Below are 55045 nucleotides of genomic sequence, written 5' to 3'. Positions count from 1 at the left end.
GGGCGACGCGGCTGAGGAAGGCGGAGCAGGGCTCCGCCTTCCTCAGCCGCTCACGCCTCGTCGTCGTAGGTGACGACGACCTTCTCGGCGGCGCCGGGAGTCAGCGCCAGCTCGAAGGCCCGGTTCACCTCGGCGAACGGCACCCGGTGGCTGATCAGTCTGGCGAACCGCTCCTGGTGCTCCGCGAGTTCCGCCGTCACCTCGAAGATCTCGGTCGGATATCCCTGCGAGGCGATGAGGGTGAGCTCGCTGCGCAGCATCCCGCCGAGGTCGATCTCGGAAGGCTTCTGCACGGCGACCATCACCAGTTTGGCGCCCCATTGGGCGGCGTCGACCGTGGTGTTGAAGACGGCGGCGACACCGGCGGCGTCGATGTAGATGTCGGTGCCCGCGCGCGGCTGGCCGAGGGCGTTGGCCGCCTCGCCGTGCAGTTCGGTCAGCCGCGCGGTGACGTCCTCGGTCGCGGAGTCGATCACGGCGTCGGCACCGACGGCCAGTGCGGTCTGCAGCCGCTCGGGGATGACGTCGGCGACGACGACGTGCCCGACCCCGCGCAGCTTCAGCCAGATGGTGACGCCCAGCCCGATGGGCCCGGCACCGAAGACCACGACCTTGTCGGTGGGCGCCGCTCCGGACCGGTTGACGCAGTGCCGGGCGACCGCCATCGGTTCGTTGAGCGCGGCGACGTCGAAGGGCATGGTGTCGGGGAAGACCGCGAGGGTCCTGCCGATCTCCGCGTCCTCCAGCAGCAGGTACTCGCTCATCCCGCCGTGCGTGCCACCGCATCCGATGATCCCCGAGGGCACGCCCTGCGGGTTCACCACCACCCGGTCGCCGATTTCGAGGTCCGTGACCTCGGAGCCCACCTCCGCGATCTCGCCGGCCGGCTCGTGTCCGAGCAGCAGCGGCACCACCGAGCCGTCGGCGTTGTACGGCGTGCCGCCCGCCTGGACGAAGAAGGTGTCGGTGCCGCAGATGCCGCAGGCGCGGATCCTGACCACCACGTCCTTCGGGCCAGGCACCGGACGGTCGGCCGATACGACCTCGACCTTGTTCTTCGCGCCGGTCCGGACGGATTTCATGGTGGCCATGGGGCTGTCTCCTTCCGGGGGACGCCGGTCACCAGGTGACGGGCAGGTCGTAGATGCCGTACGCCTGGGAGTCCTCCTTGAACCTCAGCTCCGAGACGTCGACCGCGAGCCGCAGGGTCGGGATGCGGCGGAACAGCGTGCTGAACACGACGTGCAGCTCGATGCGGGCCAGCTGCTGGCCGACGCACTGGTGCGGACCCCAGCCGAACGCGTGGTGGTGCGCCGCGGCACGGGTCAGGTCGAGCTTGCCGGGCTCCGGGAACGCCTCGGGGTCCCAGTTGGCCGCCGGCAGCGAGGCGATGACACCCTCGCCGGCGCGGATGGTCTCCCCGGCGATCTCGATGTCGTCCAGCACCGCCCGCCGCGCCAGCAGGTGCGGGATGGTCAGATAGCGCAGGAGTTCCTCGACGGCCTTGGTCACGTACTTCGGGTCGTCCTGGTTCTCCCGCAGCGCCGCGAGCTGGTCGGGGTGCTGCAGCAGCAGCGCCGTGCCCAGGGTGATCATGTTGGCACTGGTGTCATGGCCGGCGACGAGCAGGATGTGCCCGAGCGGGGCGGCCTCCGCCATGGAGAGCACGCCCTCCTTGACCCGCGCGCCGAGGTCGGAGAGGACATCCTCACCGGGGTTGTCCATCTTCGCCTCGATGAGCCCGGCGATGTAGCGGCGCACCTCCACGATGGACTGGGCCGCCTCCTCGGGGGTCTTGAAGCGGGCGTTGGTGACCCCGGCGTGCTCCTGGAAGAAGTCGTGGTCCTCGTACGGAACGCCGAGGAGGGCGCAGATCATGAGCGACGGCAGGGGCAGGGACAGGGCCTCGTTGAGATCGACCGGGTTGGGCCCGGCCAGCATCCTGTCGACGAGGTCATCGGTGATCTGCTGGATCTCCGGGCGGAGTTTCTCCATCCGGTGCCGGGTGAACGAATTGGTCAGCATCCGGCGCCAGCGGGTGTGCTCGGCACCGTCGGTGTTGTTGATCGACGGCTGGATCTCGGCCGCGTGCGCCTTCATGGCCTCGGTCGTGTGCGGGTAGCCGGGGGCACCGATGTTCGCGCTGAGCCGCGGGTCGGTCATCAGCTCGCGCTGCGCGGCGTGCGAGGTGACGAGCCACGGGGTGGTGCCGTCCCAGGTCCGGACGCGTACGACGGCCTTGTCGGTCTCGTGCAGCGCGAGCAGGCCCGGAGGGGGCGCGAACGGGCACTGGCTCGATCGAGGCGTCGGAAACTCCGGCAGCTCCGTGGCGGCATCGGTCCCGGCGATGCTCTCGCTCATGGTTCCCTCGTTCTCTCGGCGTCGCGATTGAGGGCACCTTACGTGGACCGAGCGGTACAATCAATATTGCGGCATGCATTGAGGCGCAATATCGACCGGGCGGTCCAATTGATTGGTTCTCGGTCGGGGCGCCGTGTGTAGGGCCAGGTCAGCGGGGTTCCCGGGGCATCCCGAGACCCCGCTCGGCGATCTGCGTCCGCAGTACCTCGTTCGCGCCGCCCGCGATCGTGTACGCGCGTGAGTACAGGTGGGCGTCCTGCCACCAGCCCGCCGCGACCGCCGCCGGATCGTCCCCGGTGAGCAGGCCGTCGGTGCCCTGGAGGCGCAGGCCGAAGTCGGCCAGGTCGTGGTGGAGCTCGCTGAAGAAGATCTTGCCGAGCAGGGCGTCCGTGGGCCGCTCCGTGCCGTGCAGCATCCGCGACTGCGCGAGGGCGATCAGTGCGGCGTTCACCTGTACCCGTGCCGCCAGTTCGCCGATCTCCTGGCGGGTGGCGGCGTCGTCGAGCGCGGGCCGGCCGCCGGCCGGCACCTCCTCCGCGAGCCGCACCAGGTCGTCCAGCACGGCGAACAGCTCGACCCCGCGCGCGGCCACCCCCGAGCGCTCCCGCCCGAGGCTGCTCATCGCCACCCGCCAGCCGTCGTTCACCCCGCCGATCACGTTCGCCGCCGGGATCCGTACCCCGTCCAGGAAGACCTCGTTGAAGTCGGCGGTTCCGGTGATCTCGCGCAGCGGCCGCACCTCGACCCCCGGGCTGCGCATGTCCAGCGCGAAGGCCGTGATGCCCCGGTGCTTCGGAGCGTCGGCATCGGTGCGCGCCAGCAGGTAACCCATGTCCGCGTACTGTCCGTTGGTCGTCCACACCTTCTGGCCGTCGACGACGAAGACCGCGTCGGCGCCCTCGCCCTCGTGGCGGGCCCGGGTGCGCAGGGACGCCAGGTCGCTGCCCGCCTCGGGCTCGCTGAACAGCTGGCACCAGACGTCGTCGCAGGAGCGGATGCGGGGCAGGAACCGCGCCCGCTGTACGTCGGTGCCGAACTCGATGAGGGCCGCCGAGGCCAGCGAGGCCGCGCCGACCGGCGCCCAGGTGCGGGCGCGGGCGATCTCCTCCGCGACGACGGACGGTTCCAGGGGGTGCGCGTCGGGCCGGCCGCCGTACTCGGCGGGCCAGTCGATGCCGAGCAGGCCCGCCTCGTACAGCTTGGCGGTCCAGGCCCGGATCGCCGGCATCAGTTCCGGCTCGGGTGCGCGTACCCCGGTGTGTGCCTTGACGCCCGGCGCGTGCTCGGCCACGAAGGCGCGCACCTTGCCGCGGAGGGCCTCCAGCTCGGGTGTGGGTTCCAGTCGCATCGCCGCCGACTCCTCGGTCCTCATGCAAGCGATCCCGAAATGAGGGTACTCTAACCATGGCTCTGGCCTGGTTGCCAAGGGTCGATGCCGAAATCAGTGCCCCGATCTCGGCGTCGGATGTCCGGTCCGGGGGTTCCTGCCCCGGTGCTGAATAGACTGGGGATCCGCAATGTTTCCGCAGAGGAGTTGGCCCATGGCGACTGCCGTCGACCGCGAGCCCGCCGACGGCGAGACCGACGCCCCGGTCGGCAAGCTGGCCGCGCAGACCGCGCAGCGCATCGAGGCGACCGTGATCCGCCGGGGCTGGCCCGTCGGCGAGTCGCTGGGCTCCGAGGTGGACCTGCGGGAGCAGCTCGGGGTGAGCCGGGCGGTGCTGCGCGAGGCGGTGCGCCTGGTCGAGCACCACCAGGTCGCCCGGATGCGGCGCGGCCCTGGCGGCGGCCTGATCGTCTGCGCTCCTGACGCGGGCCCGGCGACCCGGGCCATGGTGATCTACCTGGAGTACGTCGGCACCAGCGTCACCGACCTCCTCCAGGCCCGCCAGTTGCTCGAACCGATCGCCGCCGGCCTCGCCGCCGACCGCATCACCGAAGAGGGCATCACCACCCTCCGCGCCACCCTCGACTCCGAACGCGACCACTGGGACGACCCGTCGGTCCACTCGCAGGACCCCCTGCACCCGGTACTGGGCCAGTTGTCCGGCAACCCGGTGCTGCACCTGTTCATCGACGTCCTCACCCGCCTCACCGCCCGCTACGCCCACACCTCGCGCCGGATCTCCAAGGCGGAGATGCACGCGGCGAAGGAGACCTCGCACCGCGAGCACCGTGCCGTGGTCGACGCCGTCGTCGCCGACGACGGGGCCCGCGCGCAGACCGAGCTGACGGCGCATCTGGAGTCGGTGGCCGCCTGGATCGAGAAGCACCGGGTGCGCCGCGGCGCGCGGATCTCGGGGAGCGTGGTCGAGCCCGAGCTGGTCGAGGGCCCGCGCGCCAAGCTCGCCGAGGTGGTGGCCTCCCGGATCCACGACGACATCGCCGCGCGCGGCTGGCAGATCGGCATGGTCCTCGGTTCGGAGTCGGATCTGCTGGCCCGCTACGAGATCAGCCGGGCCGTCCTGCGCGAGGCCGTAAGGCTCCTGGAGTACCACTCGGTCGCCCAGATGCGGCGCGGCCCCGGCGGCGGCCTGGTCGTCACCGAGCCCGAGCCGCAGGCCAGCGTCGACACGATGGCGCTCTTCCTCGAATACCAGGGCGTCACCGCCGACGACCTGCGGATCGTCCGCAACGCCGTCGAACTCGGCATCGTCGCCAGGGTCACCGCCCGGCACGCCGGGGGCGACCCGGAGGTCGCCGAGCGCCTGGGCAGGGCCGTTCGGTGGACCGTCGAGGGCCCGGCCGGCGACTCCCGCAAGGCCGACCTGTTCCACGCCGAACTGGCGGCCCTGGCCGACAATCCGGTGCTGTCGCTGTTCCTCGCCATCATCACCGAGCTGTTCCGCAGGCACGCCTCGGGGCACGACCGGCCGCTGCCCGGCGACACGGCGGCCGACGAGGTCCAGCACGTCCACCAGCGCATCCTCGACGCGATCGTGCAGGGCGACGCCGGGGTGGCCCGCCACCGGATGCGCCGCCACCTCGACGCCCTCATCCCCTGGTGGCACTGATTTACTGACACTTATTACCCATGCCCCGTGCGGCTTTCTGCCGTACGGGGCTTTCTTCTGTCCCCGTGATTGCTAATTGCGTATACTGAATAGGGTCGAGAGTCGAAGGAGACCCGATGCGCCGGACCCTGTTCGCACAGGACCACCAGGACTTCCGCCTGCTGGTCCGGGACTTCATCGCCCGCGAGGTTCTGCCGGTGTACGAGGACTGGCGGCGCGCCGGTCTCGTCCCCCGTGACCTCTTCACCTCGATGGGCAAGCTGGGCATCCTCGGCACCGCGATCCCCGAGGAGTACGGCGGCGGGGGCCAGGACGACTACCGCTTCAACGTCGTCATCCAGGAGGAGTGCGCCCGCGCGGGCGTCACCCTGGGCGGCCTGCGGACCCATCTCGACGTCGTCGTCCCGTACTTCACCGGACTCGCCGACGCCGGACAGCGGGCCCGCTGGCTGCCGGGCCTCGCCTCGGGCGACCTGTACACGGCGATCGCGATGAGCGAACCGGGAACGGGGTCCGACCTGGCCGGCATCGCGACGAGGGCGGTCCGCGACGGTGACCACTGGGTGCTCGACGGCGCCAAGACCTTCATCACCGGCGGCCACCACGCCGACCTGGTGATCGTCGTGGTCCGCACCGCCGCCGATCCGGACGACCGGCGCGCCGGACTCTCCCTGCTCGTCGTGGAGAAGGGCATGCCCGGGTTCACCGTGGGACGCAGGCTGGAGAAGATCGGCCTCACCGTCCAGGACACCGTGGAGCTGGCCTTCGACGCCGTCCGGGTCCCCACGGCCAACCTGCTGGGCGAGGAAGGCGCCGCCTTCACCCACCTCGGCCGCAACCTGGCCCAGGAACGGCTGGCCATCGCCGTCGGCGCCGTCGCCCAGATGCGCGCCGCGATCGACCTGACCGTCGCCTACGTCCGTGACCGCCGGATGTTCGGCAAGACACTGTCCTCGTTCCAGAACACCAAGTTCGAGCTCGCCGCCCTGGACACCGAGGCGGAGGCCGCCCGGACCCTTCTGGACGCGGCGATCAGCGCGCTCGTCGCCGGCGAGCTGAGCCCGGCAGACGCGGCCAGGACCAAGCTGTTCTGCACCGAGACACAGGGCCGGGTGGTCGACCGCTGCCTGCAACTGCACGGCGGCTACGGCTACATCCTCGAATCCCCGATCGCCCGGCTGTACGCCGACGCCCGCGTGACGCGCATCTACGGCGGCACCAGCGAGGTCCTGAAGACCATCATCAGCAAGTCCCTGGGCCTGTAGAGGAGACCCAAGTGAACATCGACGGATCCACGGCACTGGTCACCGGCGGCGCCTCCGGCCTCGGACTCGCCACCGCGCGCCGGATCATCGACCGCGGCGGCAAGGCCGTCCTCGCCGACATCTCCGCGGAACAGGGCGCCAAGGCGGTCGCCGACCTCGGCGACGCCGCCCGCTTCGTCCTGGCCGACGTCACCGACGAGGCCTCCGTGAACACCGCCCTCGACACCGCGGAGGAACTCGGCCCGCTGCGCTTCGTCGTACACTGCGCCGGGCGCGGCGGCGACCGTACCCGGATCATCGACCGTGAGCGCACCCCCGGCGAACTCGCCACCTTCGCCGAGGTCGTACGGGTCAACCTGATCGGCACCTACAACGTGCTGCGCCTGGCCGCCGCCCGCCTCTCCGGCAACGAGGCCGTGGACGGCGACCGCGGGGCCGTCGTCCTGACCGCCTCGGTCGCCGCGTTCGACGGCCAGATCGGCCAGACCTCCTACACCGCCGCCAAGGCCGGCGTGCACGGCATGACCCTCGTCGCCGCCCGTGACCTGGCCGGCTGGCAGATCCGGGTGAACACCATCGCCCCCGGCATCATGGACACCCCCATGCTCGGCCGCCTCCGCGAGGACATCCGCGACGGCCTCGCCGCCTCCGTGCCCCACCCCAAACGCCTCGGCGCCCCCGACGACTTCGCCCGCCTGGCCGTCGAGATGCTGGAGAACCCCTACCTCAACGGCCAGACCGTCCGCCTCGACGGCGCGATCCGCATGGCCCCGCGATGACCGCGGCCGAGACCGGGACCGGGACCGACGAGCAGTTCCGCACCCGCCTGCGCGCCTTCCTGACGGAGCATCACCCCGGGCGCCGCCCCAAGAACCCGGCCGAACGCCTGGCGTGGCAGAAGCAGTGGCTGGCCACCCTGTACGACGCCGGATACGCGGGCCCGGGCTGGCCGCGCGCGTACGGCGGCATGGACCTGCCCTTCGCCCGGCAGGTCGTCTACCAGGAGGAGTACGCGCGCGCCCGGGTCCCCGGCCCCCTGGGCACCGGACTCGGCATCGCCGCGCCCACCCTCATCAGGTACGGCACGCCCGTGCAGAAGGACCGGTTCCTGCGCCCCATGCTGCGCGGCGACACGGTCTGGGCGCAGGGGTACTCCGAACCGGAGGCGGGCTCGGACCTCCCCGCGCTGCGCACCACGGCCCGCCGCGCGGGCGGCGGCCCCGACGACCCCGCGGCCGAGTACGTCGTCAACGGCCAGAAGGTGTGGAACAGTTCTGCCGACATCGCCGACATCCTCTTCACCCTCGTCCGCACCGGCCCCCCCGACTCCCGCCAGGACGGCATCAGTTACCTCCTCATCGACGCCCACGCCCCCGGCGTGACCGTGCGCCCGCTGCGCGATCTCACCGGCGACGCGCACTTCTGCGAGATCTTCTTCGACGACGTCCGGGTCCCGGCCGCCGACCGGATCGGCGCGGAGAACGGCGGCTGGCCCCTGGTGCGCACCAGCCTCGGCCACGAACGCGCCGCCGGGGCGATGAACCAGGCGGCCCTGTACCGGCGCGTCCTCGACGAGCTGATCGAGCTGGCCCACGAACGCGGGGCCACCGCCGACCCCCTGGTGCGCGACCGGCTCGCCGACTTCGAGATCCGGGTGACGGTCATGCGGCTCACCGGGATGCGGACCATCGCCGACATCATGGCGAAGGGCGAGCCAGGCCCCGCCTCCTCGACCGCACGGCTGTACATCGTGACCTTCGAGCAGGAACTGCACGAGTTCGCCCTGGAGCTGCTGGGGCCGTACGGGATCCTCGGGCGCCACGACCCGCACGCCGTCCAGCGCGGCCGCTGGGTGTGGGGTTTCCTGCGCACCCGGGCCTCGACGATCGGCGCGGGCACCGCCGAGATCCAGCGCAACACCATCGCCGAACAGGTCCTGGGACTGCCCCGGGACCCGGCGATGCCGGCCGCCGGGAGCACTCGATGAGAGCCGCGCGCTGCACGGACTACGGGCCCCCGGACGGCCTCGCCGTCGTCGAACTGGACGACCCCGCACCCGGCCCCGGGGAGGTCCTGGTCCGGGTGCACGCGGCGGCGGTCAACTACCCGGACGTGCTGCTGGTGGCGAACCGCTATCAGGTGCCCGCGCCGCTGCCGTTCACCCCGGGCAGCGAGTTCGCCGGAGTGGTCGCCGCGCTGGGTCCAGGCGTGTCCGGTCCCGCGGTGGGCTCGCCGGTGGCCGGAGCGGTGCTCACCGGCGCCTTCGCCGAGCAGGTCGTGGTGCCGGTGGCAGGCCTGCGCCCCGTCCCCGAGGGCCTCGACATGGTCCACGCCGCCGCGTTCCACGTCACCTACGCGACCGCCTACCACGCCCTGACCACCGTCGGGCAGGGCACGGCGGGGGAGTGGGCGACCGTGCTCGGGGCCGCGGGCGGCGTCGGCTCCGCGACCGTCGACGTCGCCACCCGGCTCGGCATGCGCGTCGTGGCGGCGGCGTCCGGCCCGGAGCGGCTCGCGGTCGCCCGGAAGCTGGGCGCCGAGGGCGGCGTCGACTACGCCCGGGAGGACCTGAAGACCCGCGTCCGTGAACTGACCGGAGGCGAGGGCGCCCACCTGGTCGTCGACCCCGTGGGCGGCGATCACGCGGAGGCCGCCCTGCGGGCGCTGCGCCGGGGCGGCCGGTTCGTCACGGTGGGCTACGCCGACGGGAGAATCCCGCGGATCCCGCTCAACCTGGTGCTGCTCAAGGACGCGGTCGTACGGGGCTTCGAGATCCGCATGCTGCGCCGGTACGCCCCGGAGGCGGTGGCCGCGGGCGACCGGGCTCTGGCCCGGCTGGTCCGGGACGGGATGCGCCCGCTCGTCACCCGCGTCCACCCCCTCGCCGAGGTGGCGTCCGCACTGACCGACGTGGCCGGGCGGCGCACCACCGGCAAGGTGGTCATCGACATGACGGCATGACCGTCAGAACGCCGGCAGCTGCGGGCGCCGCTTGACGTAGCCGCCGGCGTCGACGCGCATCTGCATGCCGGTGACGTACTGCGACTCGTCCGACACCAGGAACAGCACCATGTCGGCGATGTTCTCCGGCTCGACGAAGGGGATGCCGAACCCGGTCGTCGCGGGGAAACTGGGCAGCGCGTCCTCGCGGGTCGGGTGCTCCAGGTCGGGCCGGAACGACCGGTACATGACGTCGCTGTTGAGCATGTCGGTGTTCACGTTCGTGGGGTGCACCGCGTTGACTCGGATCCGGCGGGAGAGCAGGACCGTCGCCAGGTCGTGCACGAACGCGGCCACCTGGCGCTTGGCGAAGGAGTAGCCCAGCCCGCCGGGCCCGTTGGCAGGGTTGTCGACGGTCGCCGGTATCAGCCCGGCGATGGACCCGGTCGCGATGATCGAGGCGCCGTCGGGCAGGTGGGGCAGGGCCGCGTCGACCGCGTGCACCACCCCGTTGAAGTCGACGGTGACGGCGTCCAGGAAGGCCTGCGCGGTCTGCTCGGGCCCCAGCGGGCAGATCCCGGCCTGGGCCACCACCGCGTCGAGCCGCCCCAGCTCGGCCACCCCCTCGGCGACCGCCGCCTTCAGCGCGGCCGGGTCCCGTACGTCGGCCCGGCGGGCGACGATGCGGCGGCCCAGCTTCTCCACCTGCCGGACCGTCTCCTCCAGGTCCGCCTCGGTGGCCAGCGGGTAGCCGTTGGTGGCGATGTCCTCGCACAGGTCCACGGCGATGATGTCGGCGCCCTCCGCGGCGAGCCGGACCGCCTGAGCCCGGCCCTGGCCGCGTGCGGCCCCGGTGATGAAGACGGCCTTGTCCTGCACTCTCCCCATGGGGTCTCCTTCCGTAGAATAAAAGAGTAGCCTGAATGCTGGCGACGGAAGCTGATCGATAACCGGATGATCTGCGATCTCCACGAGGGTTTGGTTGGTCTTTCCCGCCCAGTGGGACAGGTTCAGTACACACAATGTGCCCGGTGCTAGAGAGTCCCCGAGACCGAGGGAGCACACGATGCCGTTGCAACCATGGATGAAGTTGCTGTCGACCGACGACCACCTGATCGAGCCCCCACGCCTGTGGTCCGACCGGCTGCCGGCGAGGTACCGGGAGGCCGGGCCGCGCATCGTGGAGCAGCCGCGCGGCGAAGGGCGGGCCCCTGCCGAGGTCTGGGTCTACGAGGACCGGATCTACCCCTACATCGGCCTCAACGCCGTCGCCGGGAAGCGGCCCGAGGAGTTCGGCCTCGAACCCACCCGCTACGACGAGATGATCCCGGGCTGCTACGACCCGACGGCCAGGATCCGCGACATGGACCTGGACGGCGTGTGGGGCGCCCTGTGCTTCCCGTCCTTCCCGGGCTTCTCCGGCCATGTCTTCCTGGACGGCCGGGACCGCGAGCTGGCCCTGCTGTGCGTGCGGGCGTGGAACGACTTCGTCCTCGACGAGTGGTGCGCCACCGCACCCGGCCGGCTCATCCCGCTGGTCATCATGCCGATGTGGGACGTCGACGCCTGCGTCGCCGAGATCCACCGCACCGCGGTCAAGGGCGCCAAGGCGATCTCCTTCCCCGAGAACCCCGCCCCCCGCGGCCTGCCCTCCTTCCACACCGACCACTGGGACCCCATGTTCTCGGCGGCCGAGGAGACCGACCTGCCCGTGTGCCTGCACTTCGGCACCTCGGGCAAGCCCCCGAAGACCGCCGAGGAGGCCCCCTTCGCGGTCACCATCGCCCTGTTCGGCTGCAACGCCATGTTCGCCACCGCCGACCTGCTCTTCTCCCCGGTGCTGCACAAGCACCCCAGGCTCAAGATCGGCCTCTCCGAGGGCGGCATCGGCTGGATCCCCTACCTCCTGGAGCGCGCCGACGGCACCTGGGAGCGGCACCGCTTCTACCAGAACGTCGACCAGAGCGTGCGGCCCTCGGAGCTGTTCCACCGGCACTTCCACGGCTGCTTCATCGACGACCGGTTCGGCGTGGAGGTACGGCACCACGTCGGCATCGACAGGATCACCTGGGAGTGCGACTACCCGCACTCCGACTCCTACTGGCCCAAGTCCCGCGCCTACGCGGCCGAGGTCCTGGCCGACGTACCCGACGACGAGGTGCACAAGATCGTGGAGCTGAACACCCGCCGCCTCTACAACCTCCCCGCATGAGCCGGCGACCCGAGTCCGAGCGGTCCGACTGGACCGACCTGGACCTGCTCACCCGCGAGGAGGCGCACGGCCGGCTCCTCGCCGAGATCGCGGAGACGGACGTACGCCTCGCCGAACTGGGTGCCTCCGACGGGGCCGAACGCGAACTCCTCCAGACCCGGCTGCGCGCCCTGCGCGAGGCGGCGGAGGATCTGAGCGACCACGCGAAGGAGAAGTGAGGTGGCCGCGGGGCGAATGGAGGGCAAGGTCGCGCTCATCACAGGAGGTGCGCGCGGGCAGGGCCGTTCGCATGCCGTGCGGCTGGCCGAGGAGGGCGCGGACATCGTCGTCACCGATGTCTGCCACGACATCAGCGCGGAACTGCCCTACTCGCTGGCCTCGAAGGACGAGCTGGAGGAGACCGTCAAGCTGGTCAGGGAGACCGGCCGGCGGTGCATCTCGGTACAGGCCGACGTCCGCTCGATCGCCGAGATGCGGGCCGCGGTCGACGCGACGCGCGAGGAGTTCGGGCGGCTCGACACCGTCGTCGCGAACGCCGGAGTGATGAGCATAGGGGCCGCGTGGGAGCTGTCCGACGAGGCATGGGACGTCACCGTCGACGTCAACCTCAAGGGCCCCTGGAACACGGTGCGCGCCGCGGCCCCCTGGATGATCGAGCAGGGGGAGGGCGGCTCGATCGTCATCACCAGCTCCGCCGCCGGCATCCGCGGCCATGTGCCGTACGCCCACTACGTGGCGAGCAAGCACGGCGTGGTGGGCCTGATGAAGGCCCTGTCCAACGAACTCGCCCCGCACCGCATCCGGGTGAACACCGTCCACCCCACCGGGGTCAGCGACACGGGCATCACCGTCGGCGTGCCGATCGAGGAACTCGCGGCGCGGGAGCCGCTGTTCGCACTCGTCGCGATGAACCCGCTGGCCCCGTACGTCGAACCGCGGGACATATCGAACGCTGTGCTGTTCCTCGCCTCGGACGAGGCGCGTTACGTCACGGGCCTGCAGTTCACCGTCGACGCGGGATCGACCAACAAGCCGTAGAACGGAGTGGGTTGAATGAAGGTCACCATCGACTCGTCGTCGTGCTCGGGCCATGCGCGGTGCGCGGCCGCGGCACCGGGACTCTTCCGGCTGGACGACGACGGCTATGCGCTGCCCCTGGACGGAGACGTCCCTCAGAGCCTGGAACAGGCCGCCCGGGACGGGGAGACGGCCTGCCCGGAACGGGCGATCTCCGTCCACTGAACGCCACCGAGCCCCACGGTCCGAGGACCGTGGGGCTCCCCCCGTACCCGCAGGTTCAGCCGGCCGGCTGCGGCGGCGGTGTGAAGTGGTGGCCCCAGAACGCGCCGTCCGTGATCTCGTACACGGGGACCGGCTCGGGCACCTTCAGGCCGTTCCAGCCGAACTCGACGGCGTAGTTCTCCGGCGACCAGACGTAGAACGACACCATGTGGTCGTTGGTGTGCTTGCCGAGCGAGTGCATCATCGGCACCTCGTACGTGCCGGCCCGGTCCAGGGCCCGCCCCACGTCGTCCAGGGTCGCCGCCTCGACCATGAAGTGCAGCAGCCGCCCCGGGCCCGGCATCGGCGTGACGCCCAGCGTGTGGTGGCGCGGGTTGCAGCCCATGAACCAGGTCGTGCCGCCCGGCGAGCGCATCGTGTTCCGCTCGATGAACCCGAGCACGCCGACGTAGAAGTCGAACGTGCCGCGCGCGTCCTCGGCGGAGACGATGGCGTGCCCGAAGCCCATGTCCCCGGTGACGAACTCCGACACCAGCGGGGTCTGCACGGGCAGGTGGTCGAGGGTCCGGCCGTAGAACAGCTCGACCGGGTTGCCGCCCGGGTCGCTGAACCTGACGAAGCCGGTCACCTTCCGCTCCGCCGCCTCGGCCTCGGTGCCGGCGGTGACCTTGATCCCGGCCTTCTCGACGTCCGCGGCCAGCCGCGCCAGCTCCCGTTCGTCGAGGACCTCGAAGCCCAGCGCCGTCATCGCGGGCTGGGCACCCGGCGAGACAACGATCCGGGACGGATGGTCGTCCATCCGGAAGGCGAGCGACCCGGAATCGGTCTCGACCGGCATCAGGCCGAGGAAGTCGGCGCCGAACGCCTTCCACCGGTCGAGGTCGTTGGACTCCAGACGCAGGTACCCGAGTGAGCGCACACCCATCAGGCCCTCCCCTCACGTTGGTCAGGTCCCAGGCGGCCCGTCGGACCCCCGGTATCGGTACGTCCGCGACGGTAGAAGGCCAGGCCGCACCGCCGCCTGGACCGTCCCACTGATCGGGAGACGTACGGCGACGGCCGCCGCGCGGGTGCCACGGTGACCGTCATGACACCGAGCACACCCAGCACCCTCGACTACGAGGACACCCTGCGCGAACTGCCCACCGACGACGGCGTCCTGCGCTACCACGAGGCCGGCGAAGGGCCGCCCCTGCTGATGTTGCACGGGTCGGGCCCCGGGGTCACCGGCTGGCGCAACTACCGGGGCAACCTGCCCGTGTTCGCCCGGCACTTCCGCTGCCTGGCGCTGGAGTTCCCCGGCTTCGGAGTGAGCGACCCGACCGCCGAGAACCCGATGGCGGCCGCCCCCAAGGCCGTCCTGCGCTTCCTCGAAGGCCTCGGCCTCGACCGCGTCGACGTCGTCGGCAACTCGATGGGCGGGTTCGTCGCCGTGGGGCTCGCGGTCGCGCACAAGGACCTGTTCCGCAGGATCGTGACCATCGGCGGGGTGGGGCGCAACCTCCTCTCCCCGGGCCCCAGCGAAGGGCTCAACCTGCTGGTGGAGTTCGCCGAGAACCCCACCCGCGACAACCTCGTCCAGTGGCTGCGCTCGATGGTCCACGACCCCGCCCTGCTCACCGACGAACTGATCGAGGAGCGCTGGGCGACCGCCACCGAACCGGCGACCCTGGAGGCGTCCCGCCGGATCTACGGCCGGCAGGCGATGGCCGCGATGCAGGCCGCCCAGTCCCGGTCGGACCAGCCGATCTGGGCCATGCTCCACAAGGTCGCCGCGCCCACGCTGCTGACCTGGGGCCGCGACGACCGGGTCACCCCCCTGGAGAGCGCGCTGCTGCCGATGCGGACCATCCCCAAGGCCGAACTGCACGTGCTGCCCGACTGCGGACACTGGGCGATGATCGAGCAGAAGGCGGCCTGGGAGAGCGCCGTGCTGGCCTTCCTGACCCGCCCGGAGGCAGGCTGAGTGCCCGGCATGGGGGCAGCCGGCGACCTGGGGGAGGACGACGTGGTGAGACCGGCCGGGCCCCGCCGGCCCGCCGCACCGATGTCGAGCCGGCAGACCGACCGCCGTATCCGCATCCTGCGCGCCGCCGCCGACCTCGGTACGCGCGAGGGCCTGACCACCGTGCAGATGCACGACGTGGCCAAGGAGGCCGGGGTCGCGATCGCCACGCTGTACCGGTACTTCCCGTCCAAGCCGTATCTGTTCCTGTCGGTCCTCGAGTGGCACATCGAGCAGTTCCTGGGCGGCCGCGACGGCGGTCCGGCCCGCGACCGGGCGACGGATCCCGTGACCGAGGTCGCCGAGACGCTCGTCGCGCTGAGCGGGAAGCTGCTGGACAGCCGGCTGCTCGCCTCGGCGGTGGCGCTGTCGTCGTTCACGGAGTACGCGAGCGCCGCCCGCAGCCGGATCGACATCGTGGAGAGCGCGCTGGGACAACGGCTGCTGCGGCTGCTCGGGGAGCGGGCGGACCCGCGGACCGGGCACAGCCGGGTGCGGCTGCTCATCTACGACTGGTGGGGGGTGTTCGTGGCCATGCTGACCCAGGAGATCTCCACCGCGCAGGGCGAGGCGGACCTGAGGCTGGCCGCGCGGCTGATCGCCGGGCCCTGACCACGCGAAGGTGCCCGGGACGCCCCGTGTCCCGGGCACCTGTCCGCCGCTCGGCGTCAGTCCGTCGCCCCGGCCATGTCCAGGACCGCCAGGTACCCGAACGCGAGACTCGATCCGATCGGGGTGCCGGCACCGGGGTAGACCCGGCCCGACATCGCGGCCGCGGTGTTGCCCGTCGCGTACAGGCCGTCGATCGGGGAACCGTCCGGCCGCAGCACGCGCGCGTGCGTGTCGATCCGCAGCCCGCCCTTGGTGCCGATGTCGGACGGCACGATGGTCGCCACGTAGAACGGCGCCTGGTCGACGGGCAGCAGCAGGGGGTTCGGCCACTCCGGGGACGGCTCGGCGGGGAAGTTCTGCCGGGGATCGGCCGGGAACCCGACGACGTGCCGGAACATCTGGTCCCAGGGCGTCTCGCCCCGGTGGAACCGCTCGTCGACGCCGGTGGCCGCGTAGCCGTTGAACTCCTTGACCGTGCGGTCCAGGGCGTCGAAGGGCACGTCCATCAGCCGCGCCAGTTCCTCCAGGGTGTCGGCCTTCTGCAGCGCGCCCGAGGCCAGCCACTCCTCGACGGGCGGCGTGGCCGGCGGCCAGCCGATGCCGTCCCGGTCCAGCTGCCGCTGGTCGAACACCCAGTGGCAGGGGATGTGCCGCACGCCGGTGGCCACGTGACGGCGGAAGATCTCGTGCCCGGCCTGGTCGTAGGGGGACGTCTCGTTGACGAAGCGCTCGCCCGCCCCGTTGACCCAGATGCCGCCCCGGGTCCCGGTGTGGAAGACCGGCAGGCCGTCCGGGTGGACCAGCCCCGGCACGAACCAGGCTTCGTCGAGCAGCTCGGTGTCCGCGCCGACGGCGATGCCCGCCCGCAGGGCGTCACCGGTGTTCGCCGGGGCGCCGTCGGACCACTCCCCGGTGAGCGGCCACTGGTGCGCCTCGCGCAGCTCGCGGTCGCGCTCGAAGCCGCCGGCGGCCAGCAGCACACCCCGGGCGGCCCGGATCCGGACCCGCTCGCCCTCGCTCACGGCCTCGACGCCGACGACCCTGCCGTCCTCGACGAGCAGGCTCTCCAACGCGGTGTTCAGTCGCAGTTCGCCGCGGCCCGTCTCCAGGAACGCCGACAGGGCGCGGCCGATCAGCGCCCGCCCGCCGCTGAGCAACGGGCCCTCGTCGAAGCCGAACCGCTCCGTGGGCAGCGAGTCACGCACCAGCGCCCGGCGCTCCCCGAGCTCCGCGACGTCCACCGGCGGCGGGAAGACGGTGTGCCCCGTGGGCGACGACCCCGGGCTCGCCGCGTAGTAGTCCGGCACCGGCCCGTGCACGAAGGACTGGAACCAGGTGTTCTGCTCCAGCTCGTCGATCAGCCGGCGCCCGGCCGTCAGGTACGCGTCCTGGAGCCCCTCCCGGGACGGGTCGTCGACGACCGCGCGCAGATACGACCGCGCCGCCTCGACGTCGTCCCCGAGACCGGCCCGGCTCAGCGGCGCCGAGCCCGGGAACCACAGACCCGCGCCGGAGTACGCGACCGTGCCGCCGACCCGGTCGGTCTTCTCGACGACGAGCGTCCGCAGACCGCGCGCCGCCGCCACGTACGCCCCGACCAGACCGCCGCCCGACCCCACGACGATCACGTCGTAGGCATCTTCGCTGATGCTCATCCGAACCTCCTGATGGGTGCCGAACTCGTGGGTGGGGAGCCGCACGTGCGGGTGAGGACCGTGCTCGTGCGGCTGGGGATCGCGGGGCGAGGCCGGGAACGGGAGCGCCCTCGTAGGGCCGTGGAGGCGCGGCTGCCCCGCGACGGTCCCGCGGCGGCTACCGGCCGACCGGACGCCCCGCGGTCCCGCGGCGGTCTTGCGACGGCCACCGGCCGACCGGACGCCCCGCGGTCTTGCCGACCGGGGCATGCCGTCACCGCCGCCCGGCAGCCCCGCGGACGACGGTAATGAGACAGCGCGAGGTCACTCTCGCGCCATCTCGCTCACCGAGACCCCGCCCGCCCTGCACCCGCCGACTCCCGCGCGGCGATCGCGGGCGCTCGCCTTCCGCCGCCGACCTGTTCCCGGCCCCGACCCTGATCCCGGTCCCCGCCCCGCAGTCCCGGTGAGCGGAAAGTCCCCGACGCCCCGTGGCACGGCGGCACAGGCTGGAGGTCCGAACGAGTCGAGGACGGCGATGACAGACGTGTGGGAACCGACGGCGGTCGCGGACCGTGAGACAGCCGTGGCCGAGGCGGCCGCGCGCCTCGCCCGGGCGGCGAGCGACCACAGACCCTGTGCGCCGGTACGGGATCTGCTCGGCCCGGACGACATCGGCCTCGCGTACGCCGTCCAGCGCCGCGTAGTGGGCGACCGGATCGCGGCCGGAGCACGTGTCGTCGGCCGCAAGATCGGGCTGACCTCCCCGTCGGTGCAGCGTCAGGTGGGCGTCGACCGGCCCGACTTCGGCGTCCTGCTGGACGACATGGACGTCACCGCCCTGCCGGCCGTCCCCAGCGGCCGGCTGCTCCAGCCCAGGGCCGAGGCGGAGATCGCGTTCGTGCTCGCCGCCGACCTGGACACCGACGACCTCGACCTGGCGCGGGTCCGCTCGGCGGTCGGGTACGCCGTGGCCGCGCTGGAGATCGTGGACAGCCGGGTCGCCGGCTGGGACATCACGATCACGGACACGGTCGCCGACAACGCCTCCAGCGGACTCTTCGTGCTCGGGCAACACGCGGTCCGCCTCGACGAGTTCGAGCCGAAGGACGTGACCATGCGGCTCTACGCCGACGGGAAGCCCGCCTCCGCGGGCGACGGCACCGCCTGCCTGGGCGATCCGCTCGCCGCGCTGCTGTGGCTGGCGCGCACCGCCCGGGAGTTCGGCGACCCGCTGCGCGCCGGACAGGTCGTGCTCTCCGGTGCGCTCGGCCCGCTCGTCCCCACACCGCCCGGCACGACCGTACGGGCCGAGATGTCGGTCCTGGGCTCGGTGACCGCGGCCTTCACGCCCCAGGAAGCCCTCGACGTCCCCGATGCCCCCGAAGCTCCCGAAGTCCCCGAAGCCAAGGAACACGGATGACGAAGACCAAGGTGGCCGTAATCGGCTCCGGCAACATCGGCACCGATCTGATGATCAAGGTGCTGCGCCTCTCCGACACCCTGGAGATGGCCGCGCTGGTGGGCATCGACCCGGAGTCGGACGGCCTGGCGCGCGCCGCCCGGCTGAAGGTGCCCGTCACGCACGAGGGAGTGGACGGCCTGATCCGCATGGACGGCTTCGACGACATCGACATCGTCTTCGACGCGACCTCGGCCAAGGCCCACGTCGAGAACGCCAAGAAGCTGGCCCCGTACGGCAAACGCCTCGTCGACCTCACCCCGGCGGCCCTCGGCCCCTACGTCGTACCGCCGGTCAACCTGGACGAGCACCTCGCCAACGACGTCGAGAACCTCAATCTCGTCACCTGCGGTGGCCAGGCGACCATCCCGATCGTCCACGCGGTCAGCCGCGTCACCCCCGTCCCCTACGCCGAGATCGTCGCCTCGATCGCCTCCAGGTCGGCCGGACCCGGCACCCGGGCCAACATCGACGAGTTCACCGAGACCACGGCCGCCGCCATCGAGAAGGTGGGCGGTGCCCGCCGGGGCAAGGCGATCATCGTCCTCAACCCGGCCGAACCGCCGCTGATCATGCGGGACACGGTGTACTGCCTGACCGGCGACGCCGACCAGGACGCGATCCGTGCCTCGGTCGAGGAGATGGTGGCCGCGGTCGCCGGGTACGTGCCCGGCTACCGCCTCAAGCAGCAGGTCCAGTTCACACCGGTCGCGGCCGGCGACCCGGTGCACACCCTCCTGCCCGAGGGCACCGCCGAGCGGCCGACCACCAGGGTCACCGTCTTCCTGGAGGTCGAGGGCGCCGCGCACTACCTGCCCGCCTACGCCGGCAACCTCGACATCATGACCTCGGCCGCCCTGCGCGTCGCCGAACGCATCGCCCGCCGCACGACCTCCGAGGTGACCGAGTGACCCGCAGGCTCTACGTCCAGGACGTCACCCTCCGGGACGGCATGCACGCCGTCCGGCACCGCATCACCCCCGAGTTCGTGTCGAAGATCTCCGCCGCCCTCGACCGGGCCGGCGTGGACGCCATCGAGGTCGCCCACGGCGACGGACTGGCCGGCGGCAGCCTCAACTACGGTCCCGGCAGCAACACCGACTGGGAGTGGATCGAGGCCGCCGCGGACGCCGTCGAGAACGCCGTCCTCACCTCGCTCCTGCTGCCCGGCATCGGCACCGTCGCCGAACTCGAGCGCGCCCACGCCCTCGGCGTCCGCTCGGTGCGCATCGCCACCCACTGCACGGAGGCGGACGTGGCGGCCCAGCACATCGCCACCGCACGGGAGCTGGGCATGGACGTCGCGGGCTTCCTGATGATGGCCCACATGGCGCCCCCGCACGCCCTCGCCGAGCAGGCCAGGCTGATGGAGTCCTACGGCGCGCACTGCGTCTATGTCACCGACTCCGGAGGCCGGCTCACCATGGACGGTGTCCGCGACCGGATCCGCGCCTACCGGGACGTGCTCGACCCGGGGACCCAGATCGGGATCCACGCCCACGAGAACCTCTCCCTCTCGGTCGCCAACTCCGTGGTGGCGGTGGAGGAGGGGGTCACCCGGGTCGACGCGTCCCTGGCCGGGCAGGGCGCGGGCGCCGGCAACTGCCCGATCGAGCCGTTCGTCGCCGTCGCCGGCCTGTACGGCTGGAAGCACGGCTGCGACCTGCACGCCCTCCAGGACGCCGCCGAGGACCTCGTACGACCGCTCCAGGACCGCCCGGTGCGCGTCGACCGGGAGACCCTCACCCTCGGCTACGCCGGCGCCTACTCCAGCTTCCTGCGGCACGCCGAGGCCGCCGCCGAACGGTACGGCCTCGACGCCCGCACCATCCTGGAGGAGGTCGGCCGGCGCGGACTGGTCGGCGGGCAGGAGGACATGATCGTGGACATCGCGCTGGACCTCACCCACCGCGGCTGACGTCCCACAGCACACGACCGCTCTCCGGGAACGCCTTCCCGGAGAGCGGTACGTTTTTCCGCGCAAAGTAAAATAGACCAAACGCTCCAATGAATCGGTGCACGACTCTTTCTCCGTGGCCGACGGCATTGATAACTTGACGTCGGCGCCGAACTAGAATTGATTTCAGTTTGAGCAGAGAGGCACCGACGATGACGTCTGCCCTTCGCCTGAGCTCGCGTCCCGCCGAGGCCGACGGCCCTGCGCTGCCTCCGTCGATGATGGAGCGGGTCACGCTGATCATGGACCTTTTCGAACGTCCCCAGACCCATCTGACGCTCGAAGCGGTGTCCCGTCGGACCCAGCTGCCCCGGTCGACCACGCACCGGATTCTCGACCAGCTGGTCCGGCTGGACTGGCTGCGTCACACGGTGGCCGGCTACACCCTGGGATCGCGCGCGCTCGGCCTGGGAGGCCGGGAGACCGGCCACGGCGCGCTGCGCGCCGCCGCCGCGCCGCACCTGCTGGACCTGGCGGTCAGGACCAGGATGGTCGTCCACCTGGCCGTGCTCGACGGACCGGAGATCTACTACCTGGACAAGGTGGGGGGCCGGGCCGCGGTGGACATCCCGTCGAAGGTCGGCGGCCGGGCGGTCGCGCACTGCACCGGACTCGGCAAGGCCATGCTCGCCTGGCTGACCCCGGAGGAGATCGACGCGCGCTGCGCGCCGGTGATGGAGCGCCGCACGCCGCACAGCATCGGCCGCCTCGACCAGCTGCACCGCGAACTCGGCCTGGTGCGGCGCCGCAACGGGCTGGCGATCGACCGGGGCGAGTGCTTCCCCGACCTCGGGTGTGTCGGCCTCGCGCTGCGCGGGCCCGAGGGTCCGGTCGGGGCGATATCGGTGGTGGGGGACGGCCGCTCCCCGCTGGAGCTCGTGGCCCCGCTGGTGGTCGACGCGGTCCGGGCGGTCTCCGGGGAACTCTTCGAAACCTCGCGCGGGGCGGGCGCCGGGGTTGACCTCAAGTCCGGTTGAGTTTCTAGGTTGGGCGGTGCCGATACCGACCCGCCGGAGAGGAAACGACCATGAGGACACTGGTGCTCGGAAGGACGCCCGCCAGGGTGACCGCGGTACTCGCCACGCTGCACGCGGACGGCTTCGACGCGGAGGGGGTGAGCACCGACGAGGAGGCCCTGAAGCTCCTGGCGACCGAGGAGTTCGGAGTGCTGATCATCGGCGGGGGCGTGGGACCCGACTCCCGCGCGGCGATCAAGGAGTTCGCGGCGGAACACCGGGTACGGAACGTGATCGACGGCGCGCTGTCCGAGCCGTTCGACGTCTACGTGCGGCGGGAGTTCGAGCCGCTGATCCGCAGGGCCGCCGCCGAGGGGTGACGGTCGTCGGGCGGACGGCCGTCGGATGGGCGGCCGTCGGGCGGGATCCGGGGACCCACCCGACGGATCTGGGCGGTCACCGCACTAGAGCGCCCTGACCTGCTGCGCCTGCGGGCCCTTCGTGCCCTGCCCGATGTCGAACTCGACGCGCTGGCCCTCGTCCAGGCTGCGGTAGCCGCTGCCCTGGACCTCCGAGTAGTGCACGAACACGTCAGGGCCGCCGCCGTCCTGCTCGATGAACCCGAACCCCTTCTCCGCGTTGAACCACTTGACGCTGCCCTGAGCCATGCCTGTTTCCCTTGTCTCATTGCCACGACCCGAATCGTCGCGGACCGCGACGATTCCTCCCCTCACGCCGGGACGGGAAACCCCTGTGGGCCACAATCACCCGGATGGTGGGAACCTTGTGACGGCCGGAGCGTGTGCACCGGCCGCCGGCGAGGCCGGTCACCAGGCCGTCCAGCCCCCGTCCACGGTGAGGGTGGTGCCGGTGACGAAGCGGGAGGCGTCCGAGGCGAGGAACACCGCGGCGCCGCCCAGTTCCGTGGCGTCGCCCACCCGGCCCAGCGGAGTCCCGCGGACGATCCGCTCGCCCCAGCGGCTGTCCAGCAGCCCTGAGCTGAGGTCGGTGTGGAAGTAACCGGGGGCCAGGGCGTTGACCCGCACCCCGCGATCGGCCCACTCCACGGCCAGCGCCCGGGTCAGGGCCTCCACCCCGCCCTTGCTCGCGGCGTAGGCGGCGATGCGCTCGAATCCGGTCGAGGCGTGCACGGACGAGACGTTGACGATCGAACCCGAGCGCTGCTCCAGCATCACCTTGCCGGCCTCGCGGCAGCAGTAGAAGGTGCCGGCCAGGTTCACGTCGACGACCTGCCGCCAGTCCTGGTCGGTGACCTTCTCGCTGCGCGTGAAGTGCGGGCTGATCCCCGCGCAGTTGACCAGTACGTCCAGCCGGCCGGTCCGTTCGGCGATGCGCCCGACCGTCTCGCGCACGGCGGCGGAGTCGGCGACCGATCCGGGCAGCACCAGCACCTTGCCGCCGTGGCCGGTGAGTTCGGACTCCAGGATTTCGAGATCGGAGGCGGTGCGCGCGGTCACGGCGACGGTGGCGCCGGCCTGGGCGAGGGCGACGGCGATGGCACGCCCGAGCCCCTTTCCGGCCCCCGTGACCCACGCGGTCCTGCCGTCCAGGCGCAGTTCGGTGTTCACGTCGGTCATGGCTCAGCCCTCCGCGGGGATGTCGCGCAGCGTCCGCTTGAGGACCTTGCCCGAGGGCGTACGGGGCAGTTCGGCGACGAAGTCGAAGCGGGCCGGCACCTTGAACCTGGCCAGCCGGGCGCGGCAGAACTCCCGGAGTTCCTCGGCCCCGGCCTTCGCGTCCGGCCGTAGCACCACGAACGCGCGCGGGACCTCGCCCCAGCGGGGATGCGTCAGTCCGACCACGGCCGCCTCCAGGACGGCCGGGTGCTCGTACAGCACCCGTTCCACCTCGGGCGTCGCGATGTTCTCGCCACCGGAGACGATCATGTCCTTCTTGCGGTCGTCGATGTAGAGGAAGCCGTCCTCGTCGAGGTGACCGATGTCCCCGGTGTGGAACCAGCCGTCCCGCAGGGCGGCGGCGGTGGCCTGCTCGTCCCGCCAGTAACCGGCGAAGACCTTCGGGCCGCGCAGGGTGATCTCGCCGAGTTCGCCCGCCGGCGCCTCCCTGCCCTCGTCGTCGACGATCCGGACCCGGGTGTGCGGCACCGGGCGGCCCACCGAGCCCAGTTTGGCCAGGGCGTGCTCACGGTCCAGGAAGGTGTCGCCGGAGACGGTCTCGGTCAGGCCGTAGGCGTCGGCGTACCAGGCGTTGGGGAACGCGGTCATGATGCGGCGCAGCACCGGCTCGGGGGTCTTCTCGCCGCCGCCCAGGACGAAGCGGACCGAGGTGGTGTCGTAGCTGTCGCGGTCGGGGACCTCCAGGACCGCGTTGACCATGGCCGGCGCCAGCCACAGGTTGGTGACGCGGTGCCTCGGGATCGCCTCCAGGACCCCCACCGGGTCGAACCTGCGCTGCAGCACCACGGCGCCGCCCGCGTAGAGGGTCGCGAGGCCGGGCATGTCGAGGCCGCCCACGTGGTAGAGCGGGCCGCACACCAGGGTGGTGTCGGCCGCGGTGAGCCCGAAGTGCACGATGTGCGCGAGGTTCTTGGCCTGCAGGTTCCCGTAGGTGATGCGCACGCCCTTGGGCCGTGAGGTGGTGCCGGAGGTGTACATCAGACGCTGCAGGTCCTCCGTGCCGACGTCCACCGGAGCCACGCGGGCGCCCCGGTGGCCGTCGAGCAGCGCCTCGTAGCCCCGCCAGGACCCCTCGGGCGTGCCGCCGACCAGGATCCGGTGCTCCAGGTCCGTCAGGCAGCCGGCACTGCGCTCCATCGCCGGCACGAACTCCGGCTCGGCGATGACGGCCCTGGCCTGGGCGTGGCCCAGGATGTACTGCCACTCCTCCTCGGAGAGCCGGTAGTTGAGCGGCAGGAACACGGCGCCGATCCGGCTCGCCGCGTAGACCAGCTCCAGGAACTCCGGCCGGTTGTAGAGGAGCAGGGCGACGACATCGCCGCGCCGGATGCCGAGTTCGGTCAGCCCGGCGGCCAACTGGTCGACCCGCTCGTGCAGCTGACGAACCGTCAGGCTCCGGTCCTCCTGCGCGACCGCCACGGCGTCGGGCCGCTGGGTCAGGTGGTAGTCGAGGATGCTCGCGAAATTGTGCACGGCTCACTCTCACTGTGTGGTGTTCGACGACGACCGCGGCTGCCTCGGCTCCAGGGCAACCCGGGTCCCGACCGGTCGGTTGCCCGCACCGAAGATTTAGTGTACCCCTTGGTCTATAAAACTTGTTTCCGCACTTTACGACGGCACGAAGGCCTCGACAAGCGCTCCCGCGCCTGCCGGTGCCGGAACCGGCGGGATGTGCTGGAGCCGACGAGGAGGTGCCTGTGCCACGCATCCGCTTCGACCTCGACGGGCCGGTCGTCACGGTCCGCCTGGACAACCCGCCGATGAACGCCTTCGACTCCGCCCAGCGGGAGGAGCTCTCCGCCTGCGTCCGCGAGCTCGCCGACGCCACCGGCGTGCGCGCCGTGGTGCTCTACGGCGGAGAGCGGCTGTTCGCGGCCGGCGCGGACGTGAAGGCGCTGGCCGCGATGGGGCCCGAGGAGGTCCGGGGCTGGAACCGCGCCCTGCAGCGGACCTTCGACGACGTCGCGCGGCTGCCGATGCCCGTCGTCGCGGCCGTCACCGGCTACGCCCTCGGCGGGGGTCTGGAGCTGGCCCTCGCCGCCGACTACCGGGTGGCGGCCGACGACGCACTCCTCGGGCAGCCCGAGGTCCAGCTCGGCATCATGCCGGGCTCGGGCGGCACCCAGCGGCTCACCCGGCTGATCGGCCCGTCCCGCGCGAAGAACCTCCTGATGACCGGCCGCCGGGTGGGGGCCGACGAGGCACTGGGCCTCGGCCTGGTGGATGAGGTGGTCCCGCCCGCCCGCGTCCTCGACACCGCCCTCGACTACGCCCGCCGCCTCGCCGAGGGCCCGGCCGCCGCCCTGGAGGCGATCAAGGAAGCGGTCGACCACGGCGCCGACACGGCCCTCGCCACCGGCCTCAGCCTCGAACGCGCCCTGTTCACCGGCGTCTTCGGCACGCACGACGCCACCACGGGCATCCGCTCGTTCCTCGACCACGGCCCGGGCCGGGCCCGCTTCGGGGACGCGGGACAGTAGCGCCCCGCAAGGGGCGCGGGGAACTGCGCGACAAGCCACAACGGCGCCGCAGCCGAAGCACACACATCACCGGCGCTTACAGGTACGACACGAAAGGGGTGCCCACCATGAAGGCACTGCGCTGGCACGGCGCACGGGACCTCCGCCTCGAAGAGGTCCCCGACCCTCCCGAGCCCGGCCCGCACGAGGCCGTCGTGGAGGTCTCCTGGTGCGGAGTGTGCGGCACCGACCTGCACGAGTTCCTGGAGGGCCCGCACATGATCCGCACCGGCCCGCACCCGCTCACCGGCGCCGAGCCACCCCTCGCCCTCGGCCACGAACTGAGCGGCACCGTCGTCGCGCTCGGCACCGACGTGCCCGGCATCGCGATCGGCGACCGGGTCACCGCCGACCCCGTCTGGCGCTGCGGCGTCTGCTTCTGGTGCGCGCGCGGCGAGTACCACATCTGCCCCAGCAGCGGCTCCGTCGGCCTCGCCTCGCCCGGCGGCTTCGCCGACCGCGTCACCGTACCGATCGCCGGACTGACCCGGCTGCCCGACAACGTCACCGACGAGATGGCGGCGGTCGCCGAACCCCTGGCCGTCGGCCTGCACGCGGTGACGCGTGCCGGGGTGCGGCCCGGCGACAACGTCCTGGTCGTCGGCGGCGGACCCATCGGCGTCGCCGTCGTCCTCGCGGCCCGGACCGCCGGCGCGGCCGGGCTGTACGTGAGCGAGCCCCTCAAGGAGCGCCGGGAGATGCTGCTCGGCATCGGCGTCACCGAGGCCTTCGACCCGGCGGAGACCGACGTGCGCCGCGAGGTGTTCCTGCGCACCGGCCGGATCGGCCCGGACGCCGTCATCGACGCGACCGGCGTACCCCGGCTCGCCGCCCAGGCCGTCGCCACCGTCCGGCGCGGCGGCCGGGTCGTGCTCGCCGGAGTCGGCCACGGCAGCGTCGAGTTCGACATGGGGCAGCTCGTCTTCTACGAGCGTTCCGTGCTCGGCACGCTCGGCTACAACTTCGACATTCCCCGCGTGATCGACCTGATGAGCACCGGGCGCCTGGACGCCTCGGCGCTGGTCACCGGGCGCTTTCCGCTCTCCGCGGGAGCCGGGGTCTTCGCGGACCTGGCCGCCGACCGGGCCCGCCACCTCAAGGTTCTGCTGACCCCGAAGGGATGACCGACATGGATTTCGACCTGCCCGAGGAGACCGTCGCCCTCAAGGAGATGGTCCGTGAGTTCGCGGCCAAGGAGATCACGCCGCACGCGGCCCAGTGGTCGGAGAACGAGGAGTTCCCGACCCAGGTCTTCACCAAGCTCGGCGAACTCGGCCTGATGGGCATGCTGGTGCCCGAGGAGTACGGCGGCGCCGGCTCCGACATGGTCACCTACGTGGCCGTGATGGAGGAACTCGGCGCCGCGGACCAGTCGGTGGCCTCCTCCTGGAACGCCCACTCGACCATCGCCACGCTGCCGCTGCTCGCCTACGGCACCGAGGAGCAGAAGCACCGCTGGCTGGCCCCGCTGGCGGCCGGCGAGGCCATCGGTGCCTTCGGCCTGACCGAGCCGGAGGCCGGTTCCGACGCGGCCGGCATCGCCACCACCGCCCGCCGGGCGGACGGCGGCTGGGTGATCAACGGCACCAAGATGTTCATCACCAACGCCGGCACCGACATCAGCCAGGGCGTCACCATCCTCGCCGTCACCGGCCGCGGCGACGAGGGGCGCAAGCGGTACGCGACCTTCTACGTCCCGACCGGCACCCCCGGCTACACCGTCGGCCACAAGCTGAAGAAGCTCGGCTGGCACGCCATGGACACCCGGGAACTGGTCTTCGACGGCTGTTTCGTCCCCGACGACCACCTGATCGGCGAGGAGGGCGGCGGCCTGCGCCAGTTCCTCTCCGTCCTCGACAAGGGCCGCATCAGCGTCGCCGCGCTCGGCCTGTCCCTCGCGAAGGCCGCGCTCGGCCTGGCCGTCAAACACGCCACCGAACGGCACCAGTTCGGCCGTCCGCTGTCGGACTTCCAGGCCGTCGGGCACAAGATCGCCGACATGGGCACCGAGCTGGAGGCCGCCCGCTGCCTGGTCTACCGGGCCGCCTGGCTCGCCGACCGGGGGCGCCCGCACAGCACCGCGTCCGCCATGGCCAAGCTCTACGCCTCCGAGGTCGCCAACCGGGCCGCCTCCCAGGCCGTCCAGATCCACGGCGGCTACGGCTACGTCCGGGAGTCGGAGATCTCCCGCTTCTACGCCGACGCCAAGATCCTGGAGATCGGCGAGGGCACCAACGAGATCCAGCGCAATGTCATCGCCAGGGCGCTGGTCGGCGAGGCGTGAGCGGGTTCCCGCGGTGTGCGTCGGTACACCGCGGGACCGTCCGTCAGCCGGCGGCGGGGACCTGCTCCCACTCCGCCTCGGGGTCGAGCGGAAGACCGGGCCGCTCGCGCTTGAACGCCTCGGCCTGGTCCTCGACCCTCGGCAGGGCGTGGTCCGGCGCACCGAACCCGCGGAACAGGGTCGCGCAGTACTCGGCGGACAGGAACGGCGCGTCCCACTGCCCCTCCGGCCGCACCCATTGGTAGGTGTGGTTGTGCAGGTTCAGGAACTGCAGGGTGGCGAGGCGCGGCGACGTCTGCCGGAAGACGCCCTGTTCCATGGCCTCCGAGAGCAGGCCGGAGATCAGCTCCTCGAAGTCGGAGCGCTGCCCGAGCAGGGTCTTGAGCTCGTCGCCGCTGAGACTGCGGTAGTCGTGCTCGTAGACCCAGATGTGGTCGAGACGCCGGAAGATGATCGTCAGCAGCGACTCCGACAGCAGCCGCAGCCGCAGCAGGGGCTCCTCGTCCAGGTCCGCGATCTGGCGGGCGCGGGCGAGCAGCGGCCCCATCACCCGGGACTGGATCTCGACCAGCAGGTTCTCCTTGGAGCCGATGTAGTAGTACAGCGCTCCCTTGGCGAGCCCGACCGCGCGACCCAGGTCGTTGATGGAGGTCGCCGCGTACCCCTGCTGTGCGAACAGCGAGGCCGCGATGTCGATGATCTTCTGGCGTCTGACCTCGAAACCCGGTCCATGGCCCGGCGGACGTGGCATGGATTCCTCTCCCCGCGTGATGTGACGACGTGTCGATTGAAACAGGCTCCCGGGCCCGCGTCGAACAGCCTTCGGCACATCCGGGGGAAGCGGACTCCAGGGCGTCGTTCCAGTTTGCTAGACCAAACGGTACATTAAAACACGGAATACAGACGGCCCGGCCGTCTGCGTGAGCATTGCGAGGACGCGCATGACCCAGGTACCTCAGCACACCGGCTCCGCCCTGACGGACGACCTCCTGGAAATGTACCGCCGCATGCGGCGCATCCGGCGCTTCGAGGAGCGGGCGTCCGAGCTGTACAAGGCGACGGAGATACCCGGCTTCCTGCATCTGTCCATCGGGCAGGAGGCCAGTGCCGTCGGCGCCTGCTGGCCGCTCACCGAGCGCGACGGCATCACCTCCACCCACCGCGGCCACGGCCACGTCCTGGCCAAGGGCCTGGACGCCGCCCCGATGATGGCCGAGCTGATGGGCAAGGACGCGGGCACCAACCGGGGCCGCGGCGGTTCGATGCACATCGCCGACCCCGGGCTCGGCATCTACGGCGCCAACGGCATCGTCGGCGCCGGACTGCCGATCGCCGGGGGCGTCGCCACGGCCGCCAAGCTGCGCGGCCGGGGCGACGTCGTGGTGGCGTTCTTCGGGGACGGCGCGGTCGCCCAGGGCATGTTCCACGAGGCCGTCAACCTGGCCGCCGTATGGGACCTGCCGGTCGTCTTCCTCTGCGAGAACAACCACTACTCCGAGTTCTCGCCGGCCGCCGAACAGCACCGCGCCGGCCTCGCCGCCCGCGCCGCCGGGTACGGCATCGGCTACGAGCACGTCGACGGCAACGACGTGCTCGCGGTGCAGACGCTGATGTCGGACGTGGTGGCACGGCTGCGGGCGGGCGGCGGCCCCGTCCTGGTGGAGGCCGAGACCTACCGCTGGCACGGTCACTACGAGGGCGACCCCGAGCGCTACCGCCCGGCCGAGGAGGTCGCGGCCGCCAAGGAACGCGACCCCCTGGTCATCGCGCGCCGGCACCTGGCGGCGGCCGGGGTGGCGACGGCCCTCGCGGACGCCGTCGACGAGGAGATCGGCAAGGAGATCGAGGCGGCCGTGGAGTGGGCCCGCAGCCTGCCGGAACCGGCCCCGGAGACGCTGTACGACTTCGTCTCCGCCCCGCGTCCCGCCGTACCGGAGCCCGCCCCCGCCGAAGGGGAGATCTTCCGCACGATGGACGCCGTACGCCTCGCGCTGGAGCACGAACTCACCGCCGACCCGGACGTGTTCGTCGCCGGCATCGACGTCGGCGCGGGCGGCAACGTCTTCGGCCTCACCCGCGGCCTGGCCCAGGCCTTTCCGGGCCGGGTGCGCGACACCCCGATCAGCGAGAGCGCGATCCTCGGCACGGCGGTGGGGGCGGCCATGGCCGGCATGAGGCCGGTCGTCGAGGTCATGTACATGGACTTCATCGGCGTCTGCCTGGACATGCTGCTCAACCAGGCCGCGAAGCTGCGTTTCATGACCGGCGGCCGGGCCGCCATGCCCCTCGTCGTGCGCACCCAGTTCGGCGCGGGCCGCTCCTCCGGCAGCCAGCACTCCCAGTCCCTGGAGGCGCTGCTCGCGCACATCCCCGGCCTGACCGTGGTGATGCCCGCCAACCCGGCCGACACCTACGGCCTGCTGCGGGCCGCCATCCAGGACCCCAACCCGGTGGTCTTCGTGGAGAACCGCCTCCAGTACGGCTTCAAGGGGCCTCGCCCGCCGGCCGACCACCTCGTCCCGCTGGGCCGGGCCAAGGTCGTCCGGGAGGGCACCGACATCACGCTGGTCTCCTGGTCGCGAATGGTCCAGGACTCCCTGGCCGCCGCGGAACTGCTGGCGGCCGAGGGCGTGAGCGTCGAGGTGATCGACCTGCGCACGATCGCCCCGCTGGACCGCGAGACCGTCCTCGCCTCCCTCGCCAGGACCAACCGGCTGGTCATCGCCCACGAGGCGGTACGGGACTTCGGTGTCGGCGCCGAGCTGTCCGCGCTCGCCGTCGACGAGGGCTTCTGGCACCTGGACGCGCCCGTCACCCGCGTCGCCCCGCCGCCGATGCCGGCCCCCTACACGCCCGCGCTGGAACGGCTCTGGCTGCCCTCGCGCGACACCATCGCCGACACGCTGCGGCGGATCGCGGCGGTGTGACCGGGCCGCGCGGCGGCACGCCGAAGGGGTGCCCCCGGGATTCGCTCCCGGGGGCACCCCTTCGTGGTGTCCGCCGCCGGCCCGCCTTGATCGGCAGGACCATGCATGGGCCGGCGGCGGTCCGGCCGTGACCGTGGATCAGACGGTCGCGACCGGGGTCAGCGGACTGCCCTGGGTGCCGGGCAGGTTGAGCGGGGGAGCGGTGAGCAGGAAGCGGCTGCGGTTGTGCTCGCGCAGCCACGCCGCCAGGTCGTGCAGGTACCACAGCTCGCCGAGCGGGACGCCCAGCTTGAACAGGCACAGGTGGTGGATGGGGAGCAGGGTGTGGCGGCCCTGGGCCTGGGTGACGCCCACCCCCTCGACCGCGTAGTTGTCGGAGATCAGCGCCGACATCTGCGACTCGGCGATCCACTTGAGGATGTCCGGGTCGTCCGCGTCGAGGTACGCGGCGGTCTGGTGGATCGCCACCGGGTCCGGGTCCTTGTTCCAGGCGAGCACCTGGGTGGCGAAACCGGTGTGCAGCAGCACCATGTCGCCGGGCTCCACGGTCACGTTGTCCGCGGCCATGATCTCCTGGAGCTGCTTGTAAGTGACGGCCTGGTAGCCGGTGCCCAGGTGGTGCGCGATGTCGATGAGGACACCGCGGCCCTGGACGCCGTGCTCCGCCATCTTCTCCAGGCCGAGGTGGCGGGCGAAGCTGACGCTTCCGCTGCCGTCGCCCTTGGCGTCCTCCTGCGGCCCCACCAGGTCGGTGCCGGGCCGGAAGCCGTTGTAGTAGACCGGCTCGGCCTCGCCGTCGCCGTCGGCGTCGAACTCGGCGCCCTGGTGGGCGAGGGAGTCCCACTGGGTCGAGTACTGCAGCCAGAGGGTCACCACGTCGTCGGACCAGACGTCGATCAGGGACGGGTCGATCTGGTCGCGTGCGACGACGTTGTAGAAGACGTCCTGGTTGTGCGCGAGGTCCTCGGTGGGCTTCAGGATCGGCGGGTACCGCCGCTGGTTCAGGGCCGTACCGCCCGGGTAGTCCAGCGGCAGGCTCAGGCTGAAGGTGACCCCGTGCTCCACCTCGCGCACGCCCTGGAGCACCTTCTCGGCGGTCAGCAGGTTGATGCGCCCGAGTTCGTCGTCCTCGCCGAAATCGCCCCACGTCGAGCCCGGCGGCCGCTGCTTCCAACGCTTCGTCACGATAAAAACGCCTCCTTAGACGACGGTCCCCGTCGACGGTCGTGGCCGCATGCTATTTGCAATGTACCGAGCGGTCAACAAGTCTGGCAGCTTGCAATTCAGGACTTCATATTGCCCCTGAGGATCAATAGACTGACTGGTCGAAACGTCTAGCACTTGGAGAGGCAATGAGCGAATCCACACAGGCGTGGGTCGCGGCCGGGGTCCGTGCCGTGATCGGCGCGCACACCCAGGCCCAGGACGCCGGCCGCACCGACGACATCGTCGCGCTGTACGCGCCCGACGGGATCCTGGAGCTGCCGGGCATGGACCCGGTGGAGGGGCACGACGCCCTGCGCGCGGCCTTCAAGGGCTGGGCTCCCACGCAGCCGCAGCTGCACCTCGTGGGCAACACCGTCGTCACCGCCTCCGGGCCGGACGAGGCGACCGCGACGAGCGACGTGGCCTTCTTCCTGCGGGGCGAGTCGGGCTGGGCACCGCAGGTCGTCGGCCACTACGAGGACACACTGCGGCACGTCGACGGCACCTGGCTCATCCAGCGGCGGGTGACCGTCTTCCAGGCGTAGTCCGCCCCGTTTCGTCCCTGTCCGCTCCATCCCTTCCGTAACTGCTGAGAGAAGAAGACACATGACCATCTCCGCCGAAGAAGCCCTGGCCGGCGTGCAGTCCGTCATCGCGGCCTACGCGCACGCCATCGACGCGGGCGACGCCGGCAGTGTCGCCGACCTGTTCACACAGGACGGTGTCTCCGAGATCGCCGGTCAGGGGACCTTCGAGGGCCGCGACGAGATCCGCAAGGCCTACGGCGCGTTCACCCCGCAGGCTCCGCAGCTGCACCTGGTCGGCAACACCGTCCTCACCTCGCCTCCCGGCGAGGAGGTGACGGCCAGCAGCAACCTGGTGTTCTTCGCGCGGGGCGAGCAGGGCTGGGCCGTCCAGCTCGTCGGGAGCTACGAGGACACGGTGGTCCTCGTGGACGGGGCGTGGAAGTTCCGCAGGCGGGTCACGTCCTTCCAGTGACCCGGTACGGATGAGCGCCCGTGCCGCCGGTCCCGCCCCGTGACGGGACCGGCGGCACGGGCGCCGGTCTGTTCAGTCCTGCTTCTGGTCCGCCTTGGCGAAGGAGAACGCGGGGAAGCCGTTCTCGGTGGACTCGTTGATCAGTTCCTTGAGCTTCCACCGGCCGGTCGGGTTGAGCAGCTGTTTGATCGCCTTGCCGGGGATGTTCGCCCCGTAGAAGTAGCTGCTCTTCAGGAAGGAGGACTGGCTCTCGCTGTCGTTGACCAGGTTCGTCCACTCCTCCTCCGCGGCCGCGGTGAGCGCGACGACGTCGTGGCCGCGGTCGCGTGCGTGCACGAGGACGTCCGTCACGTAGTCGACCTGGTCGCCGGAGTAGCGCGGGTTGTTGCCGAGGGCGCCGTGCGGTCCGCCGGGGAAGAAGAAGTTCGGGAAGCCGGCGGTCGCGACGCCCAGGTACGTCGACGGACCGTCCGCCCAGTACTCCTTGAGGGCGAGCCCGTCACGGCCCCGCACGCCCAGCCGGTTCAGGGCGCCGGTGCCGAAGTCGTAGCCGGTGGCCCAGATGATGATGTCGACCTCGTGCACGCCCTCCGCGGTCTCGATGCCGGTCTCGGTGATGCGGATGATCGGCGTCTCGTTGATGTCGACGAGGTGGACGTTCGGCTTGTTGTACGCCTCGTAGTAGCCGGTGCCGAACGGGGGCCGCCGGCCGCCGTAGCCGTGCCCCTTGGGGATGAGTTTCTCGGCCGTCGCCGGATCCTTGACGATGGAACGGATCTTGGCGGCGATGAACGCGCAGAACTCCTCGTTGACCGTGGGGTTGGTGGTCATGTCGTAGTAGTGCTCGGAGAGCTTGGTGAAGCCGGGGCTGTTCCACTTCTGCTCGTAGAACTCCTGCCGTTGCTCCGGGGTGTCGTCCAGGCCCGAGCGCATCGTGATCTGGTGCAGGAACCCGCTGACCGAGGTGTTCAGCGTGTCGCGGATGGACTCGAAGTTGGCCTTCAGGTCCGCCTGCTCCTCGGGCGTGATCGGCCGGTTGTTCAGCGGCGTGAGCCAGTCGGCGACCTTCTGGTACACCGTGATGGAGGCCACCTCGTCGGCGATCGCCGGGACGATCTGCACGCCGCTGGAGCCGGTGCCGATCTGGGCCACCCGCTTGCCGGCGAAGTCCACGGGTGTCTTCGGCCACCGTCCGGTGTGGTGCTGCTCGCCGCGGAAGTCCGCGCGCCCGGGGATGTCCGGGATGAACGGCACCGAGAGGATGCCGGTCGCCGCGACCACGAACCGTGCCCGGCGTTCCGTGCCGTCCTCCGTCCGGACGGTCCAGGTGCCCGACGGCTCGTCCCAGACGGCCGAGGTCACCTTGGCGCCGAAGGAGATGTGCCGGCGCAGGTCGAACCGGTCGACCACGTGGTTGAAGTACCGCTCGATCTCCGGCTGGCCGGCGAAGTGCTCCGACCACTCCCACTCCTCCCACAGCTCCTTGGAGAACAGGTAGCCGTAGGTGTAGCTCTCGGAGTCGAAGCGGGCCTGGGGGTAGCGGTTCCAGTACCAGGTGCCGCCCACACCCGTGCCGGCCTCGATCAGCTGCGCCGAGAAGCCGGCCTCGCGGGCCCGGTAGAGCTGGTAGATGCCGGTGACCCCGGCGCCGATCACCAGTACGTCGACGACACCGACGCCCTGCTCCGGTGCCTGTGCCTGCGCGGCGGGCGCCGCTTCCGGCGCCTTCGTCGATTCGCTCATCTGCCCTCCAACGTGACAGGGGCCGCTGCTCCCGCGTGCGCCTTGAATGATGTTTCGACCAGTCGGTCGAATATTCAGGCCGAGCGTAAGGGAGGGGGTGGGCCCGATCAATGGTCTGGGGTCGCGGGTTTCGGGTCCCCGGGTGATCTCGCCGCACGGCGGGCTCGGTCCGCGGCGCGGACGACCGGATCGGCGCGATGGATTGATTGTACCGACCGTTTGAATTAACTTTCGCTCAGGCGAACCGCACAATGTCGTGGCAGAGGAGTCGCACATGACGACCGAGGACGTCCAGGAACCCACCGTGGCGGGGGCCGGGACCACCGCCGATCTGCGAGCCGCCGGCTGGAAGGCCATGCGCGCGGCTCTGCCGGGGGTCTTCCCGGAAGGGGAGGTCGACCTCCGCGACGGCCGTCTCGGGGAGGAACTGGTCGACATCGGTCTGACCAGCGTCTGGGGCGCGATCTGGGCCCGTGAGGGGCTCGCCCCCCGGGACCGCAGCCTGGTCACGCTCGGCCTCCTGATCGCGCTGGGCGCCGAGACCGAGTTGAAGACGCACGTCCGGGTCGCGCTGACCAACGGACTGACCAAGGACGAGATCGCCGAGGTCATCTACCACTCCGCCGGCTACGCGGGCTTCCCCCGCGCGGTGGGGGCCCGCAACGCGGCGCGCGAGGCGCTGGGCGAGTGACGGGGGCCGTACGCCACCCGCGCCAGGCACACCTCCCGCACCAGGCACACAAGGAGCACGCATGACCCTGCAAGGAAAGGTCGCGGTCGTCACCGGCGGCGCCCGTGGAATCGGACGGGCGATCGCGGTCGTCCTCGCCTCGCGCGGCGCGGCGGTCGCCGTCTGGGACCTGAACGCCGAAGGCGCGGAGAAGACCGTGGCCGAGATCCAGGAGGCGGGCGGCACCGCGATCGCCGTGGCCGGCGACGCCGCCGACGCCCCGGCCGTCGCCGCCGCGGCGGCCCGGACCCGCGAGGAACTGGGCGCCGTCACGATCCTCGTCAACAACGCCGGGACCACCGCCTACGTGCCCTTCACCGGCATCAGCGAGGCGGCCTGGGACCGCATGATCGGCATCAACCTCAAGGGACCGTTCCTGGTCACCAAGGAACTGGTGCCGGACATGCTGGCGGCGGGCTGGGGGCGGATCGTCAACATCTCGTCCTCGTCCGCGCAGACCGGCGCCCCCGCCATGGCCCACTACGCGGCCTCCAAGGGCGGCGTCATCGGCCTCACCCGGGCCCTCGCGATCGAGTACGCCGACAAGGGCATCACCGTCAACCACGTCCCGCCGGGCTTCATCGACACCCCGCTGGTCCGCGAGGGTCCCGTCGACGTGGAGGCGGCCGCGGCCACCATGCCCATGAAGCGGGCCGGGCAGCCCGAGGACATCGCCTACGCGGTGGCCTACCTCGCCTCCGAGGAGGCCGGCTACGTGACCGGCCAGAGCCTCAGCGCCAACGGCGGGCGCTACCTCCTCTGAGCCCCGCCGGGCACGACCGGCACGTTGGCGGTGGGCCGTCCAGCCTCGCGCGACGGGCGCTGTCCTGCGCGCGAGGCGTCGGCACTTGATCCGAGCCGCGTCCTCATATGGACCGAATTGATTATGGCGACCGGTCGGTCTATTTTTCAGAGACGGACACCGCACCAGAGACCCAAACGGAGTCACGCATGACGATCGACGGCATCGCCAGGGGGAACACGGTCGGCGAGGTGCTCGCATGACCGCCCCGGACCGCGTGCTGGTGGTGGGCGCCTCCGCGTCCGGGCTGACCACCGCGGAAGCACTGCGGCGCAAGGGGTACACCGGCGCCCTCACCGTACTCGGCGACGAGCCCCACGCACCGTACGACCGGCCCCCGCTGTCCAAGCAGGTCCTCGCCGGCGAGTGGGAACCGGAGCGGGCCGCGCTGCGCACCGAGGACGTCCTGTCGGCCCTGGACGCCGAGTTCGCGCTCGGCGACCCGGCCGTCGCGCTGGAGCCGGCGACCCGGACCGTGCGCACCGAGTCCGGCCGGGAGCTGTCCGCCGACGCCGTCGTGATCGCCACCGGCGTACGGGCACGGCGGCTGCCCGGCCAGGACGCGCTCGCCGGGGTGCACGTGCTGCGCACCCTCGACGACGCACTGGCCCTGCGCAAGGACCTGCTGGCCGGCCGGCGGCTGGTGGTCGTCGGCGAAGGCGTCCTCGGCTCCGAGATCGCGGCCACCGCGTGCAAGCTCGGCCTCGACGTCACCCTGACCGGCCCCCTCGACGCGCCCATGGCTCTGCAGGTGGGCCCGCTGGTGTCCGGCGTGCTGGCCGAACTGCACACCGAACGCGGTGTCCGGCTGCGCCTGGGCCACGGCGTCGTCGGGCTCACCGGCGACGGCGCGGGCCGGGTGGCGGGCGTGCGGCTCGCCGGCGGAGAGACACTGCCGGCCGATGTCGTGGTCGTCGCGATCGGCGCCGTACCGGCGACGGAGTGGCTCGCGGGCAGCGGGCTGCGGCTGGACAACGGCGTGGTCTGCGACGCCCGCTGCCGGGCCGCGGAGGGCATCTACGCCGTCGGCGACGTGGCCCGCTGGCACCACGAGCGGCTCGGCCGCCCGGTCCGCCTGGAGAACCGTACGAACGCCACCGAGCAGGCCATCGCGGTGGCCGCGGCGATCCTCGGCGAGGACCGGCCGTACGCGCCCGTCCCGTACTTCTGGACGGACCAGTTCGACGCCAAGCTCCAGGTGCACGGCTTCCTGCCGGCCGAGGCCGAAGTCGACGTCGTCGAGGGAGATCTGACGGCCCGTCGCTTCGTCGCCCGCTACCGGCTGGACGGCGTGGTCACCGGAGTCCTCGGCTGGAACATGCCCAAGCAGGCCCGGGTGCGCCGACAGGAGATCGTCGACGCCTTCCGTACCCCCATCCCCACCCCCTGAACGAGCTGGAGAGATCCCATGAAGGTCGTCGTCGACGAGGAGAAGTGTGTCGCGGCCGGACAGTGCGTGGCCGCCGCCATGGACGTGTTCGACCAGCGCGAGGACGACGGCATCGTCGTGGTCCTCAACGAGAACCCGCCCGCGGAACTGGCCGACGAGGTCCGCAACGCGGCCGCGGTCTGCCCGGCGCTGGCCATCCGCATCGAGGAATAGCCCACCCGCGCCCGCTCCTTCCCCCCACCCCATCACCGTAGGAGAACCCATGGCCGAGGCAGAGGCCCGAACCGCCCCCGACGAGAAGGTCTACCACTACCAGGACGACCGGGACGCCAAGTGCCCCTTCGCCCCGCCGCCCGGGCTGCGTGCCCTGAACGAGAAGGGGCCGGTCACCCGGGGCCGGATCTGGGACGGCAGCACCCCCTGGCTCGTCACCGGACACGCCGCCCAGCGCGCCATCCTGTCCGACCCCAGGGTCAGCTCGGACGACAAGCAGGCCGGTTTCCCCTACCCGAACCGGGCCATGGCGGAGACGGCGCACCTCCACCCGCTCACGATCTTCAACGCGGACGGCGCCGACCACACCCGGATCCGCCGCATGATGACCCGGCCCTTCACCCGTCCCCGGATGGAGGCGCTGCGGCCCGAGATCCAGCGGATCACCGACGACCTCATCGACAAGATGCTCGCGGGCCCCAAGCCGGTCGACCTGGTGCACGCGCTGTCGCTCCCGCTGCCCTCGCTGATGATCTGCGCACTGCTCGGAGTGCCGTACGACGACCACGAGTTCTTCCACGAGCACGCGTCCTTCGCCACCCGCAGCGACAAGACCACCGAGGAGCAGAACCGCGCCAACCAGGCGCTGGGCGGCTACCTGGCGGCACTCCTCCAGAAGAAGATGGAGGAGCCGGGTGAGGACGTGCTCTCGGACTTCGCCGCGCGCATCGACGACGGCGACCTCACCCTTCCCGAAGCCACCCTGCTCGCCATGATCCTGCTGATCGCCGGTCACGAGACCAGCGCGACGATGATCACGGTGGGCACGGCGCTGCTCATGGACAATCCCGAGCAGCTGGCCAGGCTGCGCGAGATCGAGGACACCAAGGACGCGGCACCCGCCGTCGAGGAGATCCTGCGCTACCTGACCGTCGCCCAGTTCGGGCAGCGCCGGATCGCCGCCGAGGACTTCGAGTTCGAGGGCGCCGAGATCAAGGCCGGTGACGGCATCGTCGTCCCGCTGCCCGCCGGCAACTGGGACCCGCAGGCGTTCCCCGACCCGGAGAAACTCGACCTCACCCGGGACTCCCGGCACCACCACGCCTTCGGCTGGGGCATCCACCAGTGCCTGGGCCAGCAGCTCGCGCGCATCGAGCTGCAGGTCGTCTACGGCACCCTCTACCGGCGCATCCCGACCCTGCACCTCGCGGTCGACCGGGACGAACTCGAATTCCGGCCGTCCGACGCGCTCGCCTTCGGCATCAGCGAGCTGCCGGTCACCTGGTAGCCGGGGCGTCCCGAAGGCCCCGCACCATCCGCCGGTTCCGCCCGCCCGGACGGGACCGGTGTTCCGTATCCCGCACGCAACCGTCGCACAACAGGAGTCAGGCATGAGCAAGTTGAGCTTCGAAGGGCGCGTCGCCGTGGTCACCGGCGCGGGTCGTGGCATCGGCCGGGCCCATGCCCGCCTCCTGGCGGCACGCGGGGCCAAGGTCGTCGTCAACGACCTGGGCGGTTCCATGGAGGGCGACGGCTCGGACGCGGGTCCCGCGCAGAAGGCCGTCGACGAGATCACGGCGGCGGGCGGCGAGGCCGTCGCGGACACCCACGACGTCTCCACACCGGCCGGAGGCCAGGCGATCGTCGACACCGCGGTGGAGCACTTCGGCCGCATCGACATCCTCGTCAACAACGCCGGGATCATCCGCTACGCGGGCCTGCCCGACATCGATGCGGAGAACCTGGAGCGCCACCTCGCCGTGCACCTCGTCGGCTCGTTCAACACGATGCGCGCCGCCTGGCCACACTTCGTGGAGCAGCAGTACGGCCGGGTCGTACTGACCACCTCCAGCGGCATGTTCGGCATGGACAACAACCTGTCGTACGCGGCCGCCAAGGCGGGCACGGTCGGCATGGCCCGCAGCGCGAAGCTGGCGGGGGAGCCGCACAACATCAAGGTCAACCTGATCGCGCCGGCCGCCATGACCCGGATGGGCGGCGGCCCCGAGGAGGAGCCCGCCGAGGCCGCCCCCGGCATGCCGTACATGCCGTCCGACGCCGTCGCGCCCATGGCCGCCTACCTCGCGCACGAGAGCTGCCCGGTCAGCGGCGAGATCTACACGGCAGGCGCGGGACGCTTCGCACGCCTGTTCCTCGCCTCCACGGAGGGCTACGCCCACGAGGCCGGTCCGGCCTCGGTGGAGGACGTGGCCGCGAACTGGGAGGCCATCAACGACGAGAAGGGCTACTACGTGCCCTCCGACCTTATGGCGTGGACCGGGGCCTTCCTGAAGCACCAGTTCCAGCTCGGGACGGGGGCCGCGGACTCGTGAGCGGCGTCTGACGACACCGGGCTCCCTGTCCTTCTGTTCCCTCCTGAGCTTTTCTGGGCTCTTTCGTTGCCGCGCGAACTCTGATGTTCGCGCGGCATTTTTTGTGCTGTCTCGGAAGCGACCGCCTCATCGAACTTTCTCCGGTTCGAAGGATTGATTGTACCGACCGTTAGGTCTACGTTACGTGCGACGCCCGTACCTGAGCGTCCCCGCATCTCCCCTGGGCCGACGAGATACGTCGGCGACCCGGATCGGCCCGCTCACCGCTGTGCCGTCCGATCTCCCCTCCGGCAAGGCGCACCAGGCCGTGTCTGTCCGCGGCGGCTTCCCGCGCCCCCGACCGTCCACGGAAGGCCCCCATGTCCCAGACGCAGACCGTTCCGCCAGAGGCGGACGACAGATCCCGCTCCACCACACGCAACGTGCTCGTCGTCGTCGCGCTGTTGTGGACGGTCCAACTCGTGTCGCTCGTCGCCGCGCTGTCCGGCATCGCCCAGGCCGACGTCGCGATCCACTTCCGGACCACCCAGATCGCCTGGTTCACCCTGATGACCCTGCTGACAGGGACCTTCTTCCTGCCGTTCATGGTCAAGGGCGCCGCCCTGTTCGGCAAGAAGCGCGTCCTGCTCGTCGCCACCGGGCTCGGCTTCGCCGGCGACCTGCTCGCCGCCGTCGCCACCGACTACCGCACGCTGCTGATCGGACGCGGACTCGCCGGCGTCTACGCGGCCACGATGCCCATCGGCTACGCCATCACCCGCGACATCTTCCCGCGCCGCTGGGTCGGCATCGCCAGCGGCATCCTCGCCGGTGGCGTCGGTCTGGTCGCCTTCGGCGGACCGTTCCTGGCCGGCTGGCTGCTGGACGACTACGGCTTCCGCGGCGTGCTGTGGTTCATGGCCATCAGCACCGCGGTGAGCTTCGCGATGGTGGCGGTCTTCGTCCCGGAGAGCCCGGTCCGGCAGAGCACCGGCCGCATGGACTGGACCGGCGGGCTCCTCCTCGGCGCCGGGGTCACCGGGCTCGTGTACGCGGTCGGAGAAGGGGCCGACTGGGGCTGGGGCAGCGGGAAGTTCATCGGCTACGTCGCGGGCGCGGTGGTCGCGCTGATCGCCTTCCTGGTCGTCGAGCGCCGGGTGGCCGAACCGCTGTTCCCGCCGGCCATGACCCGCCGCCGGCCCGTGTGGACCGTCCTGCTGGCCACCTCGGTGGCGGCCGGCTCGCTGAGCGCCGTCGGCGTGGTCATCCAGCTGCTGGTGCTGATGCCGAACATCCCGCACGTCTCCGAGGGCCTCGGCTGGTCCGGCACCCACAACGCCATCGTCACCAGCCCGATCAGCGCGATGATCATCGTGGCGGCCGTGGGCACCGGCTGGGCCGCCCGCCGCGTGGACGCCCGGGTCCTGCTCGCCGTCGGCTCCGCGCTCACCGTCCTCGGGTACGGCATCGGTACGCACCTGCACCACAGCGGCCCCCAGATCGTGGGCATGGGCGTGATCGCGGGCTTCGGCACCGGCATGGTCGTCGCCGTCGTCCCCATCATGATCATCGAGGTGGTGACGCCGGCCGAACAGGCTCTCGCCAACGGCGCCCAGACCCTCGCCCAGGGTGTCGCCCAGATCATCGTCTCCCAGCTGGCCTTCGTGGTCATGGCCCGGCACGGAGTGGTCCTCAAGGGCACCCAGTTCTACCTCGACAAGGGCTTCACCAACGGCCTCTGGCTCGTCGTCGGATGCTGCGCCCTCGGGACGCTGCTGGTCGCGCTCGTGCCGGGGAGCAGGCGGCTGGGCGAGGCCGCCGATACCCCGGCCGTGCAGGTGGCCTGAGAGGGCGCGGGTCCCTCCGGGAGGGGGCTGCCGGCCACTGGCCGGCAGCCCCCCGGCGCGGGTCCGGGCCTTCCGTGGTGGAGCGGGCTGCACCACGGGTCCGGGAGCCCGCTTCCTCGTGACGGCGGTCGCGCCACGGAATCGTGGAGGGCGGAGATCACGGGGGCGCCGAGCTCCCGGGCCCGAGGAATTCCGCAGGCGGACGCGTGCAGCGCCGCCGTGAGAAGGGACCGCCACCATGGCCGCCGACCGCCGCCGACGCATCACCGCTCTCGCCACCGTCGCAGCCGCCGTCACCCTGACCGCCGCCCTCGCCACCGGTTGCGACCCCGACGACTCGCTGGACTGCCTCACCAACGCCGACTCCATCGCCGACAGCATCACAGCCATCAACCAGGCGGGTGCGGACGCGGCGGAGGACCCGGCGAAGACCGGGGAGTCCATCACCACCATCGAGAAGAACCTGGACAAGATCGACGACAAGACGGACGACGGCAAGGTCGGCAAGGCTGTCGACGACCTCGACAAGGCGATCAAGGACTACAACAAGGCCGTCCTGGACGGCGACACGAATCCCGACCCGAGCGGGATCGATGCCGCGGCGGCCCGGCTGAAGACCGTGTGCACGCCGTGAGGCCGGGGCGTGGAGTCCGTGAAGACGGCCGCGGGCGAGCCCGTGGTCGGGCTCCGGGCCTGCCGTGGCAGAGGTGTCCCGGCCCCGCCGGGGCCCGGACACCGCCACCCGGGAGACACTCGTGCTGTGACGAGTGTCTCTAGTGAGGAGTGGCGCATGACCACGGTAGGTATTGCCACCGGTGCCGGTCGCGGGACGGGGCAGGCATGCGCGAGCCGTCTGGCCGACCTGGTGGACGTGCTGTTGCTGGTCGACCAGGACGAAGCCGCCGTGGCCGCGTACGCGAAGGACCTGTCGAGCCAGGGCAGGAAAGCCGTCGCCGAGCCGTTCGCGGGCACCACGGCCGACCGCGACGACGTGGCCCGGCTGGCCGGCCGGGCCGCGGAACTCGGTACGCTCCGGGCCGTCGTGCACGCGGAGAGCGTCACCCCGGAGGAGGCCGACTGGCGCACGGTCCTCCAGGGCGACTTCGTCGCGACCGCCCTGCTGGCGGAGGCGCTGCGCCCGCTGGCCACCGCCGGTACGGCGTTCGTGTACCTGGCCTCCGTGTCCCCGCTGATCGCCCACGTCGACCCGGACCCGGCGGTCGCGGCCGTCCTGGACGACCCGCTGCGGGAGGACTTCCTCGACCGGGTCCGCGACGCGGTGGGCCCGGCGCTCGAGGATCCCGCCTGGGTCTACCCGTGGGCCACCTACGGCGTGCACCGCTTCGTGCCGGCCGAGGCGGTGCGGCTCGGGCCGGCCGGTGCCCGGGCGTGCTCGCTGTCGCCCGGCGCGATCGACACCCCGGAGACGCGGCTGGAGATGGCCCGGCACGCGTCGGTACGGGAGCTCATCGAGCGCACGCCGGTGGGCCGCCCCGGGCGGAGCGAGGAGGTCGCCGCCGTCGCCGCGTTCCTGCTGTCCGACGAGGCGAGCTTCGTGAACGGCGTCGACATCGTGGTGGACGGCGGTCTGTGCGCGGCGATGCGGGAGGAGTAGCGCCGGGGAGTGCTCCGTGGGGGTGGCGTCGGGGAGTTGTGCGACTGCGGCTGCGTGGGGGGCTGGTCGCGCAGCTCCCCGCGCCCCTTCGGAGCGCTGGTTGCTCCAGTCATTCTCGCTTGCGGTATTGGCATTCTCATTTTTCGCAAGTACCGTATCCGAACGATGAATGACTACGCGCAGACCTCGTCCGGCATCCCGCTGAAGCCGGTCTACGGACCGGCGGACCGGGCTGCCGAGCCGCCCGCGCCGGGCACGTTCCCGTTCACGCGCGGCAACTACGCCTCCGGATACCGGGGGCGGCTGTGGACGCTCAGGCAGTACTCGGGGTTCGGCACCGCCGAGGAGTCGAACCGGCGTTACCGGTATCTGCTGGCGCAGGGCGGTACCGGCCTGTCCGTGGCGCTCGACCTGCCGACCCAGTGCGGCTACGACTCCGACGACCCCGAGGTGAGCGAGGAGGTCGGCCGGGTCGGCGTCGCCGTCGACACGCTGGCCGACGCCGAGGTGCTCTTCGAGGGCATCCCGCTGGACCGCATCAGCACCAGCTTCACCGTCAACGGGACGGCGGCGATCCTGCTCGCCCTCTACGTGGCCGCCGCCGAGCGCGGGGGAGTGCCCCGGGCCAAGCTCACCGGCACCATCCAGAACGACATTCTCAAGGAGTACGCCTCCCGCGGCACCTGGATCTGGCCGCCCGAGCCGTCCCTCAGGCTGATCGCCGACACCATCGAGTTCTGCGCGGCCGAGGTGCCGAGGTTCAACGCGATCTCGGTGGCCGGCGCGCACTTCCGCGACGCGGGCGCCAACGCCGTCCAGGAGATGGCGTTCACGCTCGCCGACGGCGTGACGTACTGCGACACCGTGCTGGAGCGCGGCCGGATGGCGATCGACCGGTTCGCCCCGCAGGTCTCCTTCTTCTTCTACACGCACGGCGATTTCTTCGAGGAGATCGCCAAGTACCGTGCCGGACGCAGGCGTTGGGCGACCATCGTGCGGGAGCGGTACGGCGCCGCGGCCGACAAGGCGGCCATGTTCCGCTTCGGCTGCGTGGCCGGCGGCGCCTCGCTGTACGCCCCGCAGGCCCGCAACAACACCGTCCGGGTCGCCTACGAGGCCCTGGCGTCGGTGCTCGGCGGCGTCCAGTCGATGTTCACCGCCGCCTGGGACGAGCCGTTCGCCCTGCCCAGCGAGGAGTCGGCCACCCTGGCCCTGCGCACCCAGCAGATCCTCGCCCACGAGACCGGCGTCGCCCGCGTCGCCGACCCGCTGGGCGGCTCGTACTTCGTGGAGGCGCTCACGGACGCCACGGAGGAGCGGATCGTCGAGATCATGGCGGACCTGGAGGCCCACGGCGGCATGGTCCGGGCGATCGAGGACGGCTATCTGCAGGGGCTCATCGCGGACGAGGCCTACCGTATCCACCTGGAGGTCGAGGGCGGCGAGCGGCCGGTGATCGGCGTCAACCGCCACGTCGACGAGCACGAGCCCGCCCCCGACATCGCCACCTACGCACTCGACGCGCGGGGCCGCGAGACCCAGCTGAAGCGGCTGGCGCGCGTCAGGGCCGAGCGCGACCCCGCCGACGTCCGCGCCCGGCTGGCCGCCCTCTCCCGGGCCGCCGAGAGCACCGACAACCTGATGGGCCCCCTGATCGACTGCGCCAACGCCTACTGCACGGTCGGCGAGATGGTCACGGCGCTGAAGGACGTGTGGGGCGAGTTCCGGCAACCGGTGGTGTTCTGATGGGGAATCCGGTGATGCACTGATGGCGGCTCGCATTCTCATCGCCAAGCCCGGCCTGGACGGCCACGACCGGGGCGCCAAGATCGTGGCACGGGCGCTGCGCGACGCCGGCTTCGAGGTCGTCTTCACCGGCATCCGGCAGCGCGTCGACGACATCGTGGCCACCGCCGTCCAGGAGGACGTGGCGATGGTCGGCCTGAGCATGCTGTCCGGCGCCCATCTGGCGCTGACCGCCCGGACCGTCGAGGGACTGCGGGCCGCCGACGCCGGTGACATCACGGTCGTCGTCGGCGGCACCATCCCGCCGGCGGACGTCCCGCGCCTGAAGGCCGCGGGCGCGGCGGGGGTGTTCCCCACCGGTACCCCCCTGGACGCCGTGGTCGCCGAGGTGCGCGCGCTCACGACGTCCTCCTGACCCTCCGCGTGCGCGGAGCCCCGAACCCGGACCATCTGGAGGGAACGTGCGGATCGGTGTCATGATCGGGCCCGAGCGGGGCGACTCCGCGCGGAAGGTCTCGCGCATGATCGCGGACGTGGAGTGGGCCGAGAGCGCCGGGCTGGACACCGCCTGGGTGCCTCAGGTCCCGTCGGACTTCGACGCGTTGACCGCCGTGGCGCTGATGGGCGCGCGCACCTCCCGGATCGAGCTGGGCACCGCCGTCGTACCGCTGCAGGCCCAGCATCCCGTCGCGCTGGCCCGCCAGGCGCTGTCCGCTCAGGCGGCCACCGGCGGACGGCTCGCCCTCGGCGTGGGCCCCTCGCACCACTGGATCGTCCAGGGCATGCTCGGCCTGCCCTACGAGCGCCCGGCCGGTCTCACCCGTGACTACCTGGACGTCCTGGACGCGGCCCGCAGCGGCCCCGGCCCCATCGACGTCGAGAACGCCACCTACACCGTGCACAATCCGCTCGACCTGGCCCCGGTCGCCCCGCTGCCGGTCCTGCTGGCCGCCCTCGGCCCGGTCATGCTGGCCCTCGCGGGCGAGCGCGCCGACGGCACCGTGCTGTGGATGGCCGACGAACGCGCCGTCGCCGACCACGTCGTCCCCCGGATCACCAAGGCCGCCGAGGCCTCCGGGCGCCCCGCGCCGCGCGTCGTCGCCGGCATCCCGGTGTGCCTGTGCCGGCCCTCCGAGGTCGACGCGGCCCGGGAACGCGCGAACCGCATTCTCGGCGAGGCCGAGATCTCGCCGAACTACCAGCGGCTGCTGGGGTACGGCGACGCCGAGGACGTCGGCGACCTGTGCGCGGCGGGCGACGAGGCGGCGATCGCGGCCCGGTTCAGGCGGTTCGCGGACGCGGGCGTCACCGACCTGTCCGTACGGTTGCTGCCCATCGGCGACGGCCGCGAGGAACTGATCGCCTCCAAGCGCCGCACCCGGGAGATGATCGCCGGCCTGGCGGCGGATTTCCGGTGAGCCCCGGCCCCCTCGCCGGCATCCGCGTCCTGGAGGTCGGCCACATCCTCGCGGGCCCCTTCGCCACGATGCTCCTCGCCGACCTCGGTGCCGAGGTCACCAAGATCGAGCCGCCCGGCGGCGACCTCTCCCGGCAGGTGGGCGACGCCTACTTCGCCAGCATCAACCGCAACAAGCGCAGCATCTGCCTCGACCTCACGACCGAGCGAGGGCGCCTGAGACTGGGCGAGCTGGCCGCCGACGCGCACGCGCTGCTGGTCAACCTCAAGCCGTCGGTGATCCGGCGCCTGGGGCTGACGTACGACGGCCTGCGCCGCCACAACGAACGGCTCGTGTGTGTCGCGGTCACCGGATACGGCCTGGACGGCGGGGACGACCCGGCCTTCGACTACGTCATCCAGGCCGCGACCGGTGTGGCCGCGCTGACCGGCGACCCGGACGGACCGCCGACCCTGCCCGGGTACTCGTCCGCCGACAACTCCGCGGCCCTGACAGCGGCGTTGGGCCTGCTCGCCCAGATCGTCTCCGGGCGCGGCGGACAGGTCGACGTGGCGCTGCGGGACGTGATGCTCGCCCAGCTCAACTACCGTGCCTCCGCCTACCTCAACGACGGCGTCGAGCCGCGCCGCATGCCGGGCGGCGCGCACTCCTACTACGTGCCGGCCCAGCTCTTCCCCACCCAGGAAGGGCACTTGGCGCTGTTCGTCACCCACGACGGCTTCTGGCGCGGTTTCGCCGCCGAGGCCGGGATCGACGGCTTCCGGACGATGGCCGAGCGGGCCGCCCGCCGCGACGAGGTCCTCACCGCCGTCACCCGCGCCCTGGCCGCCGACACGGCGAAGGGCTGGGAGGCGCGACTGCGCCCGCTCGGCATCCCGGCGGCGGCCGTGCGCACCCTGCCCGAGGCCCTGGACGCCACCCCGGAGATGATCGTCCGGGCGGGCGGCTACCGCCTGGTCGGCAGCCCGGTCAGGGTCGCCGGTTACGAGCCCGAGTTCCGGCCGCCGCCCCGGCTCGGCGAACACGGCTCACTCGTAGTGGACGGTGACTGACCCCGCGTCCGGGATGCCCTGGCAGGTGAGGACGTAGCCCTCGGCGACCTCCTCCTCGGTGAGCGCGTCGTTCACCCGCATCGTCGCGCTGCCCTCCGTCAGCCTGGCCATGCAGGTCGCGCAGTTGCCCGCCTCGCAGGAGGACGGCGGGGTCAGGCCGGCCCGTCGGGCGGTCTGCAGCAGCGTCTCGTTCGGGTGCTTGCGCACCGACACGCGCCTGGTGCCGAGCTGGATCGTGACGGTGCCGGTGTCCGCGGCGGGAGCGGTCCCGTCCGGCACGGGCGTCGGCGCGTCGCCGCCGAACCGCTCGCTGAAGATGCGCCCGGGCCCGGGCAGCGCCGACTCCACGAGCGCCATGAAGGGCTCAGGACCGCACACGTACGCGTCCGCGGCACCGTCCGGCCCGACGAACTCCCGTACCGCGGCCGGGTCGAGGAACCCGCGGTCGGCGTCGAGGTGCCGCAGGACCGTCAGACGGCCGGGATACCGCGCGGCCAGGTCCTCCAGCGCCGAGCGGAAGATCGCCGCGTCGCGGTCGCGGTCGGCACAGAGCAGCCGGACACTCCGGCCGGTACCGGCGAGGGTGCTCTTGGCCAGGGACAGGATCGGGGTGATGCCGCTGCCGCCGCTGAAACCGAGCAGCGGCGTCGCGGCCGGGCGCAGGCAGAACCGGCCGCGGGGCAAGGTCAGTTCGAGTTCGTCGCCCTCCCCGACACGGTCGATCAGCCAGTTGGAGACCTTGCCGTCCGGGACGCGCTTGACCGTCGTCATCAGCTCGGCGTCGCACTCCGGAGCGCTGGACATCGAGTACGAACGCAGCAGGTCGCGGCCGTCGACCCGGACCCGGAAGACACAGAACTGTCCGGCCTGGTACGAGAACGGGCCGTCCTGCGGGTCCAGCACGAAGGTCCGGGCGTCGGCGGTCTCCTGAACGATCTTGACGACGGTCGCGCGCCGGAACAGTGCGGGGCTCGCCATGGACGCCCTCCTCCACCTCTGGTATCAAGGTTCTGTCGAAACGAGAATACTATTCTCTCCTGGCTGATGGGATCCTCTCAAGGGGTGGGAGCGAGAGATGGGCGAACGGGCCGCGCTGGTCTTCGAGGACCGTGGGTACAGCCGTACCGAGCTGACGGCCCTCGCGGACGGGCTGGCCGGGACACTGGCCCGGCGGGGTGTGCGGGCGGGGGACCGGGTGGCGCTCATGTCCTCCAACCGGCCGGAGTTCGTGATCGCCGTGCAGGCCCTCTGGCGGCTGGGCGCGGCCGTCGTCCTGCTGAGCCCGGCCTGGAAGCGGGGCGAGGTCGAGCACGCCCTGGAGATCACCGCGCCCGCCCACGCGGTCGGCGACCACCCGGTGCTCGCCGGACTGATGCCGATGCTGCACCTGGACGAGCCGATCGAGCCGGGACGCGGCGAGGAGCTGTCCGTGGACCGGGACGCCGACGCGGTCCTGGTGTTCAGCTCGGGCACCACCGGCATGCCCAAGGCGGTCCGGCACACGCACGCCTCGTTCGCCGCCGCCGTCCGGCACTGGCGGGACGCCCTCGGCCTCACCGCGCGCGACCGCATCCAGGTCGCCACCCCGCCCTCGCACATCCTGGGCCTGCTCAACATCGTCACGGCCCTGGAGGCCGGGGCCTGGCTGCGCCTGCACCGCCGCTTCGACCTGGACCGGCTGCTGCACCACATCGAACTCGACCGCATCACCGTGGAGATGGCTGTCGCCCCGATCGCGCTCGCCATCGCCTCCCACCCGAAGCTGGAGTCGTACGACCTGTCCTCGCTGCGCTACATCATGTGGGGCGCCACCCCGGTGACCCCGAGCATCGCCGAGACGGTGACCCGGCGGACCGGGGTGGGCTGGCTGCCCGCGTACGGGGCGAGCGAACTGCCCGTCATCGCCTGCAACCCGCTCGACGGGGCGCGCCTGGACTCGGCCGGCCGTCCCGTGCCGGGCGTGCGCGTGCGCGTGGTCTCGCTGGAGACGGGGGAGCCCGTCGGGCCGGGCGAGAGCGGGGAGATCGAGGCGCGCTCGGAGTCCCTGATGGCCGGGTACCTGCCGGCCGAGGCGACGGCGGACGCCCTGCACGACGGCTGGTACCGCACCGGCGACGTCGGCAGCGTCGACGCGGACGGGTGGGTGCGCCTCACCGACCGTTCCAAGGAGATGATCAAGGTGCGGGCGTTCCAGGTCGCCCCCGCCGAGGTCGAGGCCGTGTTGCACGGCCATCCGGCGGTCGCCGACTGCGCCGTGTTCGGCGTCCCCGACGGCGCGGACGGGGAGGCGGTCGTCGCGGCGGTCCGGCGGGCCGCGCCGGTCGAGGCCGCCGAACTCGTCGAACTGGTCGGCGGCAGGCTGGCCTCCTACAAACGACCGAGCCGTGTCGAGTTCGTGGCCGAGATCCCGCGCCTGCCCTCGGGAAAGGTGCTGCGGCGAGTTCTCAAGGAACAGGTACTCAAGGAGCGCGATGGACGTACGGCTGACAGCTGAACAACGCCAACTCCGCGACGCGGCCGCCAGGTTGGCCGACGACCTGGGACCCGGCTCGGTCCTCGACCTGGACGACGCCGAGCGGATCGGGCGGCTGGAGAAGGCGGTCGAGGCCACCGGCTGGCGGGCGTTGCGCTCGGACGGCGCCTCCGGTGTCGAGGTGGCCCTCGTCGTGGAGGAGTTCGGGCGGAGACTGGTCGACGTACCGCTTCTCGGACCCGTGCTCGCCGACGACCTGGCCGACGGGGTCTCGTCGGCGACCGTGGCCGTCGACGGCCGGGCGCGGGACGCACGAGGCAGGCGACGGGCCCTGTCCGTCGAGGGCGACCGGGTGCTGTCCACCGGGATCGGCCCGCTCGTTCCCGGCACCGACCTGACCCGCCACGCCGCCGAACTGAGCGGCGCACCCGAGCGGATCGGCATCCTGACCGGCGAAGCGGCCGTCCGCTGGCGGGCGTTGGCCGTGGTCGCCACCTCGGCCGACCTCGTCGGCACGGCCCGCGGCGCGCACACCCTCGCCCTCGACTACGCCAGGATCCGCGCGCAGTACGGCCGGACGATCGGCTCCTACCAGGCGGTGGCCCACCTCCTCGCCGAAGCGCTGGCCCTCATCGAGGGCTCGGTCAGCGTCCTGCGCCACGCCGCCTGGGCCGTCGACGAACTGCCGCCCGCCGAAGCGCTCCGGGCGGCCCGCATCGCCAAGCTCTACTGCGCCCGCGCCGCCCGCACCGTCTGCGAGACGGCCGTCCAGGTGCACGGCGGCATCGGCAACACCTGGGACTGCCTCGCCCATGTCCACCTGCGCCGCGCGCTGACGTCCACCGACCTGTTCCCCGTACGCCTGGAGGAGATCGACCGTGGACTTTCGTGACTCGCCCGAGGAAGCCGCCTTCCGCGACCGCCTGCGCGGCTGGCTGACCGAGCGCGCGGGCACGTTCCCCACCGCCGGCGACGCGTACTGGGCCCGCCAGGGCGAATGGCACCGCGCCCTGCACGCGGCCGGCTTCTTCGGCCTCTCCTGGCCCGCGCAGTACGGCGGCCACGACCTGCCGCCCGTCTACGACGTCATCCTCGACGAGGAACTCGCCCGCGCCGGCGCCCCCGCCCGCCCCAGCCTCGGCTACCTCGTCCAGGGCCTCGGCCGGCACGGCAGCGAGGAACTGCGCAGGCGCTTCCTGCCCGGCATGATCGACGGCACCGAACGCTGGTGCCAGGGCTTCAGCGAACCCGGCGCCGGCTCCGACCTCGCCTCCCTCACCACCACCGCCACCCGCGACGGCGACACCTACGTCGTCCACGGCCACAAGATCTGGACCAGCTACTCCGACGTCGCCGACTGGTGCCTGCTCCTCGCCCGCACCGACCCGGCGGCACCCCGCCACGAGGGCATCTCCGCGTTCATCGTCGCCATGGACCAATCTGGCGTCGAACAGCGCCCGCTGAAGATGATGAGCGGAGTCACCAAGGAGTTCGGCCAGGTCCTCTTCGACGGCGCCACCGTGCCCGCGGACCAGATGGTCGGCGCGCCCGGCGAGGGCTGGGCGCTGGCCATGACGGTCGTCGGACACGAACGCGAACCCTCGACCCTGGGCTTCACCGCCCGCTACGGAAAGCTCGTCCGCGAACTCGCGGACCGCACGGCCGGCGACACCCTGCCACCGGAGGTCGCCTGGGCGGTCGTCGAGACGGAGATGTTGCGCCTGCACGTGCGCCGGCGCCTGTCCGAACAGCTCGACGGCGTCTCCCACGGCCCCGAGGGCTCCCTGGACAAGCTCCTCATGACCTGGACGGAGCAGACGGTGGGCCACGCCGCCCTGGCCGTCGGCGGCGCCGGCGACCCGGACCTCCTGCACGCCTACCTCTACAGCCGCGCGCAGAGCGTCATGGGCGGCACCTCGCAGATCCAGAAGAACATCATCGCCGCACGGATCCTCGGACTGGGAGCCTGACATGACGGACGGTCGGAACTTGTACGGCATGCCGGAGGAGATCGACGTGCGCGCGGACGGCACGCTGAGGATCATCACCCTGAACCGGCCCGACGCGCTCAACGCCGTCAACGACCCGCTGCACACGGGCCTGGCCCGGCTGTGGCCCCGGCTGGCCGAGGACCGGGAGGCCAGGGCGGCCGTCATCACCGGGGCGGGAAAGGCGTTCTCAGCGGGCGGCGACTTCGCCTACCTCGACGAGATCCGGCAGGATCCCGACCTGCGCGCGAAGACCATCGCCCACGGCCGGGACCTGGTCCTCGGCATGGTCCGCTGCCGCGTCCCGGTCGTCGCCGCCGTCAACGGGCCCGCCGTGGGGCTCGGTTGCAGCCTGGTGGCGCTCAGCGACATCGTCTACATGGCCGAGGGCGCCTACCTCGCCGACCCGCACGTCCAGGTCGGCCTGGTCGCGGCCGACGGCGGCCCGCTCACCTGGCCGCTGCACACCAGCCTGCTGCTCGCCAAGGAGTACGCCCTCACCGGCGCCCGCATCCCGGCCGAGAGGGCCGTCGCCCTCGGGCTGGCCAACCACGTGGTGGCCGACCCGCTCGCCGAGGCCACGGCCTGCGCGAAACGCATCGCGGGACTGCCGAGGCAGGCGGCGGAGAGCACCAAACGCGTCCTCAACATGCATCTGGAGCGCGCGGTTCTCGCCACCCTCGACTACGCCACCACCGCCGAGGAACAGTCCTTCCAGACGGACGACTTCCGCGACACCCTCGCCCGCCTCACCTCCCGGGAGCAGTGACCCGTCCGCCGGTGCGGGGGCGGGGTGCGTCCGTGCGGGGCGGGAAGCCCGCCCCGCCGGGCGTCACTTGGGCGGGAAGCGCAGCGCCCCGTCCAGGCGGATCACCTCGCCGTTGAGATAGTCGTTCTCGCAGAGATGCTGGACGAGAGCGGCGTACTCGGCGGAGCGGCCCATCCGGCGGGGGTGCGGGACCTGCGGTCCCCAGTATGCCTCCAGCTGGTCGCCCGACTTCCCGTACGCGGGCGTCAGGAACGTGCCCGGCGCTATCGTCACGACCCGGATGCCGAGCGGGGACAGGTCGCGGGCGGCCACCAGGGTCATGGCGGCGACCCCGCCCTTCGCGGCGGCGTACGGAAGCTGGCCGATCTGGCCCTCGTACGCCGCGATGGACGCGGTGGTGACGACGACACCCCGGCAGCCGTCCTCGTTCACCGGCTCCTGGCGGGCCATCGCGGCGGCGGCCAGCCGCAGGACGTTGAAGACGCCGGTCAGATAGATGTCGAGGGTCCGCCGGAACCCGGCGAGGTCCATCGGTTCGCCGTCCCGGCCGACCAGCCGGCCGCCGGTCGCGGGACCGCCGTGCACGTCCACCGCGATCCGCAGCGGGCCGAGCGCCTCCGCCTCCCCGACCGCGGTGCGGACCTCGCCCTCGTCGGTGGCGTCCGTCCGCACGTACCGGACGCCCAGCTCCTCCTCCAGCGCCTTGCCCTTGTCGTCGGCGAGGTCGGCGACGACCACGGACGCTCCCGCCGCGCGCAGCCGACGGACCGTGGCCTCGCCCAGGCCCCCCGCCCCACCCACGACGAGCGCGGATGTGCCCTGAACCTGCATCGCGACTCCCCTCCAGGGATATGTAGTTCTAGTATAGCGAGAGTAGCATTCTCGTCAGGTATGTGATCCCTGCCCGCCCCGCCGAGTTGGAGACCGTCCATGCCCGAGGCAGTCATCGTGTCCGCTCTGCGCACCCCCGTCGGCACCGCCCGCAAGGGGACCCTGCGCGACACCACCGCCTTCGACCTGGCCCACCACATCGTCCGGGCCGCCGCGGCCGGGCTCGACCCGGACCGCGTCGACGACGTGATCCTCGGCGAGGGCCTCTACGGCGGCGGCGTCCTCGCCCGCCACGCCGCGCTGACCACCGGCCTCACCGGCATCCCGGGGGCGGCCGTCAACCGGCACTGCGCCGCCGGCCTGGCCGCCGTCGCCGACGCCGCCGCGAGCATCCGCGCCGGAATGGACGAGCTGGTGATCGCGGGCGGCGTCAACTCGGCCTCGACGGCCCCGAAGTCCGCCTTCCGCGTCGACGGCGAATGGGTCGAGCCCTGGATGCCGCCCACCCATCCGAACAGGCCGGACGCCCCGAACAACGACATGTCGATCACCATCGGCTGGAACGTCGCCCAGAGGGCCGGCGTCAGCCGCGCGGAGATGGACGCGTGGGCGCTGCGCTCGCACCAGAACGCCGTGCGCGCCATCGACGAGGGCCGTTTCGACGCGGAGCTGGTGCCCCTCGACACCCCGCACGGGCTGTTCTCGGTCGACGAACACCCGCGCCGCGACACGTCGTTGGAGAAGCTCGCCGCGCTCAAGCCGCTGCACCCCGAGATCGAGGGCTTCAGCATCACCGCCGGCAACGCCTGCGGCGGCAACGACGGCGCGGCCGCCCTGGTGGTCGCGAACGACCGGACGGCGGC

54 protein-coding genes (1 of these 54 cut by a window edge) are annotated in these 55045 nt (G+C 71.9%); 40 read left to right on the top strand and 14 right to left on the bottom strand.

Features of this window, described 5'->3' with window-relative positions:
- Positions 1-50: 50 nt before the first annotated feature.
- From ACFY6U_RS17960 to ACFY6U_RS17950, 3 genes are all read right to left on the bottom strand, one after another.
- Positions 51-1091, bottom strand: a complete 1041-nt coding sequence (locus ACFY6U_RS17960) for a zinc-binding dehydrogenase (protein ID WP_390039219.1) — start codon at positions 1089-1091, stop codon at positions 51-53.
- 28 nt (positions 1092-1119) lie between these two features.
- A complete protein-coding gene (locus ACFY6U_RS17955; protein WP_390039217.1) occupies positions 1120-2361 on the bottom strand; it encodes a cytochrome P450 in 1242 nt (413 codons plus the stop codon).
- A 148-nt stretch (positions 2362-2509) separates the two neighbouring features.
- On the bottom strand, positions 2510-3709 hold the full coding sequence (locus tag ACFY6U_RS17950; protein ID WP_390039213.1) for an acyl-CoA dehydrogenase family protein: 1200 nt from the start codon (positions 3707-3709) through the stop codon (positions 2510-2512).
- A gap of 193 nt (positions 3710-3902) precedes the next feature.
- On the opposite strand from ACFY6U_RS17950, the gene ACFY6U_RS17945 reads away from it, so the two are divergent.
- From ACFY6U_RS17945 to ACFY6U_RS17925, 5 genes are all read left to right on the top strand, one after another.
- Positions 3903-5375 (top strand): FadR/GntR family transcriptional regulator, encoded by a 1473-nt coding sequence (locus ACFY6U_RS17945; RefSeq protein WP_390039211.1) that lies wholly within the window; start codon positions 3903-3905, stop codon positions 5373-5375.
- 116 nt (positions 5376-5491) lie between these two features.
- Complete coding sequence (locus ACFY6U_RS17940; protein WP_390039209.1) at positions 5492-6640, top strand: acyl-CoA dehydrogenase family protein; 1149 nt, start codon at positions 5492-5494, stop codon at positions 6638-6640.
- 11 nt (positions 6641-6651) lie between these two features.
- Complete coding sequence (locus ACFY6U_RS17935) at positions 6652-7419, top strand: SDR family NAD(P)-dependent oxidoreductase (RefSeq protein WP_351494204.1); 768 nt, start codon at positions 6652-6654, stop codon at positions 7417-7419.
- Complete coding sequence (locus ACFY6U_RS17930; RefSeq protein ID WP_390039207.1) at positions 7416-8627, top strand: acyl-CoA dehydrogenase family protein; 1212 nt, start codon at positions 7416-7418, stop codon at positions 8625-8627. Before ACFY6U_RS17935 ends, ACFY6U_RS17930 begins: the two co-directional genes overlap by 4 nt.
- Complete coding sequence (locus tag ACFY6U_RS17925) at positions 8624-9601, top strand: NADPH:quinone oxidoreductase family protein (RefSeq protein ID WP_390039206.1); 978 nt, start codon at positions 8624-8626, stop codon at positions 9599-9601. The genes ACFY6U_RS17930 and ACFY6U_RS17925 overlap by 4 nt, the downstream gene beginning before the upstream one ends.
- Before the next feature lie 3 nt (positions 9602-9604).
- Here ACFY6U_RS17925 and ACFY6U_RS17920 read toward each other — a convergent pair whose 3' ends face one another.
- Positions 9605-10468: a mycofactocin-coupled SDR family oxidoreductase gene (locus ACFY6U_RS17920; RefSeq protein ID WP_390039204.1), complete on the bottom strand. Its 864-nt coding sequence runs from the start codon at positions 10466-10468 to the stop codon at positions 9605-9607.
- A gap of 178 nt (positions 10469-10646) precedes the next feature.
- On the opposite strand from ACFY6U_RS17920, the gene ACFY6U_RS17915 reads away from it, so the two are divergent.
- The 4 genes from ACFY6U_RS17915 to ACFY6U_RS17900 are packed head-to-tail and all read left to right on the top strand — an operon-like array spanning position 10647 to position 13034.
- The gene (locus ACFY6U_RS17915) at positions 10647-11792 is read left to right on the top strand and encodes an amidohydrolase family protein (RefSeq protein ID WP_390039202.1); all 1146 of its coding nucleotides are present in this window, start codon (positions 10647-10649) and stop codon (positions 11790-11792) included.
- Entirely contained in the window at positions 11789-12010 is a 222-nt protein-coding gene (locus tag ACFY6U_RS17910) for a hypothetical protein (RefSeq protein WP_390039200.1), read from the top strand. The genes ACFY6U_RS17915 and ACFY6U_RS17910 overlap by 4 nt, the downstream gene beginning before the upstream one ends.
- Positions 12011-12026: 16 nt before the next feature.
- Positions 12027-12830 carry a mycofactocin-coupled SDR family oxidoreductase gene (locus ACFY6U_RS17905; RefSeq protein WP_390039716.1) on the top strand — a complete coding sequence of 268 codons (804 nt, stop codon included), beginning with the start codon at positions 12027-12029 and terminating at the stop codon, positions 12828-12830.
- A gap of 15 nt (positions 12831-12845) precedes the next feature.
- Positions 12846-13034, top strand: a complete 189-nt coding sequence (locus ACFY6U_RS17900) for a ferredoxin (RefSeq protein WP_390039198.1) — start codon at positions 12846-12848, stop codon at positions 13032-13034.
- A 55-nt stretch (positions 13035-13089) separates the two neighbouring features.
- On the opposite strand, the gene ACFY6U_RS17895 is transcribed toward ACFY6U_RS17900, so the two are convergent.
- A complete protein-coding gene (locus tag ACFY6U_RS17895; RefSeq protein ID WP_390039196.1) occupies positions 13090-13959 on the bottom strand; it encodes a VOC family protein in 870 nt (289 codons plus the stop codon).
- Between the two features lie 162 nt (positions 13960-14121).
- Between ACFY6U_RS17895 and ACFY6U_RS17890 the strand changes: the two genes are divergently transcribed.
- On the top strand, positions 14122-15000 hold the full coding sequence (locus tag ACFY6U_RS17890) for an alpha/beta fold hydrolase (RefSeq protein WP_390039194.1): 879 nt from the start codon (positions 14122-14124) through the stop codon (positions 14998-15000).
- 9 nt (positions 15001-15009) lie between these two features.
- Complete coding sequence (locus ACFY6U_RS17885) at positions 15010-15651, top strand: TetR/AcrR family transcriptional regulator (RefSeq protein WP_390039192.1); 642 nt, start codon at positions 15010-15012, stop codon at positions 15649-15651.
- 56 nt (positions 15652-15707) lie between these two features.
- Here ACFY6U_RS17885 and ACFY6U_RS17880 read toward each other — a convergent pair whose 3' ends face one another.
- A complete protein-coding gene (locus ACFY6U_RS17880; protein ID WP_390039190.1) occupies positions 15708-17306 on the bottom strand; it encodes an FAD-binding protein in 1599 nt (532 codons plus the stop codon).
- A gap of 517 nt (positions 17307-17823) precedes the next feature.
- On the opposite strand from ACFY6U_RS17880, the gene ACFY6U_RS17875 reads away from it, so the two are divergent.
- The 5 genes from ACFY6U_RS17875 to ACFY6U_RS17855 all read left to right on the top strand — a co-directional run bounded on the left by ACFY6U_RS17875 (position 17824) and on the right by ACFY6U_RS17855 (position 22040).
- A complete protein-coding gene (locus ACFY6U_RS17875) occupies positions 17824-18708 on the top strand; it encodes a 2-keto-4-pentenoate hydratase (protein WP_390039188.1) in 885 nt (294 codons plus the stop codon).
- Complete coding sequence (locus tag ACFY6U_RS17870; RefSeq protein WP_390039186.1) at positions 18705-19658, top strand: acetaldehyde dehydrogenase (acetylating); 954 nt, start codon at positions 18705-18707, stop codon at positions 19656-19658. The genes ACFY6U_RS17875 and ACFY6U_RS17870 overlap by 4 nt, the downstream gene beginning before the upstream one ends.
- Positions 19655-20665 (top strand): 4-hydroxy-2-oxovalerate aldolase, encoded by a 1011-nt coding sequence (gene dmpG / locus ACFY6U_RS17865; protein ID WP_390039184.1) that lies wholly within the window; start codon positions 19655-19657, stop codon positions 20663-20665. Before ACFY6U_RS17870 ends, dmpG begins: the two co-directional genes overlap by 4 nt.
- Before the next feature lie 257 nt (positions 20666-20922).
- The gene (locus tag ACFY6U_RS17860; protein WP_390039714.1) at positions 20923-21681 is read left to right on the top strand and encodes an IclR family transcriptional regulator; all 759 of its coding nucleotides are present in this window, start codon (positions 20923-20925) and stop codon (positions 21679-21681) included.
- 50 nt (positions 21682-21731) lie between these two features.
- On the top strand, positions 21732-22040 hold the full coding sequence (locus ACFY6U_RS17855) for a hypothetical protein (protein WP_390039182.1): 309 nt from the start codon (positions 21732-21734) through the stop codon (positions 22038-22040).
- An 84-nt stretch (positions 22041-22124) separates the two neighbouring features.
- Here the strand turns inward: ACFY6U_RS17855 and ACFY6U_RS17850 are convergent, their stop codons facing one another.
- The 3 genes from ACFY6U_RS17850 to ACFY6U_RS17840 all read right to left on the bottom strand — a co-directional run bounded on the left by ACFY6U_RS17850 (position 22125) and on the right by ACFY6U_RS17840 (position 24791).
- Positions 22125-22328 (bottom strand): cold-shock protein, encoded by a 204-nt coding sequence (locus tag ACFY6U_RS17850; RefSeq protein WP_294009986.1) that lies wholly within the window; start codon positions 22326-22328, stop codon positions 22125-22127.
- Between the two features lie 159 nt (positions 22329-22487).
- A complete protein-coding gene (locus ACFY6U_RS17845; RefSeq protein ID WP_390039180.1) occupies positions 22488-23258 on the bottom strand; it encodes an SDR family NAD(P)-dependent oxidoreductase in 771 nt (256 codons plus the stop codon).
- 3 nt (positions 23259-23261) lie between these two features.
- Positions 23262-24791 (bottom strand): long-chain fatty acid--CoA ligase, encoded by a 1530-nt coding sequence (locus ACFY6U_RS17840; protein WP_390039178.1) that lies wholly within the window; start codon positions 24789-24791, stop codon positions 23262-23264.
- Between the two features lie 224 nt (positions 24792-25015).
- Between ACFY6U_RS17840 and ACFY6U_RS17835 the strand changes: the two genes are divergently transcribed.
- The 3 genes from ACFY6U_RS17835 (at position 25016) to ACFY6U_RS17825 (ending at position 28121) form a co-directional block, all read left to right on the top strand.
- On the top strand, positions 25016-25798 hold the full coding sequence (locus ACFY6U_RS17835; protein WP_390039176.1) for an enoyl-CoA hydratase/isomerase family protein: 783 nt from the start codon (positions 25016-25018) through the stop codon (positions 25796-25798).
- A 107-nt stretch (positions 25799-25905) separates the two neighbouring features.
- Positions 25906-26961, top strand: coding sequence for a 2,3-butanediol dehydrogenase (locus tag ACFY6U_RS17830; protein ID WP_390039174.1), 1056 nt, complete (start codon positions 25906-25908; stop codon positions 26959-26961).
- A complete protein-coding gene (locus tag ACFY6U_RS17825; protein WP_390039172.1) occupies positions 26958-28121 on the top strand; it encodes an acyl-CoA dehydrogenase family protein in 1164 nt (387 codons plus the stop codon). Before ACFY6U_RS17830 ends, ACFY6U_RS17825 begins: the two co-directional genes overlap by 4 nt.
- Before the next feature lie 43 nt (positions 28122-28164).
- Here ACFY6U_RS17825 and ACFY6U_RS17820 read toward each other — a convergent pair whose 3' ends face one another.
- Positions 28165-28872, bottom strand: a complete 708-nt coding sequence (locus tag ACFY6U_RS17820; RefSeq protein ID WP_390039170.1) for a TetR/AcrR family transcriptional regulator — start codon at positions 28870-28872, stop codon at positions 28165-28167.
- A gap of 190 nt (positions 28873-29062) precedes the next feature.
- Here ACFY6U_RS17820 and ACFY6U_RS17815 point away from each other — a divergent pair, with 190 nt between their 5' ends.
- On the top strand, positions 29063-31048 hold the full coding sequence (locus ACFY6U_RS17815) for a pyruvate dehydrogenase complex E1 component subunit beta (RefSeq protein WP_390039168.1): 1986 nt from the start codon (positions 29063-29065) through the stop codon (positions 31046-31048).
- 138 nt (positions 31049-31186) lie between these two features.
- Here ACFY6U_RS17815 and ACFY6U_RS17810 read toward each other — a convergent pair whose 3' ends face one another.
- Positions 31187-32233, bottom strand: coding sequence for a cyclase family protein (locus ACFY6U_RS17810; RefSeq protein WP_390039166.1), 1047 nt, complete (start codon positions 32231-32233; stop codon positions 31187-31189).
- Between the two features lie 167 nt (positions 32234-32400).
- Here ACFY6U_RS17810 and ACFY6U_RS17805 point away from each other — a divergent pair, with 167 nt between their 5' ends.
- Both ACFY6U_RS17805 and ACFY6U_RS17800 read left to right on the top strand, forming a co-directional pair.
- Complete coding sequence (locus ACFY6U_RS17805) at positions 32401-32799, top strand: nuclear transport factor 2 family protein (RefSeq protein ID WP_390039164.1); 399 nt, start codon at positions 32401-32403, stop codon at positions 32797-32799.
- Between the two features lie 61 nt (positions 32800-32860).
- Positions 32861-33253: a nuclear transport factor 2 family protein gene (locus tag ACFY6U_RS17800; RefSeq protein WP_390039162.1), complete on the top strand. Its 393-nt coding sequence runs from the start codon at positions 32861-32863 to the stop codon at positions 33251-33253.
- Between the two features lie 72 nt (positions 33254-33325).
- Here ACFY6U_RS17800 and ACFY6U_RS17795 read toward each other — a convergent pair whose 3' ends face one another.
- Positions 33326-34996, bottom strand: a complete 1671-nt coding sequence (locus tag ACFY6U_RS17795; protein WP_390039160.1) for a flavin-containing monooxygenase — start codon at positions 34994-34996, stop codon at positions 33326-33328.
- A 274-nt stretch (positions 34997-35270) separates the two neighbouring features.
- Here ACFY6U_RS17795 and ACFY6U_RS17790 point away from each other — a divergent pair, with 274 nt between their 5' ends.
- From ACFY6U_RS17790 to ACFY6U_RS17730, 13 genes are all read left to right on the top strand, one after another.
- Complete coding sequence (locus tag ACFY6U_RS17790) at positions 35271-35687, top strand: carboxymuconolactone decarboxylase family protein (RefSeq protein WP_390039158.1); 417 nt, start codon at positions 35271-35273, stop codon at positions 35685-35687.
- 61 nt (positions 35688-35748) lie between these two features.
- Positions 35749-36489 (top strand): SDR family NAD(P)-dependent oxidoreductase, encoded by a 741-nt coding sequence (locus ACFY6U_RS17785; RefSeq protein ID WP_390039156.1) that lies wholly within the window; start codon positions 35749-35751, stop codon positions 36487-36489.
- A 238-nt stretch (positions 36490-36727) separates the two neighbouring features.
- The gene (locus ACFY6U_RS17780) at positions 36728-37918 is read left to right on the top strand and encodes an NAD(P)/FAD-dependent oxidoreductase (protein ID WP_390039154.1); all 1191 of its coding nucleotides are present in this window, start codon (positions 36728-36730) and stop codon (positions 37916-37918) included.
- An 18-nt stretch (positions 37919-37936) separates the two neighbouring features.
- A complete protein-coding gene (locus tag ACFY6U_RS17775; protein ID WP_266423071.1) occupies positions 37937-38131 on the top strand; it encodes a ferredoxin in 195 nt (64 codons plus the stop codon).
- Between the two features lie 49 nt (positions 38132-38180).
- Positions 38181-39419 carry a cytochrome P450 gene (locus ACFY6U_RS17770; RefSeq protein WP_390039152.1) on the top strand — a complete coding sequence of 413 codons (1239 nt, stop codon included), beginning with the start codon at positions 38181-38183 and terminating at the stop codon, positions 39417-39419.
- A gap of 103 nt (positions 39420-39522) precedes the next feature.
- Positions 39523-40464, top strand: coding sequence for an SDR family NAD(P)-dependent oxidoreductase (locus ACFY6U_RS17765; protein ID WP_390039150.1), 942 nt, complete (start codon positions 39523-39525; stop codon positions 40462-40464).
- A 359-nt stretch (positions 40465-40823) separates the two neighbouring features.
- Complete coding sequence (locus tag ACFY6U_RS17760; protein ID WP_390039148.1) at positions 40824-42290, top strand: MFS transporter; 1467 nt, start codon at positions 40824-40826, stop codon at positions 42288-42290.
- Positions 42291-42528: 238 nt separating this feature from the next.
- The gene (locus ACFY6U_RS17755; RefSeq protein ID WP_390039146.1) at positions 42529-42924 is read left to right on the top strand and encodes a hypothetical protein; all 396 of its coding nucleotides are present in this window, start codon (positions 42529-42531) and stop codon (positions 42922-42924) included.
- Between the two features lie 156 nt (positions 42925-43080).
- Positions 43081-43905, top strand: a complete 825-nt coding sequence (locus tag ACFY6U_RS17750) for an SDR family oxidoreductase (RefSeq protein ID WP_390039144.1) — start codon at positions 43081-43083, stop codon at positions 43903-43905.
- 165 nt (positions 43906-44070) lie between these two features.
- On the top strand, positions 44071-45651 hold the full coding sequence (locus tag ACFY6U_RS17745; RefSeq protein ID WP_390039142.1) for a methylmalonyl-CoA mutase family protein: 1581 nt from the start codon (positions 44071-44073) through the stop codon (positions 45649-45651).
- Between the two features lie 22 nt (positions 45652-45673).
- Positions 45674-46066 carry a cobalamin B12-binding domain-containing protein gene (locus ACFY6U_RS17740; RefSeq protein ID WP_390039140.1) on the top strand — a complete coding sequence of 131 codons (393 nt, stop codon included), beginning with the start codon at positions 45674-45676 and terminating at the stop codon, positions 46064-46066.
- A 46-nt stretch (positions 46067-46112) separates the two neighbouring features.
- Positions 46113-47069 (top strand): TIGR03564 family F420-dependent LLM class oxidoreductase, encoded by a 957-nt coding sequence (locus ACFY6U_RS17735; protein WP_390039138.1) that lies wholly within the window; start codon positions 46113-46115, stop codon positions 47067-47069.
- A complete protein-coding gene (locus ACFY6U_RS17730) occupies positions 47066-48121 on the top strand; it encodes a CaiB/BaiF CoA transferase family protein (protein ID WP_390039136.1) in 1056 nt (351 codons plus the stop codon). Before ACFY6U_RS17735 ends, ACFY6U_RS17730 begins: the two co-directional genes overlap by 4 nt.
- Here ACFY6U_RS17730 and ACFY6U_RS17725 read toward each other — a convergent pair.
- Entirely contained in the window at positions 48098-49099 is a 1002-nt protein-coding gene (locus tag ACFY6U_RS17725; RefSeq protein WP_390039134.1) for a 2Fe-2S iron-sulfur cluster-binding protein, read from the bottom strand. The two genes, ACFY6U_RS17730 and ACFY6U_RS17725, sit on opposite strands and share 24 nt — an antisense overlap.
- A gap of 97 nt (positions 49100-49196) precedes the next feature.
- Between ACFY6U_RS17725 and ACFY6U_RS17720 the strand changes: the two genes are divergently transcribed.
- From ACFY6U_RS17720 to ACFY6U_RS17705, 4 genes are read left to right on the top strand one after another with little or no spacing between them, the layout of a single operon-like run.
- Positions 49197-50615: a class I adenylate-forming enzyme family protein gene (locus ACFY6U_RS17720; RefSeq protein ID WP_390039132.1), complete on the top strand. Its 1419-nt coding sequence runs from the start codon at positions 49197-49199 to the stop codon at positions 50613-50615.
- Complete coding sequence (locus tag ACFY6U_RS17715) at positions 50593-51486, top strand: acyl-CoA dehydrogenase family protein (protein WP_390039130.1); 894 nt, start codon at positions 50593-50595, stop codon at positions 51484-51486. The genes ACFY6U_RS17720 and ACFY6U_RS17715 overlap by 23 nt, the downstream gene beginning before the upstream one ends.
- The gene (locus ACFY6U_RS17710) at positions 51473-52564 is read left to right on the top strand and encodes an acyl-CoA dehydrogenase family protein (protein WP_390039128.1); all 1092 of its coding nucleotides are present in this window, start codon (positions 51473-51475) and stop codon (positions 52562-52564) included. The genes ACFY6U_RS17715 and ACFY6U_RS17710 overlap by 14 nt, the downstream gene beginning before the upstream one ends.
- Before the next feature lies 1 nt (position 52565).
- Positions 52566-53351 (top strand): enoyl-CoA hydratase/isomerase family protein, encoded by a 786-nt coding sequence (locus ACFY6U_RS17705; protein ID WP_390039126.1) that lies wholly within the window; start codon positions 52566-52568, stop codon positions 53349-53351.
- Positions 53352-53414: 63 nt separating this feature from the next.
- Here the strand turns inward: ACFY6U_RS17705 and ACFY6U_RS17700 are convergent, their stop codons facing one another.
- Complete coding sequence (locus ACFY6U_RS17700) at positions 53415-54182, bottom strand: SDR family oxidoreductase (protein ID WP_390039124.1); 768 nt, start codon at positions 54180-54182, stop codon at positions 53415-53417.
- Between the two features lie 99 nt (positions 54183-54281).
- On the opposite strand from ACFY6U_RS17700, the gene ACFY6U_RS17695 reads away from it, so the two are divergent.
- Positions 54282-55045, top strand: the 5' portion of a protein-coding gene (locus ACFY6U_RS17695; RefSeq protein WP_390039122.1) for a thiolase family protein. The gene runs 391 nt beyond the window's last position; only the first 764 of its 1155 coding nucleotides appear in the window; it begins with the start codon at positions 54282-54284; the stop codon falls past the right edge of the window.

The sequence above is a fragment of the Streptomyces sp. NPDC013157 genome (assembly GCF_042899865.1).
In the GTDB taxonomy this organism is placed as follows: Bacteria; Actinomycetota; Actinomycetes; order Streptomycetales; family Streptomycetaceae; genus Streptomyces.
This window is presented reverse-complemented; position numbering and strand designations above follow the sequence as displayed.

Bases quoted from the DNA above. Each gene is read 5' to 3' on its own strand.
- ACFY6U_RS17715 (WP_390039130.1), top strand. From the start codon at position 50,593: ATGGACGTACGGCTGACAGCTGAACAACGCCAACTCCGCGACGCGGCC.
- ACFY6U_RS17745 (WP_390039142.1), top strand. From the start codon at position 44,071: ATGAATGACTACGCGCAGACCTCGTCCGGCATCCCGCTGAAGCCGGTC.
- ACFY6U_RS17850 (WP_294009986.1), bottom strand. From the start codon at position 22,328: ATGGCTCAGGGCAGCGTCAAGTGGTTCAACGCGGAGAAGGGGTTCGGG.
- ACFY6U_RS17775 (WP_266423071.1), top strand. From the start codon at position 37,937: ATGAAGGTCGTCGTCGACGAGGAGAAGTGTGTCGCGGCCGGACAGTGC.
- ACFY6U_RS17785 (WP_390039156.1), top strand. From the start codon at position 35,749: ATGACCCTGCAAGGAAAGGTCGCGGTCGTCACCGGCGGCGCCCGTGGA.
- ACFY6U_RS17805 (WP_390039164.1), top strand. From the start codon at position 32,401: ATGAGCGAATCCACACAGGCGTGGGTCGCGGCCGGGGTCCGTGCCGTG.
- ACFY6U_RS17885 (WP_390039192.1), top strand. From the start codon at position 15,010: ATGGGGGCAGCCGGCGACCTGGGGGAGGACGACGTGGTGAGACCGGCC.
- ACFY6U_RS17905 (WP_390039716.1), top strand. From the start codon at position 12,027: ATGGAGGGCAAGGTCGCGCTCATCACAGGAGGTGCGCGCGGGCAGGGC.
- ACFY6U_RS17795 (WP_390039160.1), bottom strand. From the start codon at position 34,996: ATGAGCGAATCGACGAAGGCGCCGGAAGCGGCGCCCGCCGCGCAGGCA.
- ACFY6U_RS17720 (WP_390039132.1), top strand. From the start codon at position 49,197: ATGGGCGAACGGGCCGCGCTGGTCTTCGAGGACCGTGGGTACAGCCGT.
- ACFY6U_RS17825 (WP_390039172.1), top strand. From the start codon at position 26,958: ATGACCGACATGGATTTCGACCTGCCCGAGGAGACCGTCGCCCTCAAG.
- ACFY6U_RS17815 (WP_390039168.1), top strand. From the start codon at position 29,063: ATGACCCAGGTACCTCAGCACACCGGCTCCGCCCTGACGGACGACCTC.
- ACFY6U_RS17740 (WP_390039140.1), top strand. From the start codon at position 45,674: ATGGCGGCTCGCATTCTCATCGCCAAGCCCGGCCTGGACGGCCACGAC.
- ACFY6U_RS17910 (WP_390039200.1), top strand. From the start codon at position 11,789: ATGAGCCGGCGACCCGAGTCCGAGCGGTCCGACTGGACCGACCTGGAC.
- ACFY6U_RS17875 (WP_390039188.1), top strand. From the start codon at position 17,824: ATGACAGACGTGTGGGAACCGACGGCGGTCGCGGACCGTGAGACAGCC.
- ACFY6U_RS17705 (WP_390039126.1), top strand. From the start codon at position 52,566: ATGACGGACGGTCGGAACTTGTACGGCATGCCGGAGGAGATCGACGTG.
- ACFY6U_RS17800 (WP_390039162.1), top strand. From the start codon at position 32,861: ATGACCATCTCCGCCGAAGAAGCCCTGGCCGGCGTGCAGTCCGTCATC.
- ACFY6U_RS17930 (WP_390039207.1), top strand. From the start codon at position 7,416: ATGACCGCGGCCGAGACCGGGACCGGGACCGACGAGCAGTTCCGCACC.
- ACFY6U_RS17870 (WP_390039186.1), top strand. From the start codon at position 18,705: ATGACGAAGACCAAGGTGGCCGTAATCGGCTCCGGCAACATCGGCACC.
- ACFY6U_RS17960 (WP_390039219.1), bottom strand. From the start codon at position 1,091: ATGGCCACCATGAAATCCGTCCGGACCGGCGCGAAGAACAAGGTCGAG.
- ACFY6U_RS17915 (WP_390039202.1), top strand. From the start codon at position 10,647: ATGCCGTTGCAACCATGGATGAAGTTGCTGTCGACCGACGACCACCTG.
- ACFY6U_RS17925 (WP_390039206.1), top strand. From the start codon at position 8,624: ATGAGAGCCGCGCGCTGCACGGACTACGGGCCCCCGGACGGCCTCGCC.
- ACFY6U_RS17760 (WP_390039148.1), top strand. From the start codon at position 40,824: ATGTCCCAGACGCAGACCGTTCCGCCAGAGGCGGACGACAGATCCCGC.
- ACFY6U_RS17945 (WP_390039211.1), top strand. From the start codon at position 3,903: ATGGCGACTGCCGTCGACCGCGAGCCCGCCGACGGCGAGACCGACGCC.
- ACFY6U_RS17860 (WP_390039714.1), top strand. From the start codon at position 20,923: ATGATGGAGCGGGTCACGCTGATCATGGACCTTTTCGAACGTCCCCAG.
- ACFY6U_RS17765 (WP_390039150.1), top strand. From the start codon at position 39,523: ATGAGCAAGTTGAGCTTCGAAGGGCGCGTCGCCGTGGTCACCGGCGCG.
- ACFY6U_RS17920 (WP_390039204.1), bottom strand. From the start codon at position 10,468: ATGGGGAGAGTGCAGGACAAGGCCGTCTTCATCACCGGGGCCGCACGC.
- ACFY6U_RS17955 (WP_390039217.1), bottom strand. From the start codon at position 2,361: ATGAGCGAGAGCATCGCCGGGACCGATGCCGCCACGGAGCTGCCGGAG.
- ACFY6U_RS17855 (WP_390039182.1), top strand. From the start codon at position 21,732: ATGAGGACACTGGTGCTCGGAAGGACGCCCGCCAGGGTGACCGCGGTA.
- ACFY6U_RS17890 (WP_390039194.1), top strand. From the start codon at position 14,122: ATGACACCGAGCACACCCAGCACCCTCGACTACGAGGACACCCTGCGC.
- ACFY6U_RS17880 (WP_390039190.1), bottom strand. From the start codon at position 17,306: ATGAGCATCAGCGAAGATGCCTACGACGTGATCGTCGTGGGGTCGGGC.
- ACFY6U_RS17895 (WP_390039196.1), bottom strand. From the start codon at position 13,959: ATGGGTGTGCGCTCACTCGGGTACCTGCGTCTGGAGTCCAACGACCTC.
- ACFY6U_RS17900 (WP_390039198.1), top strand. From the start codon at position 12,846: ATGAAGGTCACCATCGACTCGTCGTCGTGCTCGGGCCATGCGCGGTGC.
- ACFY6U_RS17940 (WP_390039209.1), top strand. From the start codon at position 5,492: ATGCGCCGGACCCTGTTCGCACAGGACCACCAGGACTTCCGCCTGCTG.
- ACFY6U_RS17780 (WP_390039154.1), top strand. From the start codon at position 36,728: ATGACCGCCCCGGACCGCGTGCTGGTGGTGGGCGCCTCCGCGTCCGGG.
- ACFY6U_RS17790 (WP_390039158.1), top strand. From the start codon at position 35,271: ATGACGACCGAGGACGTCCAGGAACCCACCGTGGCGGGGGCCGGGACC.
- ACFY6U_RS17750 (WP_390039144.1), top strand. From the start codon at position 43,081: ATGACCACGGTAGGTATTGCCACCGGTGCCGGTCGCGGGACGGGGCAG.
- ACFY6U_RS17700 (WP_390039124.1), bottom strand. From the start codon at position 54,182: ATGCAGGTTCAGGGCACATCCGCGCTCGTCGTGGGTGGGGCGGGGGGC.
- ACFY6U_RS17770 (WP_390039152.1), top strand. From the start codon at position 38,181: ATGGCCGAGGCAGAGGCCCGAACCGCCCCCGACGAGAAGGTCTACCAC.
- ACFY6U_RS17725 (WP_390039134.1), bottom strand. From the start codon at position 49,099: ATGGCGAGCCCCGCACTGTTCCGGCGCGCGACCGTCGTCAAGATCGTT.
- ACFY6U_RS17820 (WP_390039170.1), bottom strand. From the start codon at position 28,872: ATGCCACGTCCGCCGGGCCATGGACCGGGTTTCGAGGTCAGACGCCAG.
- ACFY6U_RS17755 (WP_390039146.1), top strand. From the start codon at position 42,529: ATGGCCGCCGACCGCCGCCGACGCATCACCGCTCTCGCCACCGTCGCA.
- ACFY6U_RS17845 (WP_390039180.1), bottom strand. From the start codon at position 23,258: ATGACCGACGTGAACACCGAACTGCGCCTGGACGGCAGGACCGCGTGG.
- ACFY6U_RS17950 (WP_390039213.1), bottom strand. From the start codon at position 3,709: ATGCGACTGGAACCCACACCCGAGCTGGAGGCCCTCCGCGGCAAGGTG.
- ACFY6U_RS17830 (WP_390039174.1), top strand. From the start codon at position 25,906: ATGAAGGCACTGCGCTGGCACGGCGCACGGGACCTCCGCCTCGAAGAG.